This window comes from Pseudomonas sp. BNK-7, from assembly GCF_048072025.1.
In the GTDB taxonomy this organism is placed as follows: domain Bacteria; phylum Pseudomonadota; class Gammaproteobacteria; order Pseudomonadales; family Pseudomonadaceae; genus Aquipseudomonas; species Aquipseudomonas danubii.
Genome location: NZ_CP182252.1, coordinates 5832501 through 5889157, shown reverse-complemented (window position 1 = coordinate 5889157; position 56657 = coordinate 5832501). Strand labels below are relative to the sequence as shown.

The 56657-nt window shown below is 64.9% G+C and carries 47 protein-coding genes (2 of these 47 cut by a window edge); 21 read left to right on the top strand and 26 right to left on the bottom strand.

Annotated elements, in window-relative coordinates; genetic code table 11:
- The 3 genes in view from atuC to ACMGF8_RS26370 are tightly spaced (at most 10 nt apart) and all read right to left on the bottom strand, a layout consistent with a single transcriptional unit that may run on beyond the window.
- Window positions 1-1495, bottom strand: the 5' portion of a protein-coding gene (gene atuC, locus ACMGF8_RS26380) for a geranyl-CoA carboxylase subunit beta (RefSeq protein WP_305948732.1). The gene continues 122 nt to the left of window position 1, outside the view; 1495 of the gene's 1617 nt are visible here — the first part of the coding sequence; its start codon is at window positions 1493-1495; its stop codon lies beyond the left edge, outside the window.
- A gap of 3 nt (window positions 1496-1498) precedes the next feature.
- Window positions 1499-2368, bottom strand: coding sequence for an SDR family oxidoreductase (locus ACMGF8_RS26375; RefSeq protein WP_102860945.1), 870 nt, complete (start codon window positions 2366-2368; stop codon window positions 1499-1501).
- A gap of 10 nt (window positions 2369-2378) precedes the next feature.
- Complete coding sequence (locus ACMGF8_RS26370) at window positions 2379-4169, bottom strand: acyclic terpene utilization AtuA family protein (RefSeq protein WP_305948733.1); 1791 nt, start codon at window positions 4167-4169, stop codon at window positions 2379-2381.
- Window positions 4170-4347: 178 nt separating this feature from the next.
- Between ACMGF8_RS26370 and ACMGF8_RS26365 the strand changes: the two genes are divergently transcribed.
- From ACMGF8_RS26365 to ACMGF8_RS26355, 3 genes are all read left to right on the top strand, one after another.
- The gene (locus ACMGF8_RS26365; protein WP_102880406.1) at window positions 4348-4971 is read left to right on the top strand and encodes a TetR/AcrR family transcriptional regulator; all 624 of its coding nucleotides are present in this window, start codon (window positions 4348-4350) and stop codon (window positions 4969-4971) included.
- Window positions 4972-5067: 96 nt separating this feature from the next.
- Window positions 5068-5862, top strand: a complete 795-nt coding sequence (locus ACMGF8_RS26360; RefSeq protein ID WP_305948734.1) for a substrate-binding periplasmic protein — start codon at window positions 5068-5070, stop codon at window positions 5860-5862.
- A gap of 95 nt (window positions 5863-5957) precedes the next feature.
- A complete protein-coding gene (locus ACMGF8_RS26355; RefSeq protein WP_102861009.1) occupies window positions 5958-6311 on the top strand; it encodes a pyoverdine biosynthesis protein in 354 nt (117 codons plus the stop codon).
- A gap of 40 nt (window positions 6312-6351) precedes the next feature.
- Here the strand turns inward: ACMGF8_RS26355 and ACMGF8_RS26350 are convergent, their stop codons facing one another.
- Window positions 6352-6900, bottom strand: a complete 549-nt coding sequence (locus ACMGF8_RS26350; protein ID WP_011062465.1) for an RNA polymerase factor sigma-70 — start codon at window positions 6898-6900, stop codon at window positions 6352-6354.
- Window positions 6901-7275: 375 nt separating this feature from the next.
- Here ACMGF8_RS26350 and ACMGF8_RS26345 point away from each other — a divergent pair, with 375 nt between their 5' ends.
- The 5 genes from ACMGF8_RS26345 (at window position 7276) to ACMGF8_RS26325 (ending at window position 24518) form a co-directional block, all read left to right on the top strand.
- Window positions 7276-20292 carry a non-ribosomal peptide synthetase gene (locus ACMGF8_RS26345; RefSeq protein WP_416757773.1) on the top strand — a complete coding sequence of 4339 codons (13017 nt, stop codon included), beginning with the start codon at window positions 7276-7278 and terminating at the stop codon, window positions 20290-20292.
- Window positions 20293-20433: 141 nt separating this feature from the next.
- A complete protein-coding gene (locus ACMGF8_RS26340) occupies window positions 20434-21471 on the top strand; it encodes a ParB/Srx family N-terminal domain-containing protein (RefSeq protein WP_250329408.1) in 1038 nt (345 codons plus the stop codon).
- A 148-nt stretch (window positions 21472-21619) separates the two neighbouring features.
- Entirely contained in the window at window positions 21620-22669 is a 1050-nt protein-coding gene (locus ACMGF8_RS26335; RefSeq protein WP_115580614.1) for a hypothetical protein, read from the top strand.
- 571 nt (window positions 22670-23240) lie between these two features.
- Window positions 23241-23597 carry a DUF6124 family protein gene (locus tag ACMGF8_RS26330; protein ID WP_250329407.1) on the top strand — a complete coding sequence of 119 codons (357 nt, stop codon included), beginning with the start codon at window positions 23241-23243 and terminating at the stop codon, window positions 23595-23597.
- Window positions 23598-23705: 108 nt separating this feature from the next.
- Entirely contained in the window at window positions 23706-24518 is an 813-nt protein-coding gene (locus tag ACMGF8_RS26325; RefSeq protein WP_416757771.1) for an alpha/beta fold hydrolase, read from the top strand.
- A 229-nt stretch (window positions 24519-24747) separates the two neighbouring features.
- Here the strand turns inward: ACMGF8_RS26325 and dsbG are convergent, their stop codons facing one another.
- Genes dsbG through dsbD form a run of 3 tightly spaced genes read right to left on the bottom strand, consistent with a single transcriptional unit; the run spans window position 24748 to window position 28105 of the window.
- The gene (dsbG, locus tag ACMGF8_RS26320; RefSeq protein WP_207166323.1) at window positions 24748-25515 is read right to left on the bottom strand and encodes a thiol:disulfide interchange protein DsbG; all 768 of its coding nucleotides are present in this window, start codon (window positions 25513-25515) and stop codon (window positions 24748-24750) included.
- Window positions 25491-26354, bottom strand: coding sequence for a TlpA disulfide reductase family protein (locus ACMGF8_RS26315; RefSeq protein WP_060840359.1), 864 nt, complete (start codon window positions 26352-26354; stop codon window positions 25491-25493). Before ACMGF8_RS26315 ends, dsbG begins: the two co-directional genes overlap by 25 nt.
- Entirely contained in the window at window positions 26354-28105 is a 1752-nt protein-coding gene (gene dsbD / locus ACMGF8_RS26310) for a protein-disulfide reductase DsbD (RefSeq protein WP_250329404.1), read from the bottom strand. The genes ACMGF8_RS26315 and dsbD overlap by 1 nt, the downstream gene beginning before the upstream one ends.
- A 154-nt stretch (window positions 28106-28259) precedes the next feature.
- Between dsbD and ACMGF8_RS26305 the strand changes: the two genes are divergently transcribed.
- The 4 genes from ACMGF8_RS26305 (at window position 28260) to ACMGF8_RS26290 (ending at window position 32310) form a co-directional block, all read left to right on the top strand.
- Window positions 28260-28937, top strand: a complete 678-nt coding sequence (locus tag ACMGF8_RS26305) for a response regulator (protein ID WP_016965114.1) — start codon at window positions 28260-28262, stop codon at window positions 28935-28937.
- Window positions 28938-30263, top strand: coding sequence for an ATP-binding protein (locus ACMGF8_RS26300; protein WP_115580608.1), 1326 nt, complete (start codon window positions 28938-28940; stop codon window positions 30261-30263).
- Window positions 30264-30590: 327 nt separating this feature from the next.
- On the top strand, window positions 30591-32003 hold the full coding sequence (locus ACMGF8_RS26295) for an aspartate aminotransferase family protein (protein ID WP_102860959.1): 1413 nt from the start codon (window positions 30591-30593) through the stop codon (window positions 32001-32003).
- Between the two features lie 82 nt (window positions 32004-32085).
- Complete coding sequence (locus ACMGF8_RS26290; RefSeq protein WP_016965112.1) at window positions 32086-32310, top strand: MbtH family protein; 225 nt, start codon at window positions 32086-32088, stop codon at window positions 32308-32310.
- Between the two features lie 562 nt (window positions 32311-32872).
- Here the strand turns inward: ACMGF8_RS26290 and ACMGF8_RS26285 are convergent.
- From ACMGF8_RS26285 to ACMGF8_RS26240, 10 genes are all read right to left on the bottom strand, one after another.
- A complete protein-coding gene (locus ACMGF8_RS26285) occupies window positions 32873-33700 on the bottom strand; it encodes a class I SAM-dependent methyltransferase (RefSeq protein ID WP_416757766.1) in 828 nt (275 codons plus the stop codon).
- A gap of 387 nt (window positions 33701-34087) precedes the next feature.
- Window positions 34088-35071: a metal ABC transporter solute-binding protein, Zn/Mn family gene (locus ACMGF8_RS26280; RefSeq protein WP_207166320.1), complete on the bottom strand. Its 984-nt coding sequence runs from the start codon at window positions 35069-35071 to the stop codon at window positions 34088-34090.
- The gene (locus ACMGF8_RS26275) at window positions 35072-35971 is read right to left on the bottom strand and encodes a metal ABC transporter permease (protein WP_102860962.1); all 900 of its coding nucleotides are present in this window, start codon (window positions 35969-35971) and stop codon (window positions 35072-35074) included.
- Between the two features lie 13 nt (window positions 35972-35984).
- A complete protein-coding gene (locus tag ACMGF8_RS26270; RefSeq protein ID WP_102860963.1) occupies window positions 35985-36728 on the bottom strand; it encodes a metal ABC transporter ATP-binding protein in 744 nt (247 codons plus the stop codon).
- Entirely contained in the window at window positions 36725-37654 is a 930-nt protein-coding gene (locus tag ACMGF8_RS26265; protein WP_102860964.1) for a metal ABC transporter substrate-binding protein, read from the bottom strand. Before ACMGF8_RS26265 ends, ACMGF8_RS26270 begins: the two co-directional genes overlap by 4 nt.
- A gap of 35 nt (window positions 37655-37689) precedes the next feature.
- Entirely contained in the window at window positions 37690-38262 is a 573-nt protein-coding gene (locus ACMGF8_RS26260) for a DUF6162 family protein (RefSeq protein WP_416757763.1), read from the bottom strand.
- A complete protein-coding gene (locus ACMGF8_RS26255; protein WP_102860965.1) occupies window positions 38259-38597 on the bottom strand; it encodes a hypothetical protein in 339 nt (112 codons plus the stop codon). The genes ACMGF8_RS26260 and ACMGF8_RS26255 overlap by 4 nt, the downstream gene beginning before the upstream one ends.
- Entirely contained in the window at window positions 38597-39136 is a 540-nt protein-coding gene (locus tag ACMGF8_RS26250) for a hypothetical protein (protein WP_060840346.1), read from the bottom strand. The genes ACMGF8_RS26255 and ACMGF8_RS26250 overlap by 1 nt, the downstream gene beginning before the upstream one ends.
- Entirely contained in the window at window positions 39133-40356 is a 1224-nt protein-coding gene (locus ACMGF8_RS26245; RefSeq protein ID WP_060840345.1) for a PepSY-associated TM helix domain-containing protein, read from the bottom strand. Before ACMGF8_RS26245 ends, ACMGF8_RS26250 begins: the two co-directional genes overlap by 4 nt.
- Before the next feature lie 319 nt (window positions 40357-40675).
- Complete coding sequence (locus tag ACMGF8_RS26240) at window positions 40676-41143, bottom strand: VOC family protein (protein ID WP_207166315.1); 468 nt, start codon at window positions 41141-41143, stop codon at window positions 40676-40678.
- Window positions 41144-41422: 279 nt separating this feature from the next.
- Here ACMGF8_RS26240 and ACMGF8_RS26235 point away from each other — a divergent pair, with 279 nt between their 5' ends.
- From ACMGF8_RS26235 to ACMGF8_RS26225, 3 genes are all read left to right on the top strand, one after another.
- Window positions 41423-42646, top strand: coding sequence for an SfnB family sulfur acquisition oxidoreductase (locus ACMGF8_RS26235; RefSeq protein WP_416757759.1), 1224 nt, complete (start codon window positions 41423-41425; stop codon window positions 42644-42646).
- Window positions 42647-42650: 4 nt separating this feature from the next.
- The gene (locus tag ACMGF8_RS26230) at window positions 42651-43316 is read left to right on the top strand and encodes a methionine ABC transporter permease (RefSeq protein WP_102860970.1); all 666 of its coding nucleotides are present in this window, start codon (window positions 42651-42653) and stop codon (window positions 43314-43316) included.
- 82 nt (window positions 43317-43398) lie between these two features.
- Window positions 43399-44169 carry a MetQ/NlpA family ABC transporter substrate-binding protein gene (locus ACMGF8_RS26225; protein ID WP_115580601.1) on the top strand — a complete coding sequence of 257 codons (771 nt, stop codon included), beginning with the start codon at window positions 43399-43401 and terminating at the stop codon, window positions 44167-44169.
- A gap of 91 nt (window positions 44170-44260) precedes the next feature.
- Here ACMGF8_RS26225 and soxR read toward each other — a convergent pair whose 3' ends face one another.
- Window positions 44261-44734, bottom strand: coding sequence for a redox-sensitive transcriptional activator SoxR (gene soxR, locus ACMGF8_RS26220; RefSeq protein WP_102860972.1), 474 nt, complete (start codon window positions 44732-44734; stop codon window positions 44261-44263).
- 108 nt (window positions 44735-44842) lie between these two features.
- On the opposite strand from soxR, the gene ACMGF8_RS26215 reads away from it, so the two are divergent.
- Entirely contained in the window at window positions 44843-45205 is a 363-nt protein-coding gene (locus ACMGF8_RS26215; RefSeq protein WP_102860973.1) for an antibiotic biosynthesis monooxygenase, read from the top strand.
- On the opposite strand, the gene ACMGF8_RS26210 is transcribed toward ACMGF8_RS26215, so the two are convergent.
- The 4 genes from ACMGF8_RS26210 to msuE all read right to left on the bottom strand — a co-directional run bounded on the left by ACMGF8_RS26210 (window position 45202) and on the right by msuE (window position 49361).
- Window positions 45202-46302 (bottom strand): sigma-54 interaction domain-containing protein, encoded by a 1101-nt coding sequence (locus tag ACMGF8_RS26210; protein WP_305948747.1) that lies wholly within the window; start codon window positions 46300-46302, stop codon window positions 45202-45204. The two genes, ACMGF8_RS26215 and ACMGF8_RS26210, sit on opposite strands and share 4 nt — an antisense overlap.
- Before the next feature lie 24 nt (window positions 46303-46326).
- Window positions 46327-47514, bottom strand: a complete 1188-nt coding sequence (locus ACMGF8_RS26205) for an acyl-CoA dehydrogenase family protein (protein WP_110597227.1) — start codon at window positions 47512-47514, stop codon at window positions 46327-46329.
- 134 nt (window positions 47515-47648) lie between these two features.
- Window positions 47649-48788: an FMNH2-dependent alkanesulfonate monooxygenase gene (gene ssuD / locus ACMGF8_RS26200; RefSeq protein ID WP_102880373.1), complete on the bottom strand. Its 1140-nt coding sequence runs from the start codon at window positions 48786-48788 to the stop codon at window positions 47649-47651.
- A 9-nt stretch (window positions 48789-48797) separates the two neighbouring features.
- A complete protein-coding gene (gene msuE, locus ACMGF8_RS26195; RefSeq protein WP_102860977.1) occupies window positions 48798-49361 on the bottom strand; it encodes an FMN reductase in 564 nt (187 codons plus the stop codon).
- A 399-nt stretch (window positions 49362-49760) separates the two neighbouring features.
- Between msuE and ACMGF8_RS26190 the strand changes: the two genes are divergently transcribed.
- From ACMGF8_RS26190 to ACMGF8_RS26175, 4 genes are all read left to right on the top strand, one after another.
- A complete protein-coding gene (locus tag ACMGF8_RS26190; RefSeq protein ID WP_102861010.1) occupies window positions 49761-50021 on the top strand; it encodes a hypothetical protein in 261 nt (86 codons plus the stop codon).
- Window positions 50022-50124: 103 nt separating this feature from the next.
- The gene (locus tag ACMGF8_RS26185) at window positions 50125-50739 is read left to right on the top strand and encodes a LysE family translocator (protein WP_102860979.1); all 615 of its coding nucleotides are present in this window, start codon (window positions 50125-50127) and stop codon (window positions 50737-50739) included.
- A 210-nt stretch (window positions 50740-50949) separates the two neighbouring features.
- Window positions 50950-52119: a cysteine desulfurase family protein gene (locus ACMGF8_RS26180; protein WP_102860980.1), complete on the top strand. Its 1170-nt coding sequence runs from the start codon at window positions 50950-50952 to the stop codon at window positions 52117-52119.
- Between the two features lie 55 nt (window positions 52120-52174).
- Complete coding sequence (locus ACMGF8_RS26175) at window positions 52175-53983, top strand: aminopeptidase P family protein (RefSeq protein WP_102860981.1); 1809 nt, start codon at window positions 52175-52177, stop codon at window positions 53981-53983.
- A gap of 71 nt (window positions 53984-54054) precedes the next feature.
- On the opposite strand, the gene ACMGF8_RS26170 is transcribed toward ACMGF8_RS26175, so the two are convergent.
- Both ACMGF8_RS26170 and ACMGF8_RS26165 read right to left on the bottom strand, forming a co-directional pair.
- The gene (locus ACMGF8_RS26170; protein WP_102860982.1) at window positions 54055-54648 is read right to left on the bottom strand and encodes a 2-hydroxychromene-2-carboxylate isomerase; all 594 of its coding nucleotides are present in this window, start codon (window positions 54646-54648) and stop codon (window positions 54055-54057) included.
- A gap of 35 nt (window positions 54649-54683) precedes the next feature.
- On the bottom strand, window positions 54684-55424 hold the full coding sequence (locus tag ACMGF8_RS26165; protein WP_102860983.1) for an SDR family oxidoreductase: 741 nt from the start codon (window positions 55422-55424) through the stop codon (window positions 54684-54686).
- A gap of 92 nt (window positions 55425-55516) precedes the next feature.
- Here ACMGF8_RS26165 and ACMGF8_RS26160 point away from each other — a divergent pair, with 92 nt between their 5' ends.
- Window positions 55517-56086 carry a TetR/AcrR family transcriptional regulator gene (locus tag ACMGF8_RS26160; protein WP_115580594.1) on the top strand — a complete coding sequence of 190 codons (570 nt, stop codon included), beginning with the start codon at window positions 55517-55519 and terminating at the stop codon, window positions 56084-56086.
- Between the two features lie 9 nt (window positions 56087-56095).
- Here ACMGF8_RS26160 and ACMGF8_RS26155 read toward each other — a convergent pair whose 3' ends face one another.
- Window positions 56096-56377, bottom strand: coding sequence for a hypothetical protein (locus ACMGF8_RS26155; protein WP_102880366.1), 282 nt, complete (start codon window positions 56375-56377; stop codon window positions 56096-56098).
- Between the two features lie 158 nt (window positions 56378-56535).
- Window positions 56536-56657 carry the 3' end of a threonine/homoserine exporter RhtA gene (gene rhtA / locus ACMGF8_RS26150; protein ID WP_102860986.1) on the bottom strand. 766 nt of this gene lie beyond the right edge of the window, so 122 of the gene's 888 nt are visible here — the last part of the coding sequence; the start codon falls outside the window, past its right edge — the gene reads right to left on this strand; it ends in the stop codon at window positions 56536-56538.

Here is a 56657-nt window from a genome sequence, read left to right as displayed (position 1 = left end):
ACAGGTTGGCGCTGCCGTACAAGGCCGTGGACTGGCTGTCGAGCTTCTGCGCGGTGACCTGCTCCAGCATGTCGAGCATCTTCGGGTCGGCTTCCTGGCCGTTCTTCGCATGCTTGGCCTCGGTGACGATGCGCAGCACCTTGCCGGCCTGGGCGCCGCCCATCACCGCGGTACGGCTGTTGGGCCAGGCGAAGATGAAACGCGGGTCCAGGCCACGGCCACACATCGCATAGTTGCCGGCGCCGTAGGAGCCGCCGACGACGATGGTCAGCTTCGGCACCCGGGCATTGGCCACCGCCTGGATCATCTTCGCCCCATGCTTGATCACCCCTTGCTGTTCCGACTCGGTGCCCACCATGAAGCCGGTGGTGTTGTGGAAAAACAGCAGCGGGGTGCGGCTCTGGTCGCAGAGCTGGATAAACTGCGCCGCCTTGCTCGCGCCCTGGGGCGTGATCGGGCCGTTGTTGCCGATAAAACCGCAGGGCCGGCCCTGGATCTGCAGGTGGCCGCACAGGGTCTGGGCATCGAACTCGCCCTTGAACTCCAGGAACTGCGAGCCGTCCGCCAGGCGGGCGATGATTTCCCGGGCGTCATAGGGCTTTTTCGGATCAAAGGGAATCAGTCCGAGCAGTTCGTCGATGGGATACAGCGGCTCGCTCCAGGTTCTGGCGGGCTGTACCGGCAGTTGAGCATTCCACGGCAACAGGCTGACGATTTCGCGGACGATGCGGATGCCGTCGGCGTCGTTCTGCGCCAGGTACTCGGCGGTACCGGCGACCTGGGCATGCATCTCGGCGCCCCCCAGTTGTTCATCGGTGGCCACCTCGCCGGTGGCGGCCTTGAGCAGTGGTGGCCCGGCGAGAAACAGCTTGGCCTTGCCGCGTACCACCACCACGTAATCCGAGAGCCCGGGCTGGTAGGCGCCACCGGCGGTGGCCGAGCCGTGGACCACGGTGATCTGGGGCAGGCCCATGGCCGACATCCGCGCCTGATTGGCGAAACTGCGCGCGCCCTCGACGAAGATCTCCGCCGCGTAGTTGAGGTTGGCGCCCCCGCTTTCCGCCAGGGTTACCACCGGCAGCTTGTTCTCCATGGCGATCTGTTGCAGGCGCAGGGACTTCTTCAGGCCACTGGGGGAAATGGTCCCGCCCTTGATCGCACTGTTGTTGGCCACTACCAGCATGCGCACCCCGCACACGTAGCCGATGCCGGCGATCAGGCCGCCGCCGGCCTGGCTGCCGTCCTTGTCGTCGTGCAGCTTGTAGCCGGCGAGGCTGGCCAGTTCAAGAAAGGGCGCGCCGGGGTCCAGCAGCAGGTTGAGGCGTTCCCGGGGCAGCAACTGGCCGCGCTTGTCGAATTTGGCCTTGGCCTCGGCCGCCTTGTTCAGCAGGTTTTGCTGCAGGGTCTGCAACTGTTGCAGGCCCGCCAGCATCGCCTCGCGGTTCTGCGCGAACTGCGGGCTGTGGGGATCGAGCTGGGATTGGATCACCGGCATGGCTCAGTCCTCGCCTTTGAGCACATCGGGCAGGTAGGCCCGATGAAAACCGTTGTACGACTCACTGTTGCGCGCCTTGGCCAACGGCCAGGCGCGGCTGCCGAGGCTGGCGGCGCCGTCGATGCGCAAGGTGCTGCCGCTGACGAAGGCCGCACCGGGGCTGAGCAGAAAGACGATGGCCGCGCTGACTTCCGATTCCGTACCGATGCGTTTGAGCGGCACGTGCTCGCGCAGGGTGGGAATGATTGCCTTGAACGCGCCTTCGTAGGTGTCCATGCCACTGGAGGCGATCCAGCCCGGGGCCACGGCGTTGACCCGGACCCCGGCGTGGCCCCATTCGTAGGCAGCGGTCTTGGTGAAGTTGTCCATCCCCGAGCGGGCCGCGCCTGAGTGGCCCATGCCGGGCATGCCGCCCCACATGTCGGCGAGCATGTTGACGATGCTGCCGCCGTGGCGGCTCATGGATTGGTTGAAGACTTCCCGGGCCATCAGGAAGCCGCCCACCAGATTGGTGCGCAGCACGGTTTCGAAACCTTTCTGGTTGATCGAAGCCAGGGGCGCCGGATATTGGCCACCGGCATTGTTCACCAGGCCATGGATCGGACCAAAGCGCTCGACCAACTGCCCTACCAGGGCCTTGACCGCTTCCTCGTCGCGAATGTCGCAGGCCTGCCAGTGGGCCTGGCCGCCGTCCTCGGCAATCTCCCCGGCAACCTTCTGCAGTTTTTCCGCCTTGCGCCCCACCAGCAGCACCTGGGCCCCCAGGGCCGCCAGCTCATGGGCGGTGCAACGACCAATGCCGCTGCCACCGCCGGTGACGATGATGGTCTGGCCGGTAAACAGTTGCGCTTTGAAAATCGAGTCGTACACCACGGCAGCTCCTTTAATTGACGGCATCGGCAATGCTCTGCGGCACCGGGATCTGGATTTCCAGCAACTGCTGGGCGAAGGCCTTGCCTTGCGGGTCGATGCGCAGGCTGGCGACACCGCCGCCGCCCAGGGCGTTTTCCAGCAGGAAGTTGAGGCCATGAATGCCCGGCAGGTACCAGCGCTGGACCCGGCCGTGGACCGGGTCCAGCACATGCCCCATCCAGTCCACCAGCACTTCGGGGGTCAGGGCTTCGGCGATCCATGGCAGGTAGTCGGGATGGCGCGCCAGCACACCGATGTTGCTGTGGTTGCCCTTGTCGCCCGAGCGCGCCACCGCCAACTTGACCAGGGGCACGCTGGCATCGGGACGACCTTGGGGCTTGGGCAGTGAATGCGGGGCGGGCAGGGCGCTGGCGTCCAGGCGGTCGACTTCGGGCAGGGCGCAGGGATGACGCTGGCCGGCGAGGTCGATTTCCAGGTGGCAGGCGTCCTTGTCCAGCAGGAAAGAAAACAGCCGGATCACTGGATACACCGTGGGTCGTCCACCGACGATGCCGGTCAGCCCTGGAGCCATGCCGGTGGCGGCCTGGGCAATCTCCCTGGAGAACAGCACCAGCGCCGCCTTGTGCGGATGGCGCACCGCCAGCTTGATCACCACTTCGCGGCTGTCCTGGCGACGGCCATGGGGGCCGTAGGTGGCTTCGCTGCCCAACAGTTCAATGTTGACTTCGCTGTAGTCCGGCCAGCCGCGCTGGCTGAACATTTCGCGGGTCTTGTCGATGATCGCCTGGCTGACCCGGCGTGCCTTGGCCACCGCGTCGATCCCGGCCATCAGGCAACTGGCGGTGCAACGGAAGCCGTCCGGGTAGGTGGCGCTGACCTTGTACTGGTGGCTTGGGGGCAGACCCTTGGCGCCCTGGACCCGGACTTCATTCGGTGCCGACTGCTGCACCTGCACCTGGGAGAAATCGCACACCACATCGGGAAGCAGATAAGCCCGTGGATTGCCTATTTCGTACAGCAACTGCTCACCGACCGTCAGCGGACTGATGAGCCCACCGGTACCCGGAGCCTTGCTGACCACGAACCCGCCGTCGGCGTCGACCTCGACGATGGGAAAGCCGATGTGCTCGTAGTCCGGCACCTCGCGCCAATCGGTGAAGTTGCCGCCACTGCACTGGGCGCCACACTCGATGATGTGTCCGGCGAGGGCCGCCTGGGCCAGGCGGTCGTAGTCCCGCCAGGACCAGGCGAATTCGTGGACCAGGGCGCCGCTGACCACCGCGCTGTCGACGCCGCGACCGGTGATCACGATATCCGCTCCCAGGCGCAGGGCCTCGACGATGCCCGGGGCGCCGAGGTAGGCATTGGTGGAGACGCACATCGGTGGCAAGGGGGCGTCACTGAACATTTCCTTGATTGCGGCGCCGGCCAGTTGCTTGAACTGCGGTTGCAGGTCGTCCCCCAGCAGCACGGCGATCTTCAGTGGCACCCCGGCCTGCTCGCAGGCGCTGCGCAAGGCACTGGCGCAGGCGTGGGGATTGACCCCGCCGGCATTGCTGATCACGCGGATCTGCTGTTCGTGGATCGACGCCAGCAGCGGCTTGAGCACCTCGACAAAATCCGTGGCGTAACCCGTGTCCGGGTCTTTCATGCGGGCCCCGGCCATGATCGACAGGGTGATCTCCGCCAGGTAATCGAACACCAGGTAATCCAGGCGTCCACCTTCCACCAGTTGCGCGGCGGCGCTGCTGGTATCGCCCCAGAAGGCGCTGGCGCAGCCGATTCGTACGGTCTTGGTCATGGCAGGGCTCTCGAGAAAAGAACTGCGAGGAGGCTACCAAGCAAGCGCTTGGTTTGTAAATGGGCGAGTGGATTCTTCGACCCAAGCGCTTGCTTGGTAGCAGTGAGGGGCTTAAATTGCGCGCGCTACAGCCGGTTTCCGGCTGAGCTTTTGACGAAGTGACGGTAGGAGAACACCGGTGGATGAGCAAAAAGCCTTGCAGGTAGTGCGCGAGCTGATCGCCAGCGGACAAGTGACCGATCCCGAGAGCGCCCGGGGCAAGCTGTTGCAGACTGCCGCGCACCTGTTTCGCAACAAGGGTTACGAACGCACCACGGTGCGCGATCTGGCCGGCGCGGTGGGTATTCAATCCGGCAGCATCTTCCATCACTTCAAGAGCAAGGACGACATCCTGCGCGCGGTGATGCAGGAAACCATCCACTACAACACCGCCTTGATGCGCGCCGAACTGGCCGAGGCCGGCAGCGTGCGCGAGCGGGTGCTGGCGCTGATCCGCTGCGAACTGCAATCGATCATGGGCGGCAGCGGCGAAGCCATGGCGGTGCTGGTCTATGAGTGGCGTTCGCTGTCCCCGGAAGGCCAGGCCGCGGTCCTGGCATTGCGGGACATCTACGAACAGATCTGGCTGCAGGTGCTGGGCGAGGCCAAGGACGCCGGATTCATCAAGGGCGATGTGTTCATTACCCGGCGCTTCCTCACCGGCGCCTTGTCCTGGACCACTACCTGGTTTCGCGCCCAGGGCAGCATGACGCTGGAGCAATTGGCCCAGGAAGCCTTGCTGTTGGTGCTCAAGGATCATTGAGGCGCTGATTTATTCTCTGCCGCGAGATTGTCGAAGCGCCTGAAAACGCCTAGCTTTACGGCATTCCTTTTCTTTTCTCCGAGGTGTGTTGCCTTGATGTCCTTGCCGCTGCGGTCAGCCTTGCGAATGCTCTTGCTGGCGCTGGCAACACTTTGGGTCTGTCCGGCCTTCTCGGCGCAGCTGGTGCGGGTCGCGGCGGCGCATTTTCCGCCCTATACCGTCCGTCCTGAAACCGGTGCCGATACCGGTTTGCTGCCGCAATTGGTGGAAGCGCTCAACCAGTCCCAGAACGACTACCAGTTCGTCCTGGTTCCCACGTCGATTCCCCGGCGCTTCCGAGACTTCGAACAAGGTAGGGTGGACCTGGCGATCTTCGAGAATCCGGCCTGGGGCTGGCAGAGCATTGCCCATACCAGTGTCGACATGGGCCTGGAAGATGCGGAGATTTTCGTTGCCCAGCGCGAGCCCGGCCGCGGCCAGGAGTATTTTGCCGAGCTCAAGGGCAAGCGCCTGGCACTGTTCAGCGGCTATCACTACGCCTTCGCCCAGTTCAATGCCGACCCCAAGTACCTGGCCGACAGCTACAACGCCACGCTTACCTACTCCCATGACAGCAACCTGCTGATGGTGCTGCGGGGCAGGGCGGACATTGCCCTGGTGACCCGTTCCTACCTCAGCGACTTCCTGGCCCGCAATGCCCAGAGCAGTGGCCAATTGCTGGTGTCCCAGCGCATCGATCAGGTCTACCACCACTACACCCTGATCCGGCCCAAGGCGCCCATCAGCGCCGAAGACTTTGCCGGGTTCCTGCAAAAACTGCGGGACAACGGCCAGATGCGCAAAATCTTCGATCCCTACCGCATCGTCGTGATGCCCGTGCCCCACGCCTGAGGCCCGGGTTTTCCCGCTTCTGCGGCGAGTGCGCCTAAATTTCTCCTCGCGGCCCACGTCACTTGGTTGAATGCCCAATGACGGTGAGCCTTGCCATGTCCCTTGTGAATCCGCTGAGTGTCGAGGCTGTGTCCGCCGGCAGGGCGCCAGTGATCGACGAAGTTGCCGGCCGGCAGCGGCTGTTCGAATGGATCTGTGCCCGAGGGGCGGCGCCCATCGATGCCCAGTCCGTCGAAGTGGCCCGGCAGGACCGGCTGGCATTCTGGCTGTCGGCGCAGGTGCACGCGCTGTACCTGGACCCGCCGGGTACGCAAGCGCCCCCGGCATTCGCCCACGCCCCCGCCTGTGCCGGGCATAACCGTTGTCGGTACTGCCAGCAGGAGTTCGATCTGTTGCACAAACGTGCGGCATTGCTGGTGCTTGGCCAGAGTGGCCTGCTTGAGGTGTGAACACGGTTCAAGCCAGGTGCTGCAGGGTGCCGGTCGCAGGTCAGCGGCGGGCGAAGGTGTCGGGTCGGTTGCCCGAGACTTTGCGGCAATGCACCAGGGCATCGCGAATCATGAAGTTCACCAGGGTCGGCGAGACACCCAGCTCCTTGGCGATGTCCTTTTGCGGAACGCCATGCAGGCGGTACATCTCGAAGGCGTAGCGCGTGCGGCTGGGCAGTTCGGTCAGGGCTTCGGCGATGTTTTCCAGGGTGGAAAAGTTCATGTGGGAGGTTTCAGGTGAGGCGCCATGAATGACCACATTCAAGCCTTCCTCTTCAGTGCCTGAATACTTCTGCTCCAAGGCCTGCTTGCGGTAGTGATCGATGGCCAGGTTGCGCACGATCTGGAACAGGTAGCTGAGCTGGGCCTTGAACGAGGAGGTGATTTGCGGCGCCGACTGCAGGCGGAAAAAGGCATCCTGGACCACATCTTCAGCCCGGGATCGGCAGCCGGTAATACGGGCTGCGATCTTGACCAGGATCAGACGGTTGTCGACAAAAGCCTGGAGTAACGGTGAATCGCACCTGCTTGTGGATACTTGTTCCGTCATGGAAATCACCTTGTTGCAAAGAGGTAAGTGGGACGTCAGAAAAATCCGACCTGTCCTACACATCGAGCGACAAATTAGGCTGAATGATAATGATTGTCAATTGAGAAAAAGAACTAATGCTCTCTGCCGGTGAAGATTGAGAACGGCTGCTCGTTCATGGGGTGGATCAGGGCCTTGAAGGGCAGCATGCGGACTAATTATTTCAAGACGTCATCCGTTCTCATTGGAGAAAGATTCCGGGCAGCAAGCCCGGCCACGGCGCCTTCCGGATGCCCATGATTTACTTATAACTATTTGATTTATAGATAGTTTTTTTAGGTTATGGCAGAGCAGGGCCCGATCTCCATTGCAAGCATAATCCTGGCAGGAAACCCCATGACGGACGCGTTCGAACTCCCCAGTACCCTGGCCCAAGCCCTTCAACGCCGGGCAGTCCTGGCACCTGATCAAGTGGCGTTGCGTTTCCTCGCCGAAGAGCAGGCACAGAGCGTGGTCCTCAGTTATCGGGATCTGGACCTTCGCGCGCGGACCATTGCGGCCGCCCTGCAAGCCAATGCCCGGCAGGGGGATCGGGCGGTCCTGCTATTCCCCAGTGGTCCGGACTACGTCGCGGCATTTTTCGGTTGCCTGTATGCCGGGGTGATCGCGGTGCCGGCCTACCCGCCGGAATCGACCCGTCGTCATCACCAGGAGCGCCTGATCTCGATCCTCGCCGACGCCGAGCCGCGGCTGCTGCTGACCAGCGCCGGGCTGCGCGATTCGCTGTTGCAGATGGACGAACTCAAGGCCACCGGCGCGCCGCAACTGCTGTGCGTGGACACCCTGGACGCCGGGCTGGCCGAAGACTGGCAGGCCGTTGAGCTTGAGGACCACGACATCGCCTTCCTGCAATACACCTCCGGTTCCACCGCGCTGCCCAAGGGCGTGCAGGTCAGCCACGGCAACCTGGTGGCCAACGAGCTGTTGATCCGCCGCGGCTTCGGCATCGACCTCAACCCGGACGATGTGATCGTCAGCTGGCTGCCGCTGTACCACGACATGGGCCTGATCGGCGGCCTGCTGCAGCCGATCTTCAGCGGCGTGCCCTGCGTGCTGATGTCGCCGGCCTACTTCCTGGCCCGCCCCGTGCGCTGGCTGGAAGCGATCAGCGAATACGGCGGCACCATCAGCGGCGGCCCGGATTTCGCCTACCGCCTGTGCAGCGAGCGGATCAGCGAATCGGCCCTGGAGCGCCTCGACCTCAGCCGCTGGCGCGTGGCCTATTCCGGTTCCGAGCCGATCCGCCTCGACACCCTGGAAGGCTTTGCCGAAAAGTTCAGCGCCAGCGGTTTTTGTCGCGACAACTTCCTGGCTTCCTACGGCCTGGCCGAAGCCACCCTGTTCGTCGCCGGCGGCGTGCGCGGCCAGGGCATCCCGGCCTTGCGCCTGGACGACCAGGCCCTGGCGCAGAACCGTGCCGAGCCGGGGCAGGGCAGCGCCATGATGAGCTGCGGTTTCAGCCAGCCGGAGCACGCCGTGCTGGTGATGGACCCACAGCAGCTCAGCGAACTGCCTGACAACCGCATCGGCGAAGTCTGGGCCGCCGGGCCGAGCATCGCCCACGGCTACTGGCGCAATCCCGAAGCCAGCGCCAAGACCTTCGTCCAGCATGCCGGCCGCACTTGGCTGCGCACCGGCGACCTGGGTTTCATGCGCGACGGCGAGCTGTTCATCACCGGGCGCCTGAAGGACCTGCTGATCGTGCGCGGGCACAACCTGTATCCCCAGGACATCGAAAAGACCATCGAGCGCGAAGTGGAAGTGGTGCGCAAGGGGCGGGTGGCGGCGTTTGCGGTCAGCGACCAGGGCCAGGAAGGCATCGGCATCGCTGCGGAAATCAGCCGCAGCGTGCAGAAGATCCTGCCCCCCGAGGCACTGATCAAGGCCATCCGCCAGGCCGTGGCCGAAGCCTGCCAGGAAGCGCCCAGCGTGGTGGTATTGCTCAACCCCGGGGCCCTGCCGAAAACCTCCAGCGGCAAGTTGCAGCGCTCCGCCTGTCGCACCCGGTTGGCCGATGGCAGCCTGGATTACTACGCGTTGTTCCCGCAGGCCGGCAGCGAACCCGCCCGCGTCGGTGAAGGTTCTGATGATGAACTGCAAAACCTGATCGGGCGAATCTGGCAGGAACAGCTGCAATGCGCGGCAGTGGCCGCCGACGATCACTTCTTCCTCCTGGGGGGCAACTCCATCGCGGCCACCCAGGTCATGGCCCGCCTGGGTCAGGAACTGGGCCTGGAGTTGAGCCTGCGCCTGTTGTTCGAAGCGCCGACCCTGGGCGCCTTCACCGCCGCCGTGGCACGTCTGCAACAGGACGGCGGCGTGGCCCAGGGCAGCATCCAGGCCCTGTCGCGCCAGCAGCCGCTGCCCCAATCCCTGGCGCAGAACCGCCTGTGGATCACCTGGCAACTGGACCCCCACAGCAGCGCCTACAACATTCCCGGCGGCCTGCGCCTGCGTGGCGAACTGGACGAAGACGCCCTGCGCAGCAGCTTCCAGCATCTGCTCCAGCGCCACGAAGCGCTGCGCACGCGGTTCTTCGAGCGCGACGGCCAGGCCCTGCAACAGGTGGACGCGGCCGGTGAGTTCAATCTGCAGGTGATCGACATCAGCGACCTGCCGCCAACCGATCGCGAAGCCCGGGCGCAGCAGATTCGCGAAGACGAGGCGCGCACCCAGTTCGACCTGGAAAAGGGCCCGTTGTACTGGGCGACCCTGATCCGCCTGGATGATGAAGAGCACCAACTGCTGTTGACCCTGCACCACATTATCGCCGACGGCTGGTCGCTGACTGTGCTGATCGACGAGTTCTCCCGGCTCTACGCCGCTGCGGCCCAGGGCCAGCGCCTGGAGCTGGCGCCCCTGAGCTTGCAGTACGCCGACTACGGCAGCTGGCAGCGCCAATGGCTGGCCCAGGGCGAAGGCCAGCGTCAGCTGGACTACTGGAAGCAGCAACTGGCCGATGAGGCCCCGGTACTCAGCCTGGCCACCGACCACCCGCGTTCGGCCCAGGTCCGCCACAGCGCCGCACGCCACAGCCAGCGCTTGAGCGTGACCCTCAGTGAGGCGATCCGCCAGACTGCCCAGGCCCAGCAAGTGACGCCGTTCATGCTGTTGCTGGCCACCTTCCAGACCCTGTTGCACCGCTACAGCGGGCAGACCGACATCCGCATCGGCGTGCCCAACGCCAACCGTCCACGCCTGGAAACCCAGGGCCTGCTGGGCTTCTTCATCAACACCCAGGTACTGCGCGGCCAGCTGGATGCGCGCCAGACCTTTGCCGAGCTGCTGCAGCAGACCCGCCGCATCGCCCTTGAAGCCCAGGCGCATCAGGACCTGCCCTTCGAACAGTTGCTCGAAGCCTTCCCCGACGCCCGCGAGCAAGGCCTGTTCCAAGTCATGTTCAACCACCAGCAGCGCGACCTCAGCGCCTTGCGCCGTCTGCCCGGTCTGCTGGCCGAAGAACTGCCGTGGCACAGCCGCGAGGCCAAGTTCGACCTGCAACTGCACAGCGAGGAAGACCGCAACGGCCGCCTGAGCCTGGCCTTCGACTACGCTGACGAGCTGTTCGACGCGGCGACCATCGAGCGTCTGGCCGGGCACTTCATCAGCCTGCTGGAGCAGGCCTGCCAGCAACCGGACAGCGCCCTGGGCGACTTGCCGTTGCTCGGTAAGGTCGAAGCGGCGCAACTGCAACAATGGAGCGTGGCGCCTTGCGCGAGCGCTGAACGCTGGCTGCCGGAACGCCTGCATGAGCAACTGCAGCAGACCCCGGAGCGCACCGCGCTGATCTGGAACGGCGGCCATCTGAGCTTTGCCGAACTCCATGCCCAGGCCAACCGCCTGGCCCATTACCTGCGGGACAAGGGCGTCGGCCCGGACGTGTGCGTGGCCATCGCCGCCGAGCGTTCGCCACAACTGCTGATCGGCCTGTTGGCGATCATCAAGGCCGGTGGCGCCTACGTGCCCCTGGACCCGGATTATCCCGCCGAGCGCCTGGCCTACATGCTCGAAGACAGCGGCGTGCAACTGCTCCTGACCCAAACCCATTTGCTCGGCCAGATGCCCGAGGCCCCAGGCGTCAGCACCATCGCCATGGACAGCCTCAAGCTCGACAGCTGGCCGAGCCAGGCCCCGGGCCTGCACTTGGACGGCGAGCACCTGGCCTATGTGATCTACACCTCCGGCTCCACCGGCCAGCCCAAGGGCGTGGGCAACACCCATCGCGCCTTGATGGAGCGCCTGCAATGGATGCAGGACAGCTACCAGCTGCAAGCCGACGATGTGCTGATGCAGAAGGCCCCCATCAGCTTCGACGTGTCGGTGTGGGAGTGCTTCTGGCCGCTGATCAGCGGTTGCCGCCTGCTGCTTGCCGCCCCCGGCGAGCACCGCGACCCGCATCGCATCGCCCAGCTGGTTCAGGAGTATGGCGTGACCACGCTGCACTTCGTGCCGCCGCTGTTGCAGCTGTTTGTCGATGAACCGCTGAGCGCCGAATGCCACAGCCTGCGCCGGGTGTTCTCCGGTGGCGAAGCCTTGTCCGCCGAGCTGCGCAACCGCCTGCTGCAGCAGTTGCCGAACGCGCAACTGCACAACCGTTACGGCCCGACCGAAACCGCGATCAACGTCACCCACTGGCAGTGTTCGGTGGATGACGGCGAGCGCTCGCCCATTGGCCGGCCGCTGGGCAATGTGCTGTGCCGGGTGCTGGATGCCGAGCTCAACCTGCTGCCGGCCGGGGTTCCGGGCGAGCTGTGCATCAGCGGCCAGGGCCTGGCCCGGGGTTACCTGGGACGCCCGGCGCTGACCGCCGAACGCTTTGTGGTCGACCCCCTGAGTGAGGAGGGCGCGCGCCTGTACCGCACCGGTGACCGCGTGCGCTGGTGCGCCGACGGCGTGCTGGAATACCTCGGCCGTCTCGATCAGCAGGTCAAGCTGCGGGGCTTTCGGGTCGAGCCGCAGGAAATCGAAGCGCGGCTGCTGGCCCAGGACGGCGTGGCCCAGGCCGCGGTGCTGGTGCGCGACAGCGTCGCCGGCCCGCAGTTGATCGGCTACTACACCGCCCCTGCCAGCGACGAAGATGAAACCGAGCAACGCGCTCGGCTGACCACCGCCCTGGCCGCCGAACTGCCGGAGTACATGGTGCCGGCGCAACTGCTGCGCCTGGAGGCCATGCCCCTGAGCCCCAGCGGCAAGCTGGATCGCCGGGCCCTGCCGGAACCGCAATGGCAGGTGCGCGAGCACGTCGAACCGAGCACCGATCTGGAACGGCAGATCGCCGCCATCTGGCGCGACGTGCTGGGCCAGCCCCGGATCGGCCTCAAGGACGACTTCTTCGCCCTGGGCGGGCATTCGCTGCTGGCCACCCAGATCATTTCCCGTACCCGTCAGGCCTGCGATGTCGAGTTGCCGCTGCGGGCGCTGTTCGAAGCCAGCGAGCTGGGAGACTTTGCCGAACAGGTGCTGCTGATCCAGCAGTCCGGCGCGCGCAACCAGCAGCCGCCGATTGCCCGGGTCGACCGCAGCCAGCCGGTGCCGCTGTCCTATTCCCAGCAGCGCATGTGGTTCCTCTGGCAGATGGAACCCGACAGCCCGGCCTACAACGTCGGCGGCATGGCGCGGCTGTCCGGGGTGCTGGACGTGGGCCGCTTCGAGGCCGCGTTGCAGGCGTTGATCCTGCGCCACGAAACCCTGCGCACTACCTTCCCCAGCGTCAATGGCGTGGCCCACCAGCAGGTGCATGCCGACACCGGCCTGCGCATGGCCTGGAAGGATTTCTCGGCCCTGGCTCCGGAGGCCCGGCAACAACGCCTGCAACAACTGGCGGACAGCGAAGCCCACCAGCCCTTCGACCTGGAGACCGGCCCCTTGCTGCGCGCCTGCCTGGTCAAGGCCGGCGAGCAGGAGCACTACTTCGTCCTGACCCTGCACCACATCGTCACCGAAGGCTGGGCCATGGACATCTTCGCCCGCGAGCTGGGCGCGCTGTACGAAGCCTTCCTCGACGACCGCGAATCGCCCCTGGAACCCTTGCCGGTGCAGTACCTGGACTACAGCGTGTGGCAGCGCCAGTGGCTGGAATCCGGCGAGCGCCAGCGCCAGCTGGACTACTGGACCGGGCAACTGGGCCGCGAACACCCGCTGCTGGAACTGCCCAGCGACCGGCCACGGCCCGCGGTGCAAAGCCACCAGGGCGAGCTGTACCGCTTCGACCTGAGCGACGAGCTGGCGGCTCGGGTGCGGGCTTTCAATGCCGAACACGGCCTGACCCTGTTCATGACCATGACCGCCGCGCTGTCGGTGCTGCTCTATCGCTACAGCGGCCAGACCGACCTGCGCATCGGCGCGCCGGTGGCCAACCGTATCCGCCCGGAAAGCGAAGGGCTGATCGGTGCCTTCCTCAACACCCAGGTGCTGCGTTGCCAGCTCGACGGGCAGATGAGCGTCGGCCAGTTGCTGGAGCTGGTGCGCCACACCGTGATCGAGGGCCAGTCGCACCAGGACCTGCCGTTCGACCATCTGGTGGAAGCCTTGCAACCTCCCCGCAGCACCGCCTACAACCCGCTGTTCCAGGTGATGTGCAACGTCCAGCGCTGGGAGTTCCAGCAAAGCCGGCAACTGGCGGGCATGACCGTGGACTACCTGGTCAACGATGCCCGGGCCACCAAGTTCGACCTCAACCTGGAAGTCACCGACCTGGATCAGCGCCTGGGTTGCTGCCTGACCTACAGCACCGACCTGTTCGATGAACCGCGCATTGCGCGCATGGCCGCCCATTGGCGCAACCTGCTGCGGGCCCTGATCGACGATCCGCAGCGGCGCCTGTGCGAACTGCCGCTGCTGCACGCCGAGGAACAGCAACAGCTGCTGGACAGCCTGAGCGTCGAGCCCGGCGAGCAACGTCTGGACCAGTGCATCCACCACCTGTTCAGCGAACAGGCCCTGGCCCGTCGCGACGCCCCGGCCCTGACCTTCGCCGGACAGACCCTGAGCTACAGCGAACTGGACAGCCGCGCCAACCGTCTGGCCTGGATGCTGCGCGAGCGTGGCGTAGGCCCACAAGTGCGGGTCGGCCTGGCCCTGGAGCGTTCCCTGGAAATGGTTGTTGGCCTGCTGGCGATCCTCAAGGCCGGTGGCGCCTACGTGCCCCTGGACCCGGAATACCCCCTGGACCGCCTGCACTACATGATCGAAGACAGCGGCCTCGGCCTGCTGCTCAGCGATGCACGTATGTTCGCCGCCCTGGGTGAGTTGCCGGCGAGTGTTGGTCGTTGGTGCCTGGAGGAGGACGGCGCGTTGCTGGCCGACTACCCGGCCAGCGAGCTGCCGTTCATCAGCCTGCCCCAGCATCAGGCGTACCTGATCTACACCTCCGGCTCCACCGGCCAGCCCAAGGGCGTGGTGGTGTCCCACGGGGAAATCGCCATGCACTGCCAGGCGGTGATCCGCCGTTTCGGCATGCGCCCGGACGACTGCGAGTTGCACTTCTATTCCATCAACTTCGACGCCGCCACTGAGCGTTTGCTGGTGCCGCTGCTCAGCGGCGCCCAGGTGGTGCTGCGGGCCCAGGGCCAGTGGGATGCCGAAGAGATTTGCCAGCTGATTCGCCAGCATCGCATCAGCATCCTCGGCTTCACCCCGAGCTACGGCAGCCAGTTGGCCCAACATCTGGCGACCCAGCAGCAGACCCTGCCGGTGCGCATGTGCATCACTGGCGGCGAGGCCCTGACCGGCGAACACCTGCAACGCATCCGCGCGGCGTTCCAGCCGAGCCTGTTCTTCAACGCCTACGGCCCCACCGAAACCGTGGTCATGCCCCTGGCCAGCCTGGCGCCGGAGCACTTGGCCGAAGGCGTGGCCAGCGTGCCCATCGGCCGCATCGTCGGGGCGCGGGTGGCTTACATTCTCGACGCTGATCTGGCGCTGGTGCCCCAAGGGGCGACCGGTGAGCTGTATGTCGGCGGCGCCGGGCTGGCCCAGGGTTATCACCGTCGTCCGGGGATGAGCGCCGAGCGTTTCGTGGCCGATCCGTTCTCCGGCGATGGCGGGCGCCTGTACCGCACCGGCGATCTGGTGCGCCAGTGCGCCGACGGTCAGCTGGAGTACATCGGCCGGGTCGACCATCAGGTGAAGATTCGCGGTTTCCGCATCGAGCTGGGAGAGATCGAAACCCGTCTGCTGGATCATCCGGCCGTGCGTGAAGCGGTGGTGCTGGCCCTGGACACCCCGGCGGGCAAACAGCTGGCCGCTTATCTGGTGACCGAGGTGGCCGAGCACAACGAGGCGCAGCAGGCCAACCTGCGTGAAGCCCTCAAGCAGCAGCTGAAAACCCAGCTGCCGGACTACATGGTGCCGACCCACCTGATCCTGCTCGACAGCATGCCGCTGACCGCCAACGGCAAGCTCGACCGCCGGGCCCTGCCGATGCCGGACCCGGAGCTCAACCGCCAGCAGTACGTGGCGCCGAGCAATGATCTGGAGCAGACCCTGGCCAGGGTCTGGGGCGAAGTGCTGAACGTGCAGCGCGTGGGCCTCAACGACAACTTCTTCGAACTGGGGGGCGACTCGATCCTGTCGATCCAGGTGGTCAGCCGCGCCCGCCAGCTGGGGCTGCACTTCACCCCGCGCGACCTGTTCCAGCACCAGACCGTGCAGACCCTGGCCCGGGTCGCCAGCCATACCCAGCGCATCAGCGCCGAGCAGGGTCTGCTCAGTGGCGAAGCGCCGCTGACGCCGATCCAGCACTGGTTCTTCGACAGCCGCATTCCCCAGCCACAGCATTGGAACCAGGCGTTGCTGCTGGAGCCACTGGGCCTGCTCGATGCCCAGACGCTGGAACAGGCGCTGCTGGCGGTGCTGGAGCAGCACGACGCCCTGCGCCTGCGTTTCAAACCGGTGGATGGGCAGTGGCGCGCCGAGTACCTGCCGCTGTCCGACGCGCCTGTGCTGTGGCAAGTGCGGGTGCCGTCCATGGCCACCTGCGAGGCACTGTTCGCCGATGCCCAGCGCAGCCTCGACCTGGAACACGGGCCGCTGTTGCGGGCGGTGTTGGTGGACGGGCCGGAAGGCGAGCAACGCCTGCTGCTGGCGATCCACCATTTGGTGGTGGATGGCGTGTCCTGGCGCGTGCTGTTGGAGGATCTGCAGAACGCTTATCGCCAGTTGCAAGCCGGACAGAGCCTGAGCCTGCCGGCCAAGACCAGTGCCCTGCGGGACTGGTCGAGCCGCCTGCTGGCCTATGCCGGCAGCGAATCCCTGCGTGAAGAACTCGGCTGGTGGCAGCGGCAACTGGCCGGCCCGGCCGCGCAACTGCCGGGGCTCAACGCCACTGGCCGCCAGCAGCATCAGCAGGCCCGCAGCCACAGCGTGACCCTGGATGCCGAGCGCACCCGCCAACTGCTGCAACAGGCCCCGGCGGCCTACCGTACCCAGGTCAACGACCTGCTGCTGACCGCCCTGGCCCGGGTGCTGTGCCGCTGGAGCGGGCAGCCTTCGGCCCTGGTGCAACTGGAAGGCCACGGCCGCGAGGCGCTGTTCGACGAGATCGACCTGACCCGCAGCGTCGGCTGGTTCACCAGCGCCTATCCGCTGCGCCTGACCCCGTTGCAAGTGGAAGAAGCGGCCGGGCAGGGCGCCTCGATCAAGGCCATCAAGGAACAACTGCGGGCCGTGCCGCACAAGGGCCTGGGTTACGGCGTGCTGCGCTACCTGGCCGATGACGCCTGCCGCGAGGCCCTGGCGGCGCTGCCGCTGGCGCCGGTGACCTTCAACTACCTGGGGCAGTTCGACCAGAGTTTTGGCGCCGACGCATTGCTGCGTCCGCTGGATGAATCCGTCGGTCCGACCCATGCACCTGAAGCACCGTTGCCCAACGAGCTGAGCATCGACAGCCAGGTCTATGGCGGCGAGCTGGTACTGCGCTGGACTTACAGCGGCGAACGCTTCGCCGCCGAACTGATCGGCGAACTGGCGGACGCCTACCTGGGTGAGCTGCAGAGTCTGATTGCCCATTGCCTGCGCGACGATGCCGGTGGCCTGACGCCGTCGGACTTCCCCCTGGCGCGCCTGACCCAGGCCCAGCTCGATGGCCTGCCGGTGCCGGCTGTGCAGATCGAAGACGTCTACCCGCTGACCCCGATGCAGGAAGGCATGCTGCTGCACACCCTGCTGGAGCCGGGCACCGGCTTGTATTACATGCAGGACCGCTACCGCATCAACAGCGAGCTGGACCCGGAGCGTTTCGCCCAGGCCTGGCAGGCGGTGGTGGCGCGCCACGAAGCGCTGCGCGCGTCGTTCTGCTGGAACGTCGGCGAAGACATGCTGCAAGTTATCCACAAACCGGGCCGCACCCCGATCGAGTTTCTCGACTGGAGCACGGTGCCCGAGGCCGAGCAGGAACCCAAGCTCCAGGCCCTGCATAAAGCCGAGCGCGAGGCCGGTTTCGATCTGCTCAACCAGGCGCCGTTCCACCTGCGGCTGATCCGCGTCGGCGCCGCGCGCTACTGGTTCATGATGAGCAACCACCACATCCTCATCGATGCCTGGTGCCGCTCGCTGTTGATGAACGACTTCTTCGAGATCTACACCGCCCTGGGCGAAGGCCGCGAGGCGCAACTGGCGGTGCCACCGCGCTACCGCGATTACATCGGCTGGCTGCAACACCAGAGCCTGTCCGAGGCGCGGCAGTGGTGGCGGCAGAACCTTGAAGGTTTTGAACGCACCACGCCGATCCCTAGCGACCGGCCGTTCCTGCGCGAACACGCCGGTGACAGCGGCGGCATGATCGTCGGCGACTGCTACACCCGCCTGGATGCCCGGGACGGCGCGCAACTGCGCGAGCTGGCGCAGCAGCATCAGCTGACCGTCAACACTTTCGCCCAGGCGGCCTGGGCCCTGGTGCTGCGGCGCATGAGTGGCGATCGCGACGTATTGTTCGGGGTCACCGTGGCCGGGCGCCCGGTGGACATGCCGGAGATGCAACGCACCGTCGGCCTGTTCATCAACAGCATCGCGCTGCGGGTCAAGCTGCCCGAGGAGGGGCAGCGTTGCAGCGTGCGCCAGTGGCTCGGCGACCTGCTCGACCGCAACATGCAACTGCGTGAATACGAATACCTGCCGCTGGTGGCGATTCAGGAGTGCAGCGAGCTGCCCAAGGGCCAACCGCTGTTCGACAGCCTGTTCGTGTTCGAAAACGCCCCGGTGGAAGTCTCGGTGCTGGACCGCGCCCAGAGCCTGAACGCCAGTTCGGATTCCGGCCGTACCCACACCAACTTCCCGATCACCGCCGTGTGCTACCCGGGGGATGACCTGGGCCTGCACCTGTCCTACGACCAGCGCTACTTCGAACAGGCGACCATCGAGCGCCTGCTCGGCGAGTTCAAGCGCCTGCTGCTGGCGCTGATGCAGGGCTTGCATGGCGACATGGCCGACCTGCCGCTGCTGGGTGAAGAGGAGCAGGATTTCCTGCTGGCCGGCTGCAACCAGAGCCAGCGTGAGTACCCGCTGGAGCGCAGCTACGTGGAGCTGTTCGAGGCCCAGGTGGCGGCCCATCCGCAGCGCATCGCCGCCAGTTGCCTGGACCAGCGCTACAGCTATGCCGAGTTGAACCGCTACAGCAACCGCTTGGGTCATGCCTTGATCGCCAACGGCGTGGGCTTTGATCAGCCAGTGGCCTTGCTGGCCGAGCGCGGCCTGGAACTCTTGGGCATGATCATCGGCAGCTTCAAGGCCGGGGCCGGCTACCTGCCCCTGGACCCGGGCCTGCCAAGCCAGCGCCTGGGGCGCATCATCGAGCTCAGCCGCACGCCGATCCTGGTCTGCACCGCGGCTTGCCGCGAACAGGCCCAGGCCCTGCTGGACGAGTTCGCCTGTGCCGCACGGCCACGGTTGCTGGTCTGGGAAGAGCTGCAAGCCGCCGGGCATGCCGAAAGCAACCCGGGGCGCTACAGCGCGCCGGACAACCTGGCCTACGTGATCTACACCTCCGGTTCCACCGGCCTGCCCAAGGGCGTGATGGTGGAGCAGCGCGGCATGCTCAACAACCAGCTGAGCAAGGTGCCGTACCTGCACTTGAGCGAGGCTGACGTGATCGCCCAGACCGCGTCCCAGAGCTTCGACATTTCGGTTTGGCAGTTCCTTGCTGCGCCGCTGTTCGGCGCCCGGGTCGACATCGTGCCCAACGCCATCGCCCACGATCCCCAGGGCCTGTTGGCTCACGTCCAGGAGCAGGGCATCACCGTGCTGGAGAGCGTGCCGTCGCTGATCCAGGGCATGCTCGCCCAGGACGCCATTGCCCTGGATGGCCTGCGCTGGATGCTGCCCACCGGCGAGGCCATGCCGCCGGAACTGGCGCACCAATGGCTGCTGCGTTATCCACAGATCGGTTTGGTCAACGCCTACGGTCCGGCAGAATGTTCCGATGACGTGGCCTTCTTCCGGGTGGACCTGGCTTCGACCCGGGGCGCCTACCTGCCCATCGGCACGCCCACCGACAATAACCAGCTGTACCTGATGGACGATGCCCTGGCGCTGGTGCCCCTGGGCGCGGTCGGCGAGCTGTGCGTGGCCGGCACTGGTGTTGGCCGCGGTTACGTCAGCGACCCGTTGCGCACCGCGCTGGCCTTCGTGCCCCATCCGTTCGGTGCGGCGGGCGAACGCCTGTACCGCACCGGCGACCTGGCACGCCGGCGCAGCGACGGCGTACTGGAATACGTCGGCCGGATCGACCATCAGGTGAAGATCCGCGGCTACCGCATCGAGCTGGGGGAGATCGAAGCGCGCCTGCACGAACAGCCGGAAATCCGCGACGCCGCCGTGGCGGTGCAGGAAGGGGCCAACGGCAAGCACCTGGTGGGCTACCTGGTGGCCAGTGACTCAAGCCTGAGCCCGAGCGAATGCCTGGAGCGGATCAAACCGCGCTTGCGCGCCGAACTGCCGGAATACATGGTGCCGCTGCACTGGCTGTGGCTTGCGCGCCTGCCCCTCAACGCCAACGGCAAGCTTGATCGCAAGGCCCTGCCGGCCCTGGAGATCGGCCAGTTGCAGAGCCAGGACTACCAAGCCCCGGGCAGCGAGCTGGAGCAGACCCTGGCGTACATCTGGGCCGAGGTGCTCAAGGTCGAACGGGTGGGCGTGCGCGACAACTTCTTCGAGTTGGGCGGGCATTCCCTGCTGGCCACGCAGATTGCCTCGCGGGTACAGAAAACCCTGCAACGCAACGTACCGCTGCGGGCCATGTTCGAATGCAGCACGGTGCAGGAGTTGGCCGCGTACATCGAAGGACTGGGCGCCAATGCAATCAGCGAGGAGAAGGTCGACCGGCTGAGTGATCTGATGGCCGAGCTGGAGGGCTTGTAACCAAGGTGTCGGCTTCGCTGGCAAGCCAGCTCCTACAGGAGTCGGGTTGATGGTACATAGGCCCTTGGACCCTCTGTTATGATCGCGCCCGGCCCAGGTCCAAGCACCTGCGCCGGGCGTTTTCATTCAAGGACCGGAACCATGGCAGAGCCGCTTTACTGGCACGACATCGAAGATACGATGGGCAACTGGAGCGGTCTGGGTGTCGAAGTGCAGCCAAATGCCACGGACAAACCGCCGCTGTACCTGCGCACCGGCGCCAATGCCCGGATCAAGTTGATGCACCACGACACGCCATTGTTCTGGGCCACCTTCGCCTGGGATCACGGCGGCGTCTGGCTGGTGCGCAACCCGCTGGCGGAAGGCGCCGAATGCCGAATGCTGGCCCCCATCGATTCACCCACAGTCCAACAGTACGCAGCCCTGGCGCCTGAGCTACGGATCAAGGCCTGGAGCCGCTATTTCGTCAGCCGCCTCAGCGAAAGCGCCCGGCACTTCCTCACCCCCGGTTACTGGCTGGCCCAGGGCCTGCTGCCGGAGCCCTCCAGCACCGCGAACGGCCTGGACCACTGGCGCTTCACCTCGGTGATCGATCCTTTGACCCACGTGCCCAGCTGGCACCTGTACGGCGAGGATTTTCTCGACAACCTGCAACCCCAGACCCTGGAGTGGATCGACTGGTGGCACGGCGGCGGCAAGCTCATCGGCCTGCACCGGGTCGACCCCGAGGCGGGGCGCTTGAAATGGTGGCGCAAGAAGGCCCGGGAAGGCAGCCTGCCGCCGATTCTGCTGTGGTACGTCGGCGGGCTGGCCTCCTATGTGGTCATCGATGGGCATTACCGCTTGCAGGCGGCCATCGCGGAAAACCTCGCGCCATCATTCATCGTCCTCAGCGCCACCCGCGAGTGCGACTTCGCGCCGAGCCTGGAGCATCAGCAGCGGGTCATGGATTCACTGCGCAAGCGCGGCGATGCGGTGCCGCGCAACCCGGCCCTGAGCACCGAGCACCTCAACCGGGTGCTGATCCAGGCGTTCGATGACCGGCCGCAATACCGCAGCGCTACCCCGGCCTGGGCCGGCAACGAGCCGCAATCGCAGTGGTGTGACGAGGTGCGCCAGTGCCTGAGCGGGCAAGGGCTGGAAGACCAGATGGAGGCGGTGATTGCCCGGCGTGGATAGGGCGCTGGCCGTGTTCGCTGGCAAGCCAGCTCCTGCAGGGGGGCTGCGTGTAGGAGCCGGCTTGCCGGCGAACAGGTCCCCAAACACTCTGCTATATTCGCGTCCGCCCGCCGCAGGGCCGGTCATTGATTAAGGATTAGGGACAATCGTGGAACAGCTTTTCTGGCGTGACATCGAGGATTTGGCCGGCCAGTGGAACGGCCTCGGCGTGGACGTCAAACGCCCGGCCGGCGGCAAGCCCAACCTGTGCCTGCTCAGTGGCAACAACCGTCGCATGCAGTTGGTGCTGGGGGACCAGACCCTGCTCTGGGGCACCATGTCGCACTGCCGCTATGGCGTGTGGCTGGTGCGCAATGACCTGCCGGAGCAACTGCCGCAAACCCTGGTGGGCCCCATCGACTCGCCTCAGGTTGAACAACAGGCGCGCCTCGACCCGGCCCTGCGCCTCAAGGCCTGGAGCCGCTTCTTCGTCGAGCAACTGATGCAGCACCAGCCGGACTTCTTCTACCCCGGCTCCTGGCTGGTGCGGGCCTTGCGCCCGGCGTCCCAGAAACCCATGCGGCCGCTGCTCAGCGGCACAGAAGCCTGGTACTTCAAGGGCGGCGAAGACGCCCAGAGCCATATGCCGCAGTGGGCGATCTACGGCCGCAACATCCTCGACAACCAGCAGCCCGGCTCGGCGCGCTGGGTCGAGTTGTACGAGGGCGGCGGGGCGGTGGTCGGCCTGCATGCCGTTGACCCCCATTCCGGACGCTTGAAATGGTGGCGCAAAAAAGCCCGCGAAGGCAGCTTGCCGCCGATCCTGCTGTGGTACGTCAGCGGCCTGAACTGCCACCTGATCCTCGACGGTCATTACCGCCTGCAGGCGGCCATCGATGAAAACCTGCCACCGGAGTTCCTGGTGCTCAGCACGCCGCGGCTCTACCACTATCGCCCCAACCCGCAAGAGCAGCAGAAAGTGCTGGGGGCGCTGCAAGTGCAGGTCCAGCGCAACAACCTGGACACCAGGCGCTTCAACCAGTTGCTGATCAGCACCTTCGACGATCGGCCGTATCACGGCTTCGGCAGCCAGTCGTGGGCGGGGATTGCTTCGGAGCAGGAGTGGATCGACCAGGTCAGCGGCATCCTCAAGGCGCGCGGAGGCCTGAGCGATCTGGAGGAAATCCTCGAACGCGAGGCGCCGGAAGAATACCGCTGAGTCATGCTTGCGGCTGATGCCAATCGGTTTTTTGTAGCCGCTGCCGCAGGCTGCGTACGGCTGCGCAGCAGACGCGGCGATTTCAAGGCCGCCAGCGGTCTTTGACGGGAGATCGCCAAGCAGGGTCCTGCGGGCCTTTTCGCAGCTTCGCCAAGGCTCAGCAGCGGCTACAGGGCAACAATTCCATAGGTCCACAGGCCAATGCCGATTGGGGCAAGGTGATTTCGGAAGCGGGCTGGAAGGTCGCTGGAACGGTGTTTAGTCGCTTTCTTTTGTAAGGCAAATCCGAGAAACTGCGGGCCGCTTGAATGCGCCTGGTGGGCGGGCTAGGGTTCCGGAGCCATCGCCCAATCGATGGCTCGGATGTGCAAGTCCGACCGTTACCAGACGCATAAGCGCTCAGTCATGCCTGAGCGATTTCATGTTCGCCGTGTTATGGCGGCCGTGCGCGGGAGATCTTCGGATCTGCCGGGGTTCTGGTAACTCGGTCTTGCACACCCGCGTACGGCTGCCACCTTATTCGTGTGCAAGCGAACGGTGTCAGCTCCTTGTCATTACCAGGAGTTTGACCATGAAAAAGCTCGTCCCCGATCCCCCCACGTCCTATCGCGATCCCGCCCTCAAGGAAGCCAACGCCACCCTGCGCGTGGCCCTGGCCCGGCAACCGCTGGACCCCGCGCTGTTCCAGCTCACGACCCAAGCCAAAGCCGTTTCCCCCGACTCGCTGTTCAGCGTGCGCGAAGGCGTCAGCGCCGAAGAGGCCCTGGTGCATGTGGCGTTGTTGCTCAAATGCGCCGAAGAGGTCTGCGATGAAATCACCCAGCAGGGCAGCGGCCTGGAGCGCGGGCTGATCTGGTCCATGGTGCATTCGGTGGAGATGGCCCGCGCGGTGGTGGAGGCCTTGCTCGACGGCCAGCGCGGGCCGTGAATCCGGGCATTTCCTGATACGTTTTTATCACCCCGGTCCGATTGACTGAGCCTGGTTCACGGCACAGTCTGTCGGACCTTTTTCGTCATTCCCTACAGGAGCTAGCCGATGCTTTTCGCCACCCTCGATGGACAACCGTTGCACTACCTTGACCAGGGTCAGGGGCCGGTGGTGTTCCTGGCCGGCAGTTATTTGTGGGACACCAGCATGTGGGCGCCGCAGATCGAGGCGTTGTCGGCGCAGTACCGGGTGATTGCGGTGGACCTGTGGGGCCATGGCCAGTCCGGGCCGTTGCCGCAAGGCACCGCGTCGCTGGACGATGTGGCGCGGCAGATGCTGGCCTTGCTCGATCATCTGCACATCGAGCGGGTGACGTTGGTGGGCTTGTCGGTGGGCGGCATGTGGGGGGCACGTCTGGCCCTGGCGGCGCCGCAGCGCATCGACGGCCTGGTGCTGATGGACACCTACCTGGGGGCCGAGCCGGAGCCGACCCGGCAATACTACTTTTCCCTGTTCCAGCAGATCGAGGACAGCGGCCTGATCGCCGAAGCGCTGCTGGATATCGTGGTGCCGATCTTCTTCCGCCCGGGTATCGATCGGCAGTCGGCGCTGTATCAGGATTTTCGTGCCAGCCTCGCGGCGCTGCCGACCGAGCGTTTGCGCGCGAGCGTGATTCCCATGGGGCGCATCACCTTCAGCCGGGCGGATGTGCTGGAGCAGTTGCAGCACCTGGATGGGCCGAACACCTTGCTGCTGTGTGGCGATCAGGACCAGCCGCGGCCGCCGGCGGAAACCGTCGAGATGGCCGAGCGCATTGGCTGCCCTTATCAGCTGGTGCCCGAGGCCGGGCATATCTCCAGCCGTGAGAACCCGGAGTTCGTGACCCGGGCCTTGCTGGCGTTTTTACAGCGCCACGGTTGAAGCCCGATTCTTCCGTTGCAGGAGCTGGCTTGTCAGCGAAGGGGCCTGCAAGTCAGGCGCCCATCGCAAGGACGCTTTCGCCGGCAAGCCGGCTCCTACAGAGGCTGCACAATGGCGAGGTGTTCACCTGCTGTCGTAGGCGCTGGCTTGCCAGCGAAGGGGCCCGCAAGCCAGGCGCCCGTCGCAAGGACGCCTTCGTCGGCAAGCCGGCTCCTACAGGGGCGGGGATTTATTTCGGGCCGAAAATCTGCGTCAGCTTGCCCGGGGCCGGGGCGCCTTGCTGTTGTTGCAGTTCGCCCTTGTCGTCGAGGTAGAAGATCGCCGGGGTCGCCGACAGCTCCAGTTCCTCCATCAGCTTCATGTTGGCGTCGAGCTTGGCCTGCACCGCCGCTGGAATGCTCGCCAGGGGTTTCAGGGCGCTGGCCTTGCCGGCTTTCTCGTGGTCCTGCAGGGCCTGTTGCGGGTCCTTGGCGGCCAGCAGGGCGGCGGATTTGCCCGGGCTGTCTTCGCGGATGATGCCCACCATGATGTGCCGCAATTGCACCTTGCCGGCGTTCACCCAGGGCCGCGCCTGTTGCCAGAACATGTTGCAGTAGGGGCAGTTGGGGTCGCTGAACAGGTAGACGATGCGCGGCGCATCGGCCTTGCCGTCGGCGATCCAGTTGCTCTTGTCCAGGTTGTTCCAGACTTCCTTGGCCATCGGTGCGTAGACCAGTTTCTGCAGCGGCTCGGCGCTGAGGTCCTTGCCGTCGGCGTCGTACAGGTTGCCCAGCAGCACGTGCTTGCCGTCCGGGGTCAGGTACAGGGCCATGCCACGGTTCTGGTACTGCGCGGCGTAGCCCTTGAGGCCATCCGGGGCATCGAAGCTGCCGAGGATCTTGGCGCCTTTTTCTTCGATCTTGCGGATCGGTGCGGGCAGTTCTTCGGCGTGCAGCAGCGGCGCGTTGAGCAGGGCTGCGCCCAAGGAAAGGCTCAGCAGGTGGCGGATGAAGGGCATGGCAGTTTCCTTGCAGGGGCGACCGGGGTCGGATGGGCGTCGTCGAAGTTTTCCAGGGCACGGGCCAGGCTGGCCTCCGAGAGTTCACCCAGGTGACTGCTCAGCAGACGGCCGTCGGCGCTGTAGAACAGTGTAGTGGGCAGGGCCATGGAGCCCACGGCCTGGCCCAGGCGGCCGCCGCTGTCGAACAGTACGTTGTCCAGGTTCAGTTCCTGGGTGGCGAGGAAGGTGGCCACGCTTTGCATGCTTTCGCCCTGGTTGACGAACAGGAAGGTCAGGTCCGGACGTTGCTGCTGGGCGCGCTCCAGGACCGGCATTTCTCGCCGGCACGGCGGGCACCAGGTGGCCCAGAGGTTGATCACCAGTGGCCCACCCTGGTAGTCGGTGAGCTGCACGGTGTCGCCGGTGGCATTGCGCAGGGGCATTTCCGGCAGGCGGGTGCCCTGGTCGTAGAGCGTCAGGGACAGGCTGGCCAGCAGCCAGAAGGCCAGGCCGCTGGCGATACCGGCGCCCAGCGGGCGGCGCAGCGGTGGGCGTTTCCAGCCCCAGGCCAGGGCCGCCAGGAGCATGAAGATGACCCCCGGCCAGGCCAGGAAACCGCCGTCGCGCAGGTCGATGATCAGCCACAGGTTGTGCTGGTAGTGCTTCCAGTAAGCGATGACGAAGCAGATTCGCGCCGCGAGCATGCCCAGCAGGAACAGCATGAACAGCACCGATTCCGGGTTGTCGCCGCCGCGCTTGGCCACCCGCCAACCCACCAGGGTGGCCAGGGCCAGGGCACTGATCAGCAGCAGGTGGTTGAGGGCGATGGCGAAGGTGCCGATGGTAAAGGTCAGCATCAACGGGCTTCCCGGGTCTGGGTCCAGCGTTGCAGGAAGGCCGTGGCATCCACTTCGCCGGTGATGCGCTGGCTGCGGCGCTCGCTGCCATCCGGGCCGATCCACAGGAAGCTGGGTGGGCCGGGCACTTTGTAGCGGCTGAGCAGTTCGCGGCCGTCGGCGTTGTCATGGGTGACGTCCAGGCGCAGCAGGCGCACGTCCTTCAGGGCGTCGAGGACTTGGGGCTGGCCGAACACGGTTTTCTCCATGATCTTGCAGGACACGCACCAGTCGGCGTAGTAGTCCAGCAGCACCCATTGGCCCTGGGCCTGGGCGCTGTCCAGGGCACGTTGCAATTCCGCGGGCGACTTGACGGTGGTGAAGGCATCGTGGGCCGTGGCGCTGCTGGCCACGCTGCCACCGCTGTAGACCTTCAGCGGTCGCCACAGGTCATCGCTGCCACCGGCGGCGCCCACCAGCAGCACGCTGCCCCACAGGCCAGACAGCACGGCGGCGGCGCCGAACAGGTGCAGCAGGCGCCCGGCGCTGGCCCTTTGCTGCCAGGCGCAATAGGCCAGTACCAGGGCCAGGGCGCCCCACAGACCGATCCACAGGCTGGTGTCGAGCACCGGGCGCAACATATAGATAGCGGTGCCCAGGAACAGGAAGCCGAACACGCCCTTGAGCAGGTTCATCCAGGGCCCCGGCTTGGGCAGGAAGCGGTTGCCCAGGGTCACTAGCAACAGCAGCGGCAGGCCAATGCCCAGGCCCAGGGCGAACAGCGCCAGGCCGCCAAACAGGGCATTGCCGGTCTGGGCGATGTACAGCAGGCCGCCGGCCAGGGGCGCGGTCATGCACGGGCCCACCAACAGCGCCGACAGCGCGCCGAGAGCGCCACAGCCGATCAGGCTGCCGCCCTGGCGCTGGCGGCTGGCGCCCTCCAGGCGGTCGCGCAGAAACGCCGGCATTTGCAGTTCAAAGAAGCCGAACATCGGCAGCGCCAGCAGCACGAACAGCGCGGCGAAGCTGCCCAGCACCCAGGGCTGTTGCAACCAGGCCTGCAGGTTGCTGCCCAGCAGGGCGGCGATCACCCCCATGCCGGCATACACCAGGGCCATGCACAGCACGTAGCTGGAGGCCAGGGCCAGGCCCCGACGCGGGCTGGCGCCGCTGCCGACCACGATCCCCGCGAGGATCGGCAGCATCGGCAGTGAGCAAGGGGCGAAGGCCAGCAGCAGGCCGAAGCCGAAGAAGGCCAGCAGGCCCAGGCCCCAGGATTTTTGTTGCAGGTCGTTGGCCAGCAGTTGGTCCTGGGCCGTGCCGTTGCCGGTTGCGGCGCTGTTGCCGGCGGCAACGGCGGGGGCGCCCCCCAGGTTGACTTCCAGGGTCTGTGGCGGGTAGCACAGGCCGGCGTCGGCGCAGCCCTGCCAGCCCAGCTTGATCTTGCCGCTGGCGGCTGCCGGCAGCTTCACTTCCAGGCCCTGGCGATACACCGTCTGTTCGCCGAAGAACTCGTCGCTGTGGTGTTCGCCGTCCGGCAGGGCCGGCTGATGGTCCTGGGCCAGGCCGTCGAACTTCAGGCGTTTCTGGTACAGGTAGTAGCCGTCGGCAATCTGCCAGAACAGCTGGGTTTCCCCAGAAGGCAGGCGCTCGGAGGTGAAGGTGAAGGCCTTGTCCACCGGCAGGAAGTCGGGCTTGACCTCGAACGGATTGTTGCTGGCTTCTGCCAGGGTGGTGAACAGCATAAACAGCAAAATGAGCAATCGACGCATGGTCAAGCCTTAAACCGGTGCAAGTGGGATGCACAATGGCGGGTCCTGATTAACCGATGATTAACCATACTTGGGTTGTTGCACGGCAGTGGCGGGCATAATGTCCGCTTAATCCGCCGCCTGTCTAATCAACGCCTTTGTTACAGGACCGACCATGCACGTACTTGTCTGTGAAGATGATGAGCTGATTGCCAGCGGAATAGTCGCCGGCCTCACGGCCCAGGGCCTGACGGTCGAGCATGTGGCCTCTGCCTCGGCGGCGCGGGCCATGCTCGGCGTGGCCGATTTCGACGTGATGGTACTGGACTTGGGCCTGCCGGATGAAGATGGTTTGAAGTTGCTCAAGCAACAGCGCCAGCAGGGCCTGGAGATTCCGGTGCTGATCCTCACCGCCCGCGACTCGGTGACCGATCGGGTCGACGGCCTGCAGGCCGGGGCCGACGATTACCTGCTCAAGCCCTTCGACCTGCGGGAACTGGCGGCGCGTCTGCATACCCTGTTGCGCCGGGTGGCGGGGCGCAGTGTCAACCTGATCGAGCACGGACGCCTGACCTACGACCCCAGCACCCGGGAAACCCGCCTGGGCGGCGAGCCGGTGGATCTGTCCCGGCGCGAGCAGGCGCTGCTTCAGGCCCTGCTGCACAACCGCGGCCGGGTGCTGTCCAGCGAACAGCTCAAGGACAGCGTCTACGGGTTCAACGACGAACTGGAAAGCAACGCCCTCAACGTGCACATCCACCACCTGCGACGCAAACTGGGCAACGGCATCGTCGAGACGGTGCGCGGCCTGGGCTATCGCCTGGGGCCGGCCGATGGCCAGGAGAAGTCCTAAGTGAGGAGCCTGCGCCTGCGCCTGAGCGTGACCCTGGGCGCCGCCTTCATTCTGATCTGGACCCTGGCCGCGGCCTGGATGCTCAGCGATCTGCGCAATCAGATGATGTTTTCCCTGGACCAACGCCTGGTGGCCTCGGCGCGCATGGTGGCCGGCCTGCTGGAACAGATGCCGGCGCTGCCTTCCGACACCCACGCCCATCCCATTGCCAGCGCGGCCTTGACCATTCCCGGGGGCATGGCCTGCCAGGTCAGCTCCCTGCGCGGGCAGGTCCTGGCACGCAGCCACAGCACGCCTGAACACACCCTGGAAGCCGAGAAACTGGGCTTTCATGACCAGATGATCGACGGCGCGCCCTGGCGCACCTTCACCCTGGTGCGCGGTGATCTGCGCATCACCACCGCTGACCGCCAGGTGGAACGCGAAGCCCTGAACATGTCGGTGCTGCTGGCCGCTTCGGTGCCGGTGGGGGTGGCCTTGCTGGGCTGTCTGTGGCTGTTGTGGCTGGGCATCGGCCAGAGCCTGGCGCCGCTGAACCGGATTCGCGACGCGCTGATGCGCCGTAGCGCCGATTCCCTGGAACCGTTGCAGATCCGGCCCATGCCCAGCGAATTGCGGCCGCTGGTGGACACCCAGAACCAGCTGTTCCAGCGCATCGCCAAGACCATCGAACGCGAACGCCGCCTGACTGGTGATGCCGCCCATGAATTGCGCAGCCCGCTGACCGCGATCAAGACCCACCTGCAGGTGGCGCGCATGACCGACGGTGCGGCCCGGGATCAATCCCTGGCCCGGGCCGAGGAGGGCGCCGACCGCCTGCATCGGACCCTGGAACAACTGCTGTTGCTGGCTCGGGTCGAGGGCAGCCTGTCGTTTGATGACGGCGTGCACTGCAATGCCGAGCAAGTGGTTCGCCTGGCAATCCAGGATGCCGCCGTGGGCGCCCGGCAGCGGGTCAAGGTGCACCTGGGAGAGCACGCCGCCGAGGCCCCGGTGGCCATGCCCTCGACCCTGGCGATTGCCGCCTTGCGCAACCTGTTGGACAACGCCCTGCGCCACACCCCGCAAGACTGCCCGGTGGAGTTGAACCTGGAGCTGGTGGCCGGTCGCCTGCGTTTCCAGGTGCGTGACCATGGCCCGGGGATTGCCCAGGAAGACCTGCAGCACCTGACCCAGCGCTTCTGGCGCAACAGCCAGAGCACGGGGTGCGGACTGGGCCTGGCGATTGTCCAGGCCATCGTCCAGCGCTGCGGCTGCGAGCTGAACTTCGACAGCCGTCCTGACGGCCTGCGGGTCGAACTGACCCTGCCTGCCCACCCCGCCTGACCCATCACCGCCCGCTGCAGGCGCTGGCTTGCCAGCGAAGGGGTCCTTGAAACCGCCTTCGCCAGCAAGCGGGCTGCTACAGGGCCTTGTACGTTCCGCCTGCCCGCCGCAGGAGCTGGCTTGCCAGCGAAGAGGCCCCTGAGATCGCCTTCGCCAGCAAGTTGGCTCCTACGGGGCGGTATATGCAATTTCCTCGTCCTGGGGTGTAAATCCCGACCGCGCTGATGCGTTTTTAGAACAGGAAAACCTGTCAGTGCGCACCCGCGCTTGGGCTGCGCATCCGGCCGGTGGTCGTTTTGCTCAAATTGCAGCGCGAGGGTTCGAGACATGTCAGCCGTTACCAGCCTTATGGACGATCAGCCGGTGGGCCTTGCTCCCGCCCCGGCCGAGGCGCTTTACCAGTTCGAGGAGTCGCCCCTGCTGGCCCGTCAGAGCCGTCAGGAATCCAATGCCCGCAGCTATCCGCGGCGCATTCCCCTGGCCCTGAAGCGGGCCAGTGGCATTCATGTCGAGGATGTCGAAGGCCGGCGTTTCATCGATTGCCTGGCCGGGGCCGGGACCCTGGCCCTGGGCCACAACCACCCGGAGGTGATCGCCGCGATCCAGCAGGTGCTGGCCGATGAACTGCCGCTGTTGACCCTGGACCTGACCACCCCGGTCAAGGACCAGTTCGTCCAGGACCTGTTCGGCCTGTTGCCCGAGGCCCTGGCCGCCGAAGCCAAGATCCAGTTCTGCGGCCCCACCGGCACTGATGCCGTGGAAGCCGCGCTGAAGCTGGTGCGCACCGCCACCGGACGCAGCACCGTGCTGTCGTTCCAGGGCGGTTACCACGGCATGAGCCAGGGCGCGCTGAGCCTGATGGGCAGCCTGGGGCCCAAGCGTGCGTTGGCGGGACTCTTGAACAACGGTGTGCAGTTCCTGCCCTTTCCCTATGACTACCGCTGCCCGTTCGGACTGGGGGGCGCCGAGGGGGTCAAGGTCAACCTGCATTACCTGGAAAACCTGCTGAGCGATCCTGAAGCGGGCGTGGCCCTGCCGGCGGCGGTCATCGTCGAGGCGGTGCAGGGCGAGGGCGGGGTGATCCCGGCGGACCTGGACTGGCTGCGAGGGTTGCGGCGCATCACCGAGCAGGCCGGGGTGGCGCTGATCGTCGATGAAATCCAGAGCGGCTTCGGTCGCACCGGCAAGATGTTCGCCTTCGAGCACGCCGGGATCATTCCCGATGTGGTGGTGATGTCCAAGGCCATCGGCGGCAGCCTGCCGCTGGCGGTGATGGTCTATCGCGACTGGCTCGACACCTGGCAGCCGGGGGCACACGCCGGGACCTTCCGTGGCAATCAGATGGCCATGGCCACCGGTTCCGCGGTGATGCGCTACCTCAAGCAGCACCGTCTGCCCGAGCACGCGGCGGCCATGGGCGAGCGCTTGCGCGAGCACCTGCTGATCCTGCAGCGGGACTTCCCGCAACTGGGGGATGTCCGTGGCCGTGGCCTGATGCTTGGCGTCGAGCTGGTGGACCCGGCCGGCGCCCCGGATGCCCAGGGCCATCCGCCGCAACATTTGCGCCTGGCGCCGCTGGTGCAGCGTGAATGCCTCAAGCGCGGCCTGATCCTCGAACTGGGCGGGCGCCATGGCAGCGTGGTGCGCTTCCTGCCGCCGCTGATCATCAGCGCGGCGCAGATCGATCAGGTGGCGGACATCTTCAGCAAGGCAGTGGCTGCCGCGGTGGCCAGCCTCTAATTTTTCTCGGCCCTGGTTCGTTCCTTCTACACAACTGCCACGCCTGGGGCGCGGCACACCTTATTAACGACGGAGACAAGCAATGACTTCAGTATTCGACCGTGAGGACATCCTGTTCCAGGTGGTGGTCAACCACGAAGAGCAATACTCGATCTGGCCCGACTACAAGGCCGTGCCCCAGGGCTGGCGCACTGTGGGCAAGAGCGGCTTCAAGAAAGAGTGCCTGGCCTACATCGAAGAAGTCTGGACCGACATGCGGCCCCTGAGCCTGCGCCAGAAGATGGACCAGCAGGCCGTGGCCGGCTGATCTGCAAGGCCTGTAGCCGCTGCTGAGCCTGCGAGGCTGCGCCAAGGGCCGCAGGCCCTTCAGCGTTCTCAAGAACAGCGCCTCCTGCGGAGCCGTTCGCAGCCTGCGGCAGCGGCTACAAAAAACCGGATCGAGATTGTTGTGTAGCCGCTGCTGAGCCACGGCGAAGCTGCGCAAAGGGCCGCAGGCCCTTCAGCGTTCTCAAGAGCAGCGCCTCCTGCGGAGCCGTTCGCAGCCTGCGGCAGCGGCTACAAAAAACCGGATCGAGATTGTTGTGTAGCCGCTGCTGAGCCACGGCGAAGCTGCGCAAAGGACCGCAGGCCCTTCAGCGTTCTCAAGAGCAGCGCCTCCTGCGGAGCCGTTCGCAGCCTGCGGCAGCGGCTACAAAAACCGGATCGAGTTTGTTGTGTAGCCGCTGCTGAGCCACGGCGAAGCTGCGCAAAGGGCCGCAGGCCCTTCAGCGATCTCAAGAGCAGCGCCTCCTGCGGAGTCGTTCGCAGCCTGCGGCAGCGGCTACAAAGGCGCTGGCGTCTTGAGCTTGGTGGTTTTTCATGCCGGGCGATCAGGCCAGGCGCTTGACGGCCTGCAGGGTGTAGCTCAGTGGCAGGCGCCATGGCGCTTCCTTGAGTCGCCATTCGCCGCGTTCATCCACCACCATCTGCCCGGGCAGGGCCTCCCAGGGAATGCTCTGGTGTTCCACCAGCCCGGTGATTTCCAGGCCTTGGGCCAGCAAGGCGCTGATGATTTCCCCCAGGCCGTGATTCCACTCGTGGGTCACCGTGGCCTTGAGGCTGCTGTCGGTTTCCACGTACGTGGCGTCATCGTCCCAGACCAGCGGCTCGCTGCGTTCGAAATAGGGAAACGCCACTTGCAGCGAGTCGCTGTGACCCTCATCCAGGGCCCAGAGCATTGGATGCCCCTCGCGGATAAACAGCCGGCCACCGGGCTTGAGCAGGGCGCCGACGGTCTGTGCCCAGCGCTCGATGCTCGGCAGCCAGCACAGCGCGCCGATGCCGGTGTAGACCAGATCGAAGCTGCCCTTGGGCAGCACCTCGGCGGCCAGGAACACGTCCGACTCGTGGTAGTCGATGGGCGTATGGCAGCGCAGGGCCAGGGATCGGGCTTCAGCCAGGGACGCCGAGGAAAAATCCAACCCGCTCATCTGCGCGCCGAGGCGGGCCAGGGACAGGGTGTCGGTGCCGATATGGCATTGCAGATGCACGCCGCGCAGGCCCTGGATGTCTCCCAGCAGGGGGCGGTCGAACTGCACCACGTCGGAGAGAAACTGCGGGTCATCGACAAAGCGCTGCACCGCGTAATCTGCCGAGGCGGCGTGCAAGGGCGCGCGTTCGTCCCAATTGGTCTTATTGAGTGTCAGGTATTCGCTCATGGCCTGGTCTTCCTGTCTGGGCATTGTTGCGACGCGCAGACTAGCACCGGGAAATGACCGCAATCTTGAGCAAATATGTAAGCGGCCCGGTTCCCCTGACCCCGACTGTAGCCGCTGCTGAGCCATAGCGAAGCTGCGCAAAGGTCCGCAGGACCTTGCTTGGCGATTGTCTGTCGAGCGCCGCGTCCCTGCGCCGGAGTGCCGCCCAGGCCTTCGCAGCCTGCGGCAGCGGCTACAAAAGTCCGGATCGAGATGGGTGCTGTAGCCGCTGCTGAGCCATGGCGAAGCTGCGCAAAGGTCCGCAGGACCTTGCTTGGCGATTGTCTGTCGAACACCGCGTCCCTGCGTCGGAGTGCCGCCCAGGCCGTTCGCAGCCTGCGGCAGCGGCTACAAGGCCAGGGCCTGGGTGACTTTCTGCAGGTTGCCTTCCAGTTCGTCGAGTGGGTCGGCGCCGTCGGTTTCAAGGACCAGCAACTGGCTGCCACCGGCGCTGATGGCGGCTTTCAGTGCCTCGGACGGCTGGCGGTGGTGCAGGACCAGGGCCACGTCGTTGTCCTTGAGCCGGGCTTGCAGCTTCTGCAAGGCTTCGGGCGTCCATTCGTTGTCGGCGCGGGCGTCGACTTCCACCAGCTCCAGGTTCAGGCCGCTGACCAGATAGCCAAAGTGCTCGGAGAGGCTCAGCACGCTGAGGTTGTCGGCCTCGGCCAGGCGCGCTTCGCTGTCGGCGCTGAGTTTGAGCAGGCGTTGTTTGATTCCCGCCAGGTTGCGCTCGATCTGCGGCTTGGCTTCGGGGGTCAGGCGTGCCAGGTCGGCGGCGAGCACATCCGCCATGCGCCCCAGGTTGTTGCTGGACAGCCAGGGCTGGGCGTTGAGCCCGTCGCGCTGGCCCGGTTGCAGGGCCACCCCGGGCAGGGCGCCATCCACCGGGCGGGCGGCATCGATCTCGACGATGCGGATGTTGCTGCGCCGGGCGTTGGGGTACAGCGGGTCGTCCGGCCAGATCGAGCGCAGACCGATCACCGCGTCGGCATCCAGCGCCAGCTTGCTCAGGGCCGGGGCACCGCGCCCGGTGAAATAGGCGGTCTGCCGCGAGCCGGGAAGATTGGCCGGGGCCGCCCGTTCCAACTTGACGTGGGTGCCCTGCAGCAGGATCTGCCCCAGGCCGAAGGTCACTGGCAGCGAGGCCAGCACCGTCAGCGGTTTTTGCGAGGCGGCGCTGTGCAGCGCGGTATTGCCCATGCCGTGGCTGGCCACCACGCGCATCGGTTCGAAGTGGTCGCGCTCGGCCAGGGCCGGGCTGCTGATCAGGCCGCCGAGGATCAGGGCCAGGCTCAGTTGAGGCAGTGACAAGTGACGCAGTGAACTGTGCATTTATCCGATATTCCCTTTCAGGCTGGGGACGGTGCCGCGGGCGATGGCGGACAGGGCGAAGGCCACGCCGGCCACCAGGATGATGGCCGCGCCGGAGGGCACCGGCAGGTCGAAGATGATCGGCAGCAAGATGCCGCACAGGGTGCTGACGGTGGCGATGCTCACCGAGATCCAGAAGAAGCCCTTGAGCGACTGGCTGAGCAGGCGGGCGGCAGCGGCCGGAATCACCAGCAGCGCGCCCACCAGGATCGCGCCGATGACCTTGACCGCCGCCACGGTGATCAGGGTCACCAGGATCACGAACAGGTAGTCCAGGGTCTTCACCGCCACTCCGCGCACGGCCGCCAGCTGCGGGTTGAAGCTGGCCAGCATGATGCGGTTGTACAGCGGCAGGCTCAGGCCCAGCACCAGGGCGCCGACGATCAACAGCACCAAGAGGTCGTTGCCGTTGACCGTGAGCACCGAGCCGAACAGCACGTTTTCCAGGATGTGCACGTTGATCTTGCCGGCCAGGATCAGCAGCAGGCTGGCGCCCAGGGCCAGGGACACCGAGAGGAACACCCCGATCAGGGTGTCCGGAGCCAGCCCGGTGCGGTTGCGCAGGTAGTTGAGGAGGATGCCGAACAGCAGGCAATAGCCGAACAGGCTGCCGTAGGGGCCGGTGTAGGGTTCGCCCAGCAGGATACCGATGGCCACACCGGTCAGCGCCGCATGGCCCACGGCTTCAGAGAAGAAGGCGAAGCGCTTGACCACCACCAGCGTGCCCAGGCCGCCGAGCACCGGGCCGATCAGCAGGCCGGCCAGCAGCGCATTGACCACAAAGCCGTAGGCCAGGGCTTCGGGCAGGTAGCCGGCCGAGGCCCAGCCCTGGACCATCAGGCGAAAAGTTTCATAAGTCATCAGGCGGTACTCCTCAGACAACGGCAGCGCCGGCTCGTGGATGGGTGGAGAACAGACTGAGCAGGCGCTCCGGGGTCAGGGTCTGTTGCGCCGGACCGTCGAACAGCACCCGGCGGTTGAGGCCGGTGACTCGGTCCGCCAGGCGACCCACCGCCTCAAGGTCGTGCTCGATCCACAGCAGGGTGATGCCGCTCTGGCGCCAATCGTGGAGCAGGCGTTCGAAGACCTGGATCCCGGCTTCGTCCAGGGCCGACATCGGTTCGTCCAGCACCAGCAGTTGCGGGGCCGGGATCAGCCCCTGGGCCAGCAGCACGCGCTGGCGTTCACCCCCGGACAGGGCGCCCATGCGCCGTTTGCGCTTGTCCTGCATGCCGACCCGTTCCAGGGCTTCGCCAATCGCCTGGGCGTAATGCCGGCTCAGGCCAAGGAAGGCCGGGCGCCGCTGGCACATGGCGGCCATGAAATCGTCCACGGTCATCGGCAGGCCACGGTCGAACTCCAGGGCCTGGGGCACGTAGCCGATGGTGCCGGGGGCGCCGGGCCATTGCAGGCGCAGTTGGCCCTGGTGCGGCATCTGCCCCAGCAGGGTCTTGATCAGCGAACTCTTGCCGCCGCCGTTGGGCCCCACCAGTGCGTGCACGCTGCCGGGCTGCACCTGGAAGGTCACGCGGTCGAGGATGGTGGTGCGGCCCAGGGTCAGGCTGACCTGGTCGAACTCGATGGCAGGGCCGCGCAGCAGGGTTTCGATGGCGGTCATGCCCCGGCCTCCTGGATGGCCCGGACCACGGTGTCGAGGTTGCCTTTCATTTCCTTCTCGTATTTGTCGGCGCTGTAGTCGCCGTAGGAAATGTGCGACAGAGGGTAGAGCTTGACCCCGGATTCGCGCTGGATGGTCTCGACGTAGGTGGAGGGGAAGTCCATCTCCGAGAAGATCACCTTGACGTCCAGTTCCCGCAGTTGGTCGATGGTCTTCTTCAACTGGCTGGGGCTGGGCTCGATGCCGTGGGCCGGTTCCACCACCGCGGTGACTTGCAGGCCGAACTCACGCAGCAGGTAGTCGTAGGCCGCGTGTACCGTGGCCACCCGCAGGTCGGCGTTGGGCGCCTGGGTCAGCTTGGCCAGGGCGTCGGCGCGCATCTGCCGCAGGCGCTTGCCGTAGGCCCGGGCGTTCTGGGTGTAGGTCTTGGCGTTGGCCGGGTCCATCTTGCCCAGCTCCCGGGCGATGTTGTTGACCTGGGCGATGGAGGCGCTGATGGACAGGAAGGTGTGCGGGTTGACCACTTTGCCGGCGCCCCGGGCGGCGACGCCGGTGGCGGCCAGCAGCGGCACGTTCTCGTTGGCTTCGATCACCGGGATGTCCGGGCGCTCGCTGGCGGCGATCATGCGGTCGGCGAAGTCATCGTGGCCCACGCCGTTGAGCACGATCACGTCCAGGCTGCCGATGCGCTTGATGTCCTCGGCCCGGGGCTCGTAGGCGTGGGGGTTGAAGCCGGCGGGAATCAGCGGCACCACCTCGGCCTTGTCGCCGACAATGTTCGCTACGTAGCTGTAATAAGGGTGCAGGGTGATACCGATGCGCAGGCGCTTGGCCGGGTCGGCGCTGACCAGGGGGCTGAGCACCAGGGCCAGCAGGCTGACCAGCAGCACCCGCAGGAATGGGCGGCGTTGCGATGAAATGGGCATGGCTAGCGTTCTTCTCTCGGGTGAATGCAAAAAGATCAGTGACGATGCTGGCGAGTCACCCCGGCATCGAATTGCGCGACCACCTGTTGCCAGCCGGCGGCGGCCAGCGTCGCGTCGCTGAGATCGACCGGCACGGCGACGGATGGGGCGCGGTTGAGCCAGATGTCCACCTTGGCCTGATTCTCGGTGTCCAGGCGCATCAGGAAGGAGCCGGCCACTTGCGGGTTCTGGCTCAGGCCCAGGTAGACCTGGTCCTGCAATTGCCAGGCATGGCCGCCGCGACTCACCGAGCTGGCGTCCTGGGCGAAGGGGGCGAAGCCTTCCTCGGCCAGTTGCTCCGGGCTCGGCAGCGTCTGGCTTTCGGCCTGCAGCAGATGGATCTCGTCGAGGGTCACTCGCAGGTCGGCGTAGATGCCCTGTTCGCCGGCGCTCAGATCGCGGCGGGCGTCGAGCTGGTGGCTGGCGACGCTGGCGGTTTCGACTGTTTCGCCGCGCCACAGCACCACGCTGCCGGCGACACACAGAATCAGCAGGCACAGCAACAGGACGTAGAGGGTTTCGTGACCGGCGCCGGCGGGGCGCACGACCTGGGTGGTGGCAGGAGTCATGGGGTCTCGATATCCGCTTGGTCGATCTCGACCACGTGGCCGGGGCCTGCATCGAACAGCACGTAGAACTCGCTGGAAGGCTTCTTGAAGGTCAGGGTCGAATCGCTGCCGAGCTTGCCCGGCACGAGGATGGTTTCGTCGTAGCCGATCACGTCCAGGGTCACTCCCGGCGCGCCGCTGCCGTCGGAAAAACCGCCGGTGCAGCGGATCTGCTCGGCGTCGATGGCCTTGCATTCGCACATCGGGTTGTGGGCCAGGGCGCTGTGGCTGAAGGCTGCGCCCAGCAGCAACAGGGCAGCGGCGCCGAGGCGCCGGGTGGATACTGCGCGAATCATCATTTGCCTCCTTGTTTTTCGAGCCAGGCCACGGTGGCGGGGGACGCCTGGCTCAGGGGAATGGATGCCTGGTGCATGCTGCCGTCCCAGCCTTCCAGGGTGATCCACAGCTCAGCGTCGGCTTTGGTCTTTTCCGGAATCGGCAGGCTGGCCCCCATGCGGTACGGGCTGCCGAAGAAGATCACCCCGGCGGCCCGCAGGCTGCGAGGTTTGCCGATGCGCAGGTAGGTCGCCTTGACCGGTTCGATGCAGGCCTGGCACAGGGCAGCGTTGAAGCTTTTCAGGTAGCCGGCGGGGCCATCGCTGCGGGGCGCTTCGTTGCGCATCTCGGCCAGACGCAGGCTCCAGGGGCCGACCTGGATTTCACCGATCTCCCGTTCCCCCAGGCCGCTGTCGCCGCGAAACAACGAGGCATCGGCGAGGTACTTGGGCATGAAGCCCAGGGGGATCAGCAACAGCAGGATGTTCAGGTGAAAGCGCCATTTATGCCAAAGCCGGCTCAGCTGCGAAGGCGCGGTTGCGCTGTGGGTCTGGCTCACGGGTGGCTCTCCGAAGTTTCGATGCTCATGGCCGGGGTGGGCGTCGGCACGGGTTTGCTCGCGGGACGCGCCCGGGCGGCCTTCTCCTCACGCTTGAGGGCGTTGGCGGTGGCCAGGGCGGTGCGCTTGGTCCAGATCAACAGCCCGCTGAGGACCATCATGCTCAGCACCAGGCCGAAGAAGAACCAGATCAGCTTGACCCAGATCCCGCCAAAATCTCCGGTGTGCAGCGGGCGCATGGACTCGGTGACGAACTCCAGGGTGTTGCGGTCCCCCAGCAGGTGAGAGGTGTCCAGGGAGCCGGTGTAGGGGTTGATGTTGGCGGTCTGGTACATCAGCGGGTACCAGCCACGACCGCCTACGTACAGGTGGCTGTAGGCATTGCTTGGCAGGCTGACGAAGCTGATGTCGAAACCGGGGATCTTCTGGGTGGCGATGCCGATGGCCTGGTCCAGGCCGATCATCGGCGCGGGGCTGCCATCGGTGGTGGTCGGCACCTGCTCCCGGGCGATGACCGGAACAATGGGTTGGCTGGAAATGCTGATGTGGTTGTCGGCGAGCACGGCCTCGATCAGGAACCAGATGCCGGTGATCGAGATCACCGTGATAAACCAGATGGACCAGATGCCGCTCAGGCGGTGGAAGTCGCCCCAGAAGATCCGTGCCCCATGGCGCAGGCGCAGGGTCGGCTTGAGAAAGCCCTTCCAGAACTTCTTGTAGACCACCAGCCCGGTGATCAACGAAATCAGCAGCGGCAGGCCGAGGAACGACACCAGGTACCAACCCCAGCTGTAGCCGTTGGTGAAGGGCACCAGCCACCAGCCATGCAGGGCCCGGGTGAAGCCCTGGAAGTCGAACACTGGGCTGGTGCCCTGGATCGCCCCGGTGTAGGGGTTGACGTACAGCGTTGGGGACCGGCCGTCCGGGTAGCTGACGCTGACGCTCAGGGCGAAATGGCTTTCGTCCGGGGTCACGATGGTATCGATGCGGGTGCTGGGGTCGGCCTGCTTGATGGCCGCCACGATCTGGTCGTAATTAAGCGGCTGGGCATCATCGCTGGGTTTACTGGCTCGGATATCCGGATTGGCCAGCCATACGATCTCCTGGCTGACCACCGCCAGGGTGCCGGTGACACAGACGATCAGCACGAAGAACCAGATGGGCAGGGCCAGCCAGCTGTGCACCAGAAACCAGATTTTTGAACGGGACTTCTTCGACATGGAGTGGGCGTCTTGATTCGAGGAATGGAGCGGCACTGGAACCCTGGGCCGAGCCCGGCGCAAAGGTGCCGGGCATAGCCTTGGCCAACGCGGCCTGCTGCATCTAATTAAGACGAATGAGAATCGTAAATCCTGAAAGGCGATATGAAAGTAAATGTTACGAAGCCAGGGAAGCCCCGTAAAAATGGGTTTTTTCCTGGGCTTTGGGTTTGTGCATCAGGGGCGGCTGATCGGTGTAGGCGCTGGCTGGCCAGCGAAGGGGAGCCTGAGATCACCTTCGCCGGCAAGCCGCTCCTAGGGTCTTGGGCGCCAGGGCGGGTCAATGGGGTTGTTGCTGGAACATTTCCTGCGCCCGCCGGCTGATTTCCTCGGTACTCAGGTCTTCCTTGCGGCTGGCCAGGAACCACACATGGCCGAACGGGTCACGCAGGCTGCCGCTGCGGTCGCCGTAAAACTGGTCCTTGAGCGCCGACACCTCGGTGCCGCCGACGGCCAATGCCCGGGCGAAGCTACGATCGACATCTTCCACATACAGATGCAGTCCAACCGACGTCTTGTGGCTGTCCGGGCTTTCCATCGGGGTTTCTTCACAGGGGCTGCCGAGCATGATGGCCGAGCCGCCGATGCGCAGTTCGGCATGGCCCACGCTGCCGTCGGGCATCTCCAGGCGCATGGTTTCCACCGCGCCGAAGGCCTGCTTGTAGAACTCGATGGCCTCGGCGGCGCGCTTGATGCCCAAGTAGGGAGTGACGCCGTTGAAGCCTTCGGGAATGGGTTTGACGCTCATCTGGGTTTCTCCTTGATGTTGTTGGAAACGGGTCCGTCGCTGGATCGAGCAGCGTTCACTCTATACCCGGGAACCTTCGGTGCCGGTGTGGGCTGACGAGGTGTCGTCCAGGCAACAGCGACTCACTGTTGGCCCAACAACAGCCCTCCAGCAATTTGTCTGGCGGCCCGCTGGGCAACCGCCAGGAACGGGCTGTAAGCCCTTGAATTCACGGGGCTGATCTTTCGGCACAGAAGCTGCAATGGCGGGGTGGAACCTTCATTCGCCCGAGAGCGCTGTATGCCTTCATTGCCTGAATCTGCCGTTTATCCCCTGCATACCCCGGCCGCCCATGTGATCCGCGATGGCGCCGAAGCGTTGATCGTGGCCCGGCGCGTGGCTGCCGTCCTGCTGGAGCAGGACGCCGAGCGCGACCGCACTCGTGAGGTGCCGTCGCAGGTGGTCGACCTGTATTCCAACAGTGGCCTGTGGGGCATCAGCGTGCCCCGGGAATATGGCGGTGCCCAGGTGTCCTACGCGGTGCTGGCCGAGGTGATCGCCATCATTTCCGCCGCCGATCCGTCCCTGGGGCAGATCCCGCAGAATCACTACTGCCTGCTGGAAGACATCCGCCTGCAAGGCACCCCGGAGCAGCAGGCGCACTTTTTCGCCCTGGCCCTGCAAGGCCACCGTTTTGCCAATGCGCTGTCGGAAACCGGCGGCAAGAACGTTCAGGACATTCAGGCCAGCATCCGTCGCTCAGGTGAGGGTTATGTGATCAACGGCCGCAAGGGTTACTGCACCGGTTCGCTGTACGCCCACTGGCTGGCGGTGCTGGCCCTGGACGAGCAGGGCCGCGGGCAACTGGCCTTTGTGCCCCGGGGCAGCGAAGGGCTGGTGGTGATCGATGACTGGGACAGCATCGGCCAGCGCACCACGTCCAGCGGCACGGTGCTGGCGCAAAACCTGCTGGTGCCGGCCTTCAACCTGTTCCCCACCTATCGCTCCTATGAAAGCCCGACCCTGGCCGGGCCCTTCGCCCAGCTGACCACGGCGGCCATCGACGCCGGCATCGCCCGGGCGGCGCTACGGGACACCGTCGCCTTTGTTCGTCAGCACGCCCGGCCGTGGATCGACGCCGGGGTGGAAAAGGCCAGTGAAGATCCACTGACCATCATCCAGGTGGGGGCCCTGGAGATCCGCCTGGAGGCCGCCGAAGCCCTGCTGGAGCGGGCCGGCCTGGCCCTGGATGCGGCGCGTCCGGCACCTGATGAAAACAGTGTCGCCCGGGCTTCCCTGGCGGTGGCCAAGGCCAAGGTGCTGACCACCGAGATCGCCATCGAGGCCAGCAACAAGCTGTTCGAGTTGGGTGGCACCCGCTCGACCCTCAAGCGCCACAACTTCGACCGCCACTGGCGCAATGCCCGGGTGCACACCCTGCACGACCCGGTGCGCTGGAAGTACCACGTGGTGGGCAACTGGCTGCTCAACGACATCAAGCCACCGCGCCACGATTGGTCCTGATGCCATGGCCGAGTGGTTCAAGAACATTTATTGGGCCGATATCGCCCAAGCCTGTCTCGACACCCTGAGCATGCTCGGTGCGGCCCTGGGCTTTACCGTGCTATTGGGGCTGCCGCTGGGGGTGCTGCTGTTTCTCACCAGCAAGCGCCAGTTGCATGAAGCCCAGGGCATCTATCGAGTGCTGTCGGTGCTGGTCAACGTGCTGCGTTCGTTGCCCTTCATCATCCTGCTGATCGTGCTGATTCCCCTGACCACCTTGCTGGTGGGCACCTCCCTCGGGGTGCCGGGCACCATCCCGCCGCTGGTGGTGGGCTGTACACCGTTCTTTGCCCGGCTGGTGGAAACCGCCCTGAGGGAGGTGGACCGTGGAGTGGTGGAGGCGACCCAGGCCATGGGCGGCAGCACCTGGCAGATCATCCGCCACACGTTGTTGCCCGAAGCCCGAGGCGGCCTGCTGGCAGCGGTCACGGTGACCGCCATCGTGCTGGTGGACTACACCGCCATGGCCGGGGTGATCGGCGCTGGCGGGCTGGGGGACCTGGCGATTCGCTACGGCTACCAGCGTTTCCAGACCGACGTGATGCTGGTCACCGTGGTCCTGCTGCTGGTGCTGGTGCAGGCCCTGCAGATGACCGGCGACCGCCTGGTGGCGCGCTACAGCCGACGTTGACCCGACGTATTCACTACCTGAAAAAAACCGGCCTCACGTGCGCCCCACGACGGCTCTCCGTATCTGCCTTAGGAGCAACTCCATGAAAAAGACCCTGGCCATGTTGGCCGCTGTGCTGTCCTTGAGCGTGCATGCCAACGAGAAACTGGTGGTGGGCGCCACCCCGGTGCCCCACGCCGAGATTCTCGAATTCGTCAAACCCGAGTTGGCCAGGGAGGGTGTGGACCTGGACATCAAGGTCTTCACCGACTTCATCCAGCCCAACCAGCAATTGGCGTTGAAGAACCTCGACGCCAACTACTACCAGTACCGGCCGTTCCTCGACGACTTCAACAAGACCCGGCACACCGACCTGGTGCCGGTGGTGGGGGTGCACATCGAGCCCTTCGGTGCCTATTCCACCAGGATCAAGCACATTGCCGAGCTCAAGGACGGCGCCACGGTGTCGATTCCCAACGACCCGGTGAACACCGGTCGTGCCCTGGTGCTGCTGCATGAGGCGGGGCTGATCAAGCTCAAGGACCCGAGCAACACCCAGGCCACCCCGCGAGACATCGTCGACAACCCCAAGCACCTGAAGATCCGTGAACTGGAAGGCGCCTTGCTGGCTCGCTCGGTGAGCCAGGTGGACCTGGCGTTCGTATTCGCCAACTACGCCCTGGAAGCCGGGATCGACACCAACAGCGCCTTGATCGTAGAGAAGGGCAAGGACCTGTACATCGAGTTCCTGGTGGCCCGCCCGGACAACCGCAACGACCCGCGGGTTCAGAAACTGGCCAAGGCGCTGAACTCCGACGCTGTGCGCCAATTCATCCTGACCCGCTACAAAGGCCAGATTGCCCCCGGCTTCTGAGCACCTGCTCCCCCTTGTGGAGCTGGCTTGCCAGCCAAGAGGCCCGTGAATCCGCCTTCGCCGGCAAGCCGGCTCCTTGGAGGGAGGCCGGCTACGGGGTGTCGATGGTGGCGTCGGGCTCCAGCAGGCGGGCGCCCGGGCCGGCGTCTCCCAGGGCATCTCCGTGGTTGCGCAACGGACACCCTTCCAGGGACAGGCAGCCGCAACCAATGCACTGGTTCAGCCGCTCGCGCAGCAGGCTCAGTTGGCGGATGCGTTCGTCCAGTTCGCGGCTCCACTGTTCCGACAGACGCTGCCAGTCCGCGGCAGTGGGCGCGCGGTCGGCGGGCAGGGTCGCCAGGGCCTGGCCGATCTCTGCCAGGGGAATGCCCAGGCGCTGGGCCACCTTGATCAAGGACACTCGACGCAGCACCGAGCGCGGATAGCGCCGCTGGTTGCCGGCGTTGCGGTTGCTCTTGATCAGTCCTTTGCTTTCGTAGAAGTGCAGCGCGGTCACGGCCACGCCGCTGCGGGCCGAGAGCTGGCCCACCGTCAGTTCTTTGTGGAGGGCGTCGGGTTCGATCATTAAAGGGCACCAGGATGAAAAACAGGCTTGACCTTGACTTAACTAGAGGTTTTACCCTGCAGCGCATTCAATCGCAAGATTCTGTCCGACCGCTGTAAGGAGCCGTTCATGACCGCATTTGAGAGAAACCGCAGTTTCACCCAGTTGATCGAGTTCGAGATCGAACCGCACCAGCAGGAGGCTCTGGTGTCGGCCTTGTCCTTGCAGACCGAGCGTCTGGCCCAGGGCTATGGCGGCTTTCTCAGTGCCAGTGTGCAGGCCAGCGACGACGGTCGGCGGGTGCTCAATTACCTGCAATGGCAATCCCGGGAAGCCGGCGAGGCGGCCTTCGAGCGTTTCGAGAGCGGCGAGCAGGATTTCTGGCAGTTGATCCTGACCCATCAGGCCAAGACCGTGACCTTCGGTTCGTTCCAGGTGCTGAGCAGTATTGCCCGCAGCCAGGACAATGCCTTGCACTGCAAACTGCTCTAGATCGACAACTGCAGGGTGCGTTCGCTGTGGGCGTCCACCGGGCGCCGCTTGTTGACCGCCAGTTCGCCGATCTTGATCAGCCGGGTGCGGGTGACGTTGCGGCTCAGGCCCAACAGGTTGGCGGTGTGCACCTGGTTGTAGTGGCTGAAGCGATAGGCCGCCCGCAGCAGGGCGTCCTCGACCTTTTCATGCAAGGCGCCGGCCTGTTCGGCGAAGAGTTTCTGGAAGGCGCGGTCCAGCAGCGCTTCGGCTGAGTCGTCGTGGCTGGGATGGCTGTCGTCGGCACGCTCGATGCGCATGTTCGACAGGCGCAGGTCATCGCGCTCGATCACGCCGTCGCGGCAGATCAGCAGGGTGTGGTGGATGACGTTTTCCAGTTCGCGGATGTTGCCCGGCCAGCTGTAGCTCTTGAGTTTGTATTCGGCCTCTTTGCTGATGCTGATGCTGCCGTAGCCCAGGCGCTGGCTGTAGGCCTCGATGAAGTGCCGGGTCAGGGGCAGGATGTCGCCGGGGCGCTCGCGCAGCGGGCTCAGTTCCAGGCTGACCACGTCCAGGCGGTAATACAGGTCCTCGCGAAAGTGCCCGGCGTTGATGGCCTTTTCCAGTTGCACGTTGGTGGCGGCCAGGACCCGCACATCGATGGGGATGCTTTTGCGCGAGCCCAGGCGCACCACTTCGCGCTCCTGCAGCACCCGCAGCAGCTTGACCTGGATGGCCATGGGCAAATCGCCGATCTCGTCGAGGAACAGTGTGCCGCCGTCGGCCTCTTCGAACCAGCCGGCCTTGGCGCTGAGGGCGCCGGTGAAGGCGCCTTTTTCATGGCCGAACAGTTCGGCCTCCACCAGGGATTCGGAGAAGGCTCCGCAGTTCACCGCCACGAACGGCCGGTTGCGCCGGGCGCTGAGGTTGTGGATATGGCGTGCCACCAGCTCCTTGCCGGTCCCGGTTTCACCGATGATCAGCACGCTGGCTTCACTGGGTGCCACCTGTTGCAGGTGCGCCAGCAGGGCCTGGGATTTCGGGTCCTCGAACACCTGGGCGGTGGCGCGGATCGAGGTCGCCAGGGCGGGCGAAGGGGGTAGGGTCAGCAGCTGCATCGGCACTCTCCGTGAACAATAGGGCTAGGAATAAAAAGTCGGGGTCGGCAGGGACTGGTTCAGTGCCCAGTCACCCAGCTCGTGAAGCTTGTAATCCAGCGGGTCGTGCAGGGTCTGGGTGCGCAGGTTGCGCCAATGGCGGTCCAGGCGCAGGGAGGCGTGGGTCGAGCGTGCGCCGGTGACTTCGAACAGCCGGCTGCACAGGTCCAGGCCCTGGCGGCTGGCGGCGACCTTGGCGGTGGCGATCGCCGTGGCCAGGTGCCCGCGCTCCTCGGCACTGAGGTTCGGGCCTTTGGCCCAGGCCTGGTCCAGCAGCCCGGCGGCCCGCTCCACCAGCAGGCGGATGCCTTCAAGGGCCACCCAAAACTCGCCGTAGTGGCTGAGGATGTAAGGGTCCTGGCGCACGTCCTGGGCGCTGGACTTATGCCAGACCCGGGTCTCGCTCAGGGTGTATTGCCGGGCTTCCTCGAAGGCGCCTTCGGCGATGCCGAGGAACATGTGGGTAAAGGTCAGCTGAGCGATCAGCGGGCGCAGGCAGGCGAACGGGGTGCTCAGCGGGCCCGGGTCCAGCAGCAGTTCCGACTCTTCCACCCTGACCCGTTCAAAGGTGGCGCTGCCGCTGTCGGTCTGGCGCTGGCCCATGTTGTTCCAGTCGTTGTGCAGGGTGATGCCGCTGCGGCCGCTGGGGATGGCGGCGATCAGCAATTTGCCGCCGTTGCTCTCATCCACTGCCGAGGCGATGAGCATTTCCGAATCGCTGGCCCCGGAGCAGAAGCTCTTCTTGCCGGAGAACTCGCGCCAGCCGCCGAGGTTCTTGACCAGGGTGCGGGTGTCCAACGGGTTGAGGGCGTTGCCCCAGAACCAGTTCTTGCGCGCGGTCTGTTCGAACCAGGGTTGCCATTGTTCGGGCTTGGCGAACAGGCGCACGGTGGCCAGCATCAGGTGATGGAAGCCGAAGACGTGGGCGATGGAGCTGTCGACCCGAGCGAACTCGCGGACGATGTTCAGGGTTTCGCTCCAGGGCGCGCCGAGCCCGCCGAACTGGGTGGGGATGCTCAGGGCCAGCAGGCCACTGTGGCGCAGGGCATCACGCTCGGCTTTGGGGGTGCCGCCACGTTCATCGCGTTCGACGGCGGTGAGGGCAAACTCGGCGGCCAGTTGGCGAGCGGTCTGCAAGGGGGACAACAGGGCGCTTTGCGGTTTGGCAGTCACGCGGTGTTCCTCGTGGGTGGCCGTTGCGGCGGCCGGGAAAAGGTACTGCGAGCTGCAGGAGCTGGCTTGCCAGCGAAGAGGGCCGGAAGATCGCCTTCGCCGGCAAGCCGGCTCCTACAACAGCTTTGGGGATTTCAGCGGCTGTTGGGCAACACGTCATTGGCGATCATTTCGCCGAACGGCCCGGTCAGGTTGGTCACGCCGCGGCCGGCCAGGCTGGCATAGGGTTCCGGCAGCAGTGGGAACACCAGTTCGGCGAAGCGGTAGGCCTCTTCCAGGTGCGGATAGCCGGAGAAGATGAAGCTCTCGATCCCCAGGTCGGCGTATTCCTTGATGCGCTCGGCCACTTGTTGCGGGTTGCCCACCAGGGCGGTGCCGGCGCCACCACGCACCAGGCCGACCCCGGCCCAGAGGTTGGGCGCGATCTGCAACTGATCGCGGCGACCGCCGTGCAAGGCGGCCATGCGCCGCTGACCTTCGGAGTCAAAGCGCGCGAAGGATTGCTGGGCGGCGGCGATGGTGTCGTCACTGATGTGTTCGATCAGCTTGTCCGCAGCTTTCCAGGCTTCATCCTCGGTTTCGCGAACGATCACGTGCAAGCGAATGCCGAACTTCACCGTGCGGCCCTTGCGTGCAGCGCGTTCGCGCACGTCGGCCAGCTTTTGGGCTACCGCCGCCGGAGGCTCGCCCCAGGTCAGGTACACGTCCACCTGATCGGCAGCCAATTCGTGGGCGGCCTCGGAGGAGCCGCCGAAGTACAGCGGGGGATAGGGTTTCTGCACCGGTGGATACAGGGCCTTGGCGTTCTGCACATGCAGGTGCTTGCCCTCGAAGTCCACGGCTTCGCCTTGCAGCACCCGGCGCCAGATCTGCAGGAATTCGTCAGTCACTTCGTAGCGTTCGCTGTGGCTGAGGAAGCTACCGTCGCCACGGTTCTCGTCCGGGTCGCCACCGGTGACCACATTGATCAGCAGGCGGCCGTTGGACAGCCGGTCCAGGGTGGCGGCCATGCGCGCGGAAACAGTGGGGGAGATGATCCCCGGGCGAATCGCCACCAGATAGCGCAGGCGCTCGGTCAGGGGCACCAGGGCCGAGGCGATGACCCAGGAGTCTTCGCAGGAGCGTCCGGTGGGAATCAGCACGCCGTGATAGCCCAGGCTGTCCGCAGCCTGGGCCACTTGCTTGAGGTAGTTGAGGGTGACCGGGCGGGCGCCCTGGGCAGTGCCCAGAAAGTGGCCGTCGCCGTGGGTCGGAAGAAACCAGAACACATCCATGACAGGTCCTTAAGCGATTTTCAGCAGGTTTTTCGGGTGAGCGCCAAACAGCGGCGCAGCCCGTTCGGCGGCCAGCTGGATGCGGGCTTTCAACAGTTCGCTGGTGATCTGGTAATGGCTGAAGTCGGCTTCGGTGGCGTACACGCCGATCGGCAGGGTCAGGGCCTGGAAGAAACTGAACAGCGGACGCAACTGGTGATCCAGCACTAGGGCGTGGCGCTCGCTGCCTCCGGTGGCGGCCAGCAGCACCGGGGTATCGATCAAGGCGTTCAGGTCGATGAGGTCGAACAGGTGCTTGAGCAGGCCAGGGTAGGAGCCGCGATAGACCGGGGCGGCAACGATCAACAGGTCGGCGTTTTCGATGGCCTGGAGCTCGGCCTCGACCTCGGCGGGCAGTTCCTGGCGCGACAGGGCTGCGCCTAGCGGACGGGCAATATCGCCCAGTTCGATGAGGTGGCTGTTGATCGGCAGGTGCCCGGACAGTTCGTCCAGCAGGGCCTGGGTCAGCACCAGGGTGCGGGACGGGCGCCAGGTTCCACCGGAGAGGGCAACGACGTTCAAGGGACGGGACATGATCGGTTCCTTTTTAAACAGTGGCTCTACGAGCAATGGCAGGTGTCCTGGATCGGGAGCAAGAGCTGTACCAACCCGTTAAAGCCTTGTATTACGGGGCTTTCCGGCGATCCGGTGCGGATTGGCTGCTGTTGCGCAGGCACTGTTTTGTTGATCGACTGTTGCCGGATGAACAGTTGCCAGGGCAACAGTTGGGCAACGCAATGCAGCTGTTATAAAGGCTTGCTGTTATTCCTCAAAAGAGCTTGTTTCCATATTTATAGGTCTTTATGGAATATAAGGGGTGACTGCCAAGGCCTTGGAACGGTCAATAGCGACTATCGAGCTGGATGATTTTTGCCAGTGCCGGTGCGGGAGTAGCCTTTGTTCATTGTTCTCAACCCGCTCCTGGTGCTCGCCATGAAGGCTTCCTCCGTTGTTCTGTCGATGTTGGTTTTTAGCGTGCTGGCCGGCTGCGCCAGCCCGGGCACTCCAGAGCTGCGTCCCTACACGGCCGAGGAAACCCGCGAACTGGCGCTGGAAGCCTTGAATCGCCGCGGCTTGTCGTTCGATGAGTACCAGCAGAAAAAGGCCGAGCTGCTTGGCCGTCCTGCGGCGTTCGATCACCAGGGCGAGATGAGCGCCCAGCGCAATATCAGTCGACACCATCCGGCCAGTTGAAGAGAACTGTACGGGTCGAAGTTTTGCGTAACTGTCCGTGGGTTTCAGGCAGGCCCTGAGTTAGGGTCGAGGCCTGATCGCCCTTGCCCAGGACCTTGCATTCATGACCCTTTCCGTTGACCTGCTGTTGGCGTTCGCCCTGTTTGCCCTGGTCACTTCCATCACGCCCGGCCCTAACAACACCATGTTGCTGGCCTCGGGGGTGAACTTCGGCTTCAACCGTTCCATTCCTCATATCCTGGGCATCAGCTGCGGTTTTTTCGTTCTGGTGCTGGCGGTTGGCCTGGGCCTGGGGGCGGTGTTCGAGGCCTATCCGTTGCTGTACAGCGTGCTGCGATATGTCGGAGCGGCGTACCTGCTGTACCTGGCGTGGAAGATCGCCCGTTCCGGGCCCATGTCCGAGGAGCAGCAGGGCCAGGGGCAACCTTTGGGGTATTGGGGGGCTGCGGCGTTCCAGTGGGTCAATCCCAAGGCCTGGGTGATGGCGGTGGGGGCCATCAGCACTTACACCCCGCTACAGGGTTATTTCACCAATGTGCTGGTGATCGCGGCGGTGTTCGCTTTGATCAACGCCCCTACGGTCAGCCTCTGGGCCGCGTGCGGCAGCTTGCTGCGCAATGTGCTGCGCAACCCTCGCTGGCTGCGCCTGTTCAATCTGGGAATGGCCGGATTGCTGGTGATTTCCCTGGCGCCCTTGCTGCTGGAAAACATCAGTTAAGCGGCGCTTCAACGCGTTGCCCCGAGCCTGTTAAGCTGCGTCCCAGGAGCGTTCCTACGCACTTTTAAACGAAGGTGTTCTTCTTTAACTGCATCCGATCGCGTATTGCTCAGTGCCCGCTGTTGACGCGCCGTTCTTGTACGGCGCGCTTGTGCATCATCTTCTCTGAGCCAATGCCGATCCTGGAACAAGCTCTGCGGGTCTTCAGTCATGAACAAACGTCCTCTTTATTTCGACTACGCCGCCACCACGCCGGTGGATGAGCGGGTCATCCAGGTCATGCTGGAATGTCTGGGTTTCAACGCCAATTTCGGCAACCCGGCGTCCAGTTCCCATGCTTTTGGCCAGGAGGCGCGGCGCAGTGTCGAGCGCGCCCGGCAGCAAGTCGCACAGTTGGTGGGGGCGCAGCCGGAGCAGATCGTCTGGACTTCCGGCGCCACCGAATCCAACAACCTGGCGCTCAAGGGCGTGATGCAGGCTCGGGGCCTGAGCGGTGGGCACATCATCACCAGCCAGATCGAACACAAGGCGGTGCTCGACACCGCCCGCCAGTTGCAGGAAGCCGGCGTGGCGGTGACCTATCTGGTGCCCGACGCCGACGGGTTGATCACCGCCCAGGCGGTCAGTGAAGCCTTGCGCGACGACACTTTTCTGGTGTCGTTGATGCTGGTCAACAACGAACTGGGCACCCTCAACGACATCCCGGCGATTGGTCAGGTGGTGCGTGAGCGAGGTGCGCTGCTGCATGTGGATGCGGCCCAGGGTGCCGGCAAGGTGGCGATTGATCTTGGGCACTGGCCGGTGGACCTGATGTCGTTCTCCGCGCACAAATTGTATGGCCCCAAGGGCATCGGCGCGCTGTATGTCGGGCCGCGGGCGCAGCAGCGGCTGCTGGCGCAGATTCATGGCGGCGGTCACGAAGGCGGATTGCGTTCCGGGACCCTGGCCACCCATCAGATCGCCGCCATGGGCGCGGCCTTTGCCCTGGCGGGTGAGTTGTTCGAGGAAGAAACCGCGGCCATCGTCCGTCTGCGCCAGCGACTGCTGGAGCAACTGGCGGGCATTGCCGGCCTGCGCTTGAATGGCAGTGTCAGCCAGCGCATTCCCCATACCTTGAGCCTGACTTTCAGCGAGGGGGGCTTCGATTCGGCAGCTCTGAGTGCGTCCCTGGCGTTTTCCGCGACCTCGGCCTGCAATTCGGCAAGCAATGCGCCTTCCCATGTGCTGCTGGCATTGGGGCACGATGCATTGCAGGCCAGTCGCACCATTCGCTTGAGCCTCGGGCGTTTTACCACCGAGGAGGATGTGGATCGCGCCGCACAATTGATCAAGGCGTCATGCGCCACTGCTCCGGCGTTCTGGGCCGGAGCCCAGTCTTGAAGGTCGAGTGATCTCGATCTTCCATAACAATGAATAAGCCGGTTAAGGAGACACAATGAGTACCCAGCCTTCGACCCAGGGAGTGGTCCCCCAGCGCTTGGCGCACGTCCGTCAGTTGATGAGCCGCGAGGGCATTCATGCCTTGTTGGTGCCGTCGGCCGACCCGCATCTGTCGGAATACCTGCCGGGTTACTGGCAGGGGCGCCAGTGGCTGTCGGGCTTCCATGGCTCGGTGGGCACGCTGATCGTGACCGCGGATTTTGCCGGGGTCTGGGCCGACAGCCGTTACTGGGAACAGGCCAGCAAGGAGCTCAAGGGCAGTGGTATCGAACTGGTGAAGTTGCAGCCGGGCCAGCCTGGCCCCCTGGACTGGCTGGCGGAGCAGACTCCGCAAGGCGCGGTGGTGGCGGTAGATGGCGCGGTGATGGCTGTGGCCTCGGCCCGCACCCTGAGCGCCAAGTTGCAGGAGCGCGGAGCCCGTCTGCGGACCGACATCGATCTGCTTCAGGAAGTGTGGAGTGATCGTCCCGCGTTGCCGGATCAGCCGGTGTATCAACACGTGCCGCCGCAGGCGACGCAGAGCCGGGTGGAGAAGCTCGGCAAGCTGCGGGAAACCCTGAAGGAGCGTGGCGCGGATTGGCATTTCATCGCCACCCTCGACGATATCGCCTGGCTGTTCAACCTGCGGGGGGCGGACGTTTCGTTCAACCCGGTGTTTGTGTCCTTCGCCTTGATCAGCCAGCAGCAGGCCACTTTGTTCGTGGCCTTGAGCAAGGTCGATGACCCGCTGCGTGGGGTGCTGGAGGCGGATGGCGTGAGCCTGCGGGACTATTCGGAAGTGGCGGCGGCGCTGCGCGCAGTGCCTGAAGACGCGACCTTGCAGATTGATCCGGCACGGGTCACCAGCGGCCTGCTGGACAATCTGCTTCCCGGGGTGAAGCTGCTGGAAGGGCTCAATCCCACTACCTTGTCCAAGTCGCGCAAGAGCCTGGCGGACGCCGAGCACATTCGTCAGGCCATGGAGCAGGACGGCGCGGCCCTCTGTGAGTTCTTCGCCTGGTTGGAGAGTGCCCTGGGGCGTGAACGAGTCACCGAGCTGACCATTGATGAACACCTGACCGCCGCCCGTGAGCGGCGTCCGGGTTATGTCTCCCTGAGTTTCAATACCATTGCCGCATTCAATGCCAATGGGGCGATGCCTCATTACCACGCCACGCCTGAAGAACACGCGGTGATCGAGGGCGATGGCCTGTTGCTGATCGACTCCGGCGGCCAGTACCTGGGCGGCACCACCGATATCACCCGCATGGTGCCGATCGGTACACCAAGTGCCGAGCAGAAGCGCGATTGCACCCGAGTGCTCAAGGGGGTTATCGCCTTGTCCCGGGCGCAGTTCCCTCGGGGCATTCTTTCGCCGCTGCTGGATGCCATCGCTCGTGCGCCGATCTGGGCCGAAGGCGTGGATTACGGACATGGCACCGGGCATGGTGTCGGCTACTTCCTGAATGTGCATGAGGGGCCGCAGGTGATTGCCTATCAGGCCGCACCGGCGCCGCAAACCGCGATGCAGCCGGGGATGATTACTTCCATCGAACCGGGGACTTATCGTCCCGGGCGTTGGGGGGTGCGGATCGAGAATCTGGTCTTGAACCGTGAGGCAGGTACGACCGAGTTTGGTGAGTTCCTGAAGTTTGAAACCCTGACGTTGTGCCCGATCGACAGCCGTTGCCTGGAACCGTCGTTGCTGACTCAGGATGAGCGCGAGTGGCTCAACGCTTATCACGGTGATGTTCGCCGGCGCCTTAGTCCGCTGTTGCAAGGGGCGGCGCTGGAGTGGTTGCAGGCGCGCACTGCGGCGATCTGATGCAAGGCCTCACCCGCGCAACGCGGGTGAGGTGGCTGCGGCGACTCAAGCGTCGCCGCAGATGCTGGTGGTCACTTGCTCAAGGCTTCCCGGACGAAGTCGAGCCGATCCTGACCGAAAAACAATTCCTCACCCACGAACATGCTGGGAGCACCGAATACTCCCCGCTGCAAGGCCTGTTCGGTGTTGTTCCTGAGAGCGGTCTTGACGTCCTCGGCATTGCTCAGGTCGAGGATCTGCTGTGGGTCGAAACCGCCTTGTTCCAGGACCTGGGCGACGCTGGCGGCGTCGTTGAGGTTGCGTTTGTCGACCCAGAGTGCGCGGAACAGGCAGTCGATGAAATCGATGAAGCGTTCCGGTAAATGCATCTGCACTCCGGTCGTGGCGCGCATCAGCAGCAGGGTGTTGATGGGGAAGTGCGGGTTGAAATTGAGCTCCACCTGATAGCGCTGGGCGAAGCGCGCCAGGTCCTGCAGCATGTAGCGGCCTTTGGCGGGGACGCTGATGGGGGATGCGTTGCCGGTGGTCTTGAAGACGCCGCCCAGCAGCATGGGTTGGTACACCAGTTGGCTGCCGGTCTGGGCACAGATCTTCGGCAGTTGGGTGTAGGCCAGGTATGAAGTCGGGCTGCCCAGGTCGAAGAAGAACTCCACCTTTTTATTCATGATGCAGATTCCCTGATTGTTGTTATGGAAGGGGATTACCAGCGTTCGTTCCAGGGACGCAGGTCCAGTTCGAAGGTCCAGGCATCACGGGGCTGGCTGTGCAGGTACCAGTAGTTCTCGGCGATATGCTCGGGGTTGAGGATGCCGTCCTGATCCTTGAGGGCATATTTCTCGGGAAAGCTGGTGCGGATGAAGTCGGTGTCGATGGCGCCGTCGACGATGATGTGGCCGACGTGGATGTTCAAGGGCCCCAGCTCCCGGGCCATGCTCTGGGCCAGGGCGCGGATACCGTGCTTGGCGCCGGCAAAGGCGGCAAAGCCCGCAGCGCCGCGGACCCCGGCGGTAGCGCCGGTGAACAGGATGGTGCCGCGCTTGCGGGTGACCATGCGCTTGGCCACCTCGCGGGCATTGAGGAAGCCCGAAAAACAGGCCATCTCCCAGATCTTGAAGTATTTGCGTGCGGTTTCCTCAAGGATGCTGCAGGGCACGTTGGCGCCGATGTTGAAGACGAAGGCTTCGATCGGACCGATCTGGGTTTCGATTTGTTCGATCAGTGCCACCACGTCTTCTTCTTTACGCGCATCGCAGGCAAAACCATGGGCTTGGCTACCGGTTTGCTGGATGGCCTCCACCAGCGGCTGCAGTTTGTCCGCGCTGCGTCGGGTCACGCAGGCAGTAAAGCCTTCTGCGGCGAAACGCTTGGCAATGGCACCACCGGTGGCATCACCGGCACCGACCACCAGTACGACTTTGTTCTTGTTCGAGGCTGTAGTCATGGGAGGCTCGCTATTGGGTAAACGATCGTTAACCAAACGAACGTTATGCTATGATTTTTCTGTCGTCAAGCGAGCAGGGGAGTCCATCAGGAATGCGTTATTCAGTCGGCCATAAGCAGGAAACCCGTGAACGCCTACTGCGGAGCAGTGCCACCCAGGCCAAGAACAACGGTTTTTCTACTGTCGGTGTAGATGCGTTGATGAAGGCCATCGGCCTCAGTGGCGGGGCTTTTTATACGCACTTCACGTCCAAGGACGAGTTGTTCGGTTCCATCGTCGAGCGCGAGTTGAGCCAGAGCCTGGAGCGCCTGGGCGGGGAGGGGCGGCAGAATCAGGCAAAGCTGCGGCGCTGTCTGAAGCAGTATTTGAGTGTGGCGCATCTGCAGCAGCCGGGAGCGGGCTGTGCGTTGCCAGCATTGGGTGCGGAGATTGCTCGGGGCAGTGTCGAAGTCCGACAGGAGGCGCAAGACTGGATCTGCCGTTTGCATCAGGCTTGGGCGCAGACTTTAGGTAGCGAGAGCCTGGCCTGGTCGATTCTGTCGCAGTGTGTCGGCGCGTTGGTGGTGGCGCGAATGCTGGTGAGCCCGAGTATCCAGCAGCAGGTGCTGGCGTCGAGCCATGAACAGATCATTGGGCAGCTGGAAGGGCTGCCCGAAGATTGAACGGTGCCACTATTTGCAGATGATGATCATGCTGCGGCTGGTGTAACCGGCTGGGTTCAGGCCGAAGGGGTAATCCCCCGGGTCCTCCACGGCATCACCAGATTTGGCGATCACCTTGTAGCCTTTGGGGCCGCAGGACTGGGTGGCCTTGGTGTAGCACTTGTCCCAAGAAGAAGACAAACCCGAGCAGTTGATGTGGAGTCCTTTCTTACCCCGTTTGACTTCAGTTTTCGCGGTCGCAGCGCAGCCTGCAATGGCAAGTACGGCCAACATTATCAAAAATCGTTTCATCCCCGTCCTTATCGCTAGCCCCGGATCTAACGCCCGAGTGTGACTGCATTAGCTATGGTCTTTTGCGTTTGCGATATCCCTGTCTGACAACTCCATGGCTGACGTTGAGTAGCCGACTAAACATGGCCTAATTGAACGGCAATTACCAGAGTTGAATCTCAATCAACCGCAACTAATGGTTTGGACTCGCGGCGCATGGTCAGGGTTGCCCCTACGGAAGCAAGGATGATGCAGGCGATGGCCATCCATTGCGCGAGGGAAAGGTATTCGTGCAGGAATA

What these genes read in the sequence shown, in the direction of transcription:
- dsbG (WP_207166323.1), bottom strand. Translation starts at nt 25,515, where the DNA reads ATGCCCTTCATCCGCCACCTGCTGAGCCTTTCCTTGGGCGCAGCCCTG.
- ACMGF8_RS26155 (WP_102880366.1), bottom strand. Translation starts at nt 56,377, where the DNA reads ATGAAACGATTTTTGATAATGTTGGCCGTACTTGCCATTGCAGGCTGC.
- ACMGF8_RS26230 (WP_102860970.1), top strand. Translation starts at nt 42,651, where the DNA reads ATGGCCGAGTGGTTCAAGAACATTTATTGGGCCGATATCGCCCAAGCC.
- ACMGF8_RS26225 (WP_115580601.1), top strand. Translation starts at nt 43,399, where the DNA reads ATGAAAAAGACCCTGGCCATGTTGGCCGCTGTGCTGTCCTTGAGCGTG.
- ACMGF8_RS26265 (WP_102860964.1), bottom strand. Translation starts at nt 37,654, where the DNA reads ATGCCCATTTCATCGCAACGCCGCCCATTCCTGCGGGTGCTGCTGGTC.
- ssuD (WP_102880373.1), bottom strand. Translation starts at nt 48,788, where the DNA reads ATGGATGTGTTCTGGTTTCTTCCGACCCACGGCGACGGCCACTTTCTG.
- ACMGF8_RS26350 (WP_011062465.1), bottom strand. Translation starts at nt 6,900, where the DNA reads ATGACGGAACAAGTATCCACAAGCAGGTGCGATTCACCGTTACTCCAG.
- ACMGF8_RS26355 (WP_102861009.1), top strand. Translation starts at nt 5,958, where the DNA reads ATGTCCCTTGTGAATCCGCTGAGTGTCGAGGCTGTGTCCGCCGGCAGG.
- ACMGF8_RS26190 (WP_102861010.1), top strand. Translation starts at nt 49,761, where the DNA reads ATGAAGGCTTCCTCCGTTGTTCTGTCGATGTTGGTTTTTAGCGTGCTG.
- ACMGF8_RS26295 (WP_102860959.1), top strand. Translation starts at nt 30,591, where the DNA reads ATGTCAGCCGTTACCAGCCTTATGGACGATCAGCCGGTGGGCCTTGCT.
- ACMGF8_RS26270 (WP_102860963.1), bottom strand. Translation starts at nt 36,728, where the DNA reads ATGACCGCCATCGAAACCCTGCTGCGCGGCCCTGCCATCGAGTTCGAC.
- ACMGF8_RS26180 (WP_102860980.1), top strand. Translation starts at nt 50,950, where the DNA reads ATGAACAAACGTCCTCTTTATTTCGACTACGCCGCCACCACGCCGGTG.
- ACMGF8_RS26290 (WP_016965112.1), top strand. Translation starts at nt 32,086, where the DNA reads ATGACTTCAGTATTCGACCGTGAGGACATCCTGTTCCAGGTGGTGGTC.
- ACMGF8_RS26235 (WP_416757759.1), top strand. Translation starts at nt 41,423, where the DNA reads ATGCCTTCATTGCCTGAATCTGCCGTTTATCCCCTGCATACCCCGGCC.
- ACMGF8_RS26255 (WP_102860965.1), bottom strand. Translation starts at nt 38,597, where the DNA reads ATGATTCGCGCAGTATCCACCCGGCGCCTCGGCGCCGCTGCCCTGTTG.
- ACMGF8_RS26325 (WP_416757771.1), top strand. Translation starts at nt 23,706, where the DNA reads ATGCTTTTCGCCACCCTCGATGGACAACCGTTGCACTACCTTGACCAG.
- ACMGF8_RS26340 (WP_250329408.1), top strand. Translation starts at nt 20,434, where the DNA reads ATGGCAGAGCCGCTTTACTGGCACGACATCGAAGATACGATGGGCAAC.
- ACMGF8_RS26175 (WP_102860981.1), top strand. Translation starts at nt 52,175, where the DNA reads ATGAGTACCCAGCCTTCGACCCAGGGAGTGGTCCCCCAGCGCTTGGCG.
- ACMGF8_RS26210 (WP_305948747.1), bottom strand. Translation starts at nt 46,302, where the DNA reads ATGCAGCTGCTGACCCTACCCCCTTCGCCCGCCCTGGCGACCTCGATC.
- ACMGF8_RS26345 (WP_416757773.1), top strand. Translation starts at nt 7,276, where the DNA reads ATGACGGACGCGTTCGAACTCCCCAGTACCCTGGCCCAAGCCCTTCAA.
- ACMGF8_RS26360 (WP_305948734.1), top strand. Translation starts at nt 5,068, where the DNA reads ATGTCCTTGCCGCTGCGGTCAGCCTTGCGAATGCTCTTGCTGGCGCTG.
- ACMGF8_RS26275 (WP_102860962.1), bottom strand. Translation starts at nt 35,971, where the DNA reads ATGACTTATGAAACTTTTCGCCTGATGGTCCAGGGCTGGGCCTCGGCC.
- ACMGF8_RS26245 (WP_060840345.1), bottom strand. Translation starts at nt 40,356, where the DNA reads ATGTCGAAGAAGTCCCGTTCAAAAATCTGGTTTCTGGTGCACAGCTGG.
- ACMGF8_RS26315 (WP_060840359.1), bottom strand. Translation starts at nt 26,354, where the DNA reads ATGCTGACCTTTACCATCGGCACCTTCGCCATCGCCCTCAACCACCTG.
- ACMGF8_RS26215 (WP_102860973.1), top strand. Translation starts at nt 44,843, where the DNA reads ATGACCGCATTTGAGAGAAACCGCAGTTTCACCCAGTTGATCGAGTTC.
- ACMGF8_RS26370 (WP_305948733.1), bottom strand. Translation starts at nt 4,169, where the DNA reads ATGACCAAGACCGTACGAATCGGCTGCGCCAGCGCCTTCTGGGGCGAT.
- dsbD (WP_250329404.1), bottom strand. Translation starts at nt 28,105, where the DNA reads ATGCGTCGATTGCTCATTTTGCTGTTTATGCTGTTCACCACCCTGGCA.
- ACMGF8_RS26330 (WP_250329407.1), top strand. Translation starts at nt 23,241, where the DNA reads ATGAAAAAGCTCGTCCCCGATCCCCCCACGTCCTATCGCGATCCCGCC.
- ACMGF8_RS26240 (WP_207166315.1), bottom strand. Translation starts at nt 41,143, where the DNA reads ATGAGCGTCAAACCCATTCCCGAAGGCTTCAACGGCGTCACTCCCTAC.
- ACMGF8_RS26160 (WP_115580594.1), top strand. Translation starts at nt 55,517, where the DNA reads ATGCGTTATTCAGTCGGCCATAAGCAGGAAACCCGTGAACGCCTACTG.
- soxR (WP_102860972.1), bottom strand. Translation starts at nt 44,734, where the DNA reads ATGATCGAACCCGACGCCCTCCACAAAGAACTGACGGTGGGCCAGCTC.
- msuE (WP_102860977.1), bottom strand. Translation starts at nt 49,361, where the DNA reads ATGTCCCGTCCCTTGAACGTCGTTGCCCTCTCCGGTGGAACCTGGCGC.
- ACMGF8_RS26185 (WP_102860979.1), top strand. Translation starts at nt 50,125, where the DNA reads ATGACCCTTTCCGTTGACCTGCTGTTGGCGTTCGCCCTGTTTGCCCTG.
- ACMGF8_RS26305 (WP_016965114.1), top strand. Translation starts at nt 28,260, where the DNA reads ATGCACGTACTTGTCTGTGAAGATGATGAGCTGATTGCCAGCGGAATA.
- ACMGF8_RS26285 (WP_416757766.1), bottom strand. Translation starts at nt 33,700, where the DNA reads ATGAGCGAATACCTGACACTCAATAAGACCAATTGGGACGAACGCGCG.
- ACMGF8_RS26280 (WP_207166320.1), bottom strand. Translation starts at nt 35,071, where the DNA reads ATGCACAGTTCACTGCGTCACTTGTCACTGCCTCAACTGAGCCTGGCC.
- ACMGF8_RS26260 (WP_416757763.1), bottom strand. Translation starts at nt 38,262, where the DNA reads ATGACTCCTGCCACCACCCAGGTCGTGCGCCCCGCCGGCGCCGGTCAC.
- ACMGF8_RS26170 (WP_102860982.1), bottom strand. Translation starts at nt 54,648, where the DNA reads ATGAATAAAAAGGTGGAGTTCTTCTTCGACCTGGGCAGCCCGACTTCA.
- ACMGF8_RS26165 (WP_102860983.1), bottom strand. Translation starts at nt 55,424, where the DNA reads ATGACTACAGCCTCGAACAAGAACAAAGTCGTACTGGTGGTCGGTGCC.